Here is a 57,671-nt window from a genome sequence, read left to right as displayed (position 1 = left end):
CGCTCCTTCCGCAACGCCTCGGGTACCGGCAGATGCGGAGCGCTCATGCACCCGAAGTGACCGGGCGCGACGGCCCACCTGTACCGGGCGTCCACCTGGCCGGCCCTGCCGGAGAATTCGTCGCACAGCAGGTCGACGAACGCCTCGATACCGGCGACCGAACCATCGAAGTCACGCAGCTTGCCCATGTCCGGCGCTTTCCAGGGTCCGCCGGTGCCACTGAGTGTGGTGACCGAGGCGATCCGGGATCGATAGTCACCGTCGGCGAGCGCCCGCAGACCCACCGATCCACCGAACGAATTTCCGACCAGGTGCACCGGGCCGTCGATGCCGAGCTGGTCGAGCAACGCGAAGACGTGCCGGATCCGGAAAGCGAACGGTGAGACATCCAGGCGAACGGACTTGGCGGATCCGCCGTAGCCGAGGAAGTCCGGGGCGATGACCCGATACTTCGCTGCGGCCAGGGGCAGGACCTGCCCCCAGGTCACGTCGGCGCTGCCGCCCCACGCGCCGTCGTGCAGGAACACGACGGGGACGCCGTCTTCCGGACCGCCTGTCAGGTAGCGGGTTTCGAGGTTGGCGACAATTGCCGTCGTCTCGGTGATCAAAATAGCCTCCGGTGAAATGAACGATGCGGATGAATGCGTCGTGCGGGTCAGTGGATGTCGTAGTCCTCGTCGTGCACCGCGCTGGTGCGCTCGAAGTACTGCCGGGCCGGGAGTGGCCACATGATGGTGGACCGCCCGGCGGCGTTCTGATACCAGCTGTGGGTCTTCGACCAGCCCCAGGTGCGCTTGGCGCTCTCCCTGGTGACCTCGTCGGTGTACTCGGTGAACACGTCCGGTCGCAGGGCCATCGAACGGTGGCCGCCCTTGGCCAGCATCTGGACCGCGCTGATGATGTACGCGGCTTGGCACTCGAGGAAGAACACCAGGTTGCCGTGGATGACGGTGTTGGTGTTCGGGCCGTACATACAGAAGAAGTTGGGGTAGCCGGGCAGCGTGATGCCGAGGTAGGCGCTGGCGTCGATTCCCCAGGTTTGATGCAGGTCCTGTCCGCCTATGCCCGTCACCGTCATGGGGACGAGGAATTCCGAAGCCTTGAAACCGGTTCCGAACAGGATGATGTCGGCGGGGACGTGTTCGTCACCGATCCAGACACCGTCCTTGTCGATCCGTTGCACGGCCTGGCTCACCAGGCGCACGTTGTCCCGCTTGAGGGTGGCAACCCACGTGCCGTCGTCGCAGATGATTCTCTTCGCGGCGGGCGGGTAGTCGGGCATGATCTGCTCGAGCAGATCGAGTCGGTCGCCGGCCTGTTCGGTGAGGTAGTCGGTCAGCTCGACACGAAGGGCCTCGTTGGCCGCGGACACCGAGACCTCGGTCGGCGGAAAGTCCGGATCGACGGTTGCGGCCGGGAGGTTGCCGATGAGGCGGGGGAGGAAGATGGAGAAACGGTAGTAGGCGCGATAGTGCTTCAGATTCGTGAGGAGCCGGCGCTCGCCCGGGTCGATCTCCTGCCGGAGCACCGGCGTCGACCGCAACCAGGGGGCACTCCTCTGGAAGATCGTGACGTGCTCCGCTTCCTTCGCGACCGCCGGTGCGAATTGCAGTGCGCTGGCGCCGGTTCCGATCACGACGACACGTTTGCCGGCGAAATCGATGCTGTGGTCCCATTGCGCGGAGTGCATGACCGGGCCGGTGAAGGTCTCGAGGCCGTCGACGGCGGGGATCATCGGCCGGTTCAGTTGTCCCACAGCGCTGACGACGATCTGAGCTTCGGCCGATCCGACGACGCCGTCGGACGTGCGGGTGTCGATCGTCCAGGTGCTGGTGCTCTCGTCCCACCGGGTCGCGGTCACTTCGGTGCCGAACGAGATGTGCTCCAGGAGGCAGTTCTTCGCCGCAAAGTTGTACAGGTACTCGTGGATGGCCTGCTGGCGGCCGAAGTGCGTGACCCAGTCGTGCGGAACGAACGAGTACGTGTAGATGTGGCTGCGGACGTCGGTCCGGCAATCCGGGTAGCTGTTCTCGTACCACGTGCCACCGACATTCGTGCTCTTCTCGAGGATCGTGAAGGGCACACCTGCTTGCTTCAGCCGAAGTCCGGCAAGGAGACCGGAGAATCCGGCGCCGATGACCACGGCACTCAGGCCGCTGTCGGGAGCGATCTCGTCGAGATTCCACTCCGGCCCGCGAGGATCGCTGTCGTCGGGTGTGAAGGCCACCGCGGCCAGAGCCTGGGCGTCCTCGATGTTCTCGTCCATCAACCAGGTGCACATCGACTCACGCAGGGAATCGTCGGGCAGTGCAGCCCAGTCCCGCTGCGAGGAGAGGTACGGTGCGAGGCGCTTCAGGCAGAAGGCTCTGATCTCCGCGTCGGTCTCGGGTGCGAGTCCACTGGCAGGCAACGTCGCCCGGTTGGGCTTCCATTCCGTACGCAGTACGCCGGCGTCACCCGTGACGTGGGCCGTCAACATCAGGAGCGCGGGCGTGAGGGCCGAATCGAGGTGTGCGCGAAGCTCATCCTCTGTCATCGCGCGATCGAGCGTGAAATCCATGTCGTCTCCGTAGCAGTATGTGGAACCAGTGTGCACGTGGGCCGAGTGGCTACCAGCAGTCGAGGCCCTCGAGGAAAGGTCGCACCGTGGCGGCGACTTCGCGGGGGTTGTCGAAGGCGGCGAGGTGTCCGCCCTCGGCGAAACGCAGTTCGGCACCCGTGATGGACGCTGCGAGCTGTTCGATCACGGCACGGGGGGTGCTTCGGTCGTCGTCGCCGCCGACCACGAGGGTCGGGGGCGGTGAATCGGTGTGAAACGTGCCGACCTCGGTCATGGCGTCGAAATAGGCGCCGATGGTGTTGCCGCCGGCGTTCCGGAACTGTTCGCGAGCTTTCCGAACCAACGGGTCTGCCTCGTTTCGCGATGCGTCGCCGAACCAGCGATGCATGGTCATCTCCTCGGCTTGCTCGAGGCCGTTCGGTGCACGAACCTCCGCCGCGCGGGCCGAAGTTCCGCGAATGGCCTCCTCATCATAGGCGCCCCGGGTGGCCATCAGGATCTGCGCGTCGACCCGGTTCGGGAAGCTGCCCGACACCGCCTGAGCGACCATGCCTCCCAAGGAGATTCCCAACACCACCGAACTCTCGACGTTCTCGGCGTCCCACATCGCGGCGACGTCCCCGGCAATGAGACCGAGAGTGATGGCAGATCCTCCGCGCGCAGTCATGCCGTGCCCGCGGAAATCCGGCGCGAGCAGACGGTAGTCGTCTCCGAGAGCCTCGGCCAAAGGCGCATACCAGGATCCGTCCAATGCCAGGGAGTGCAGGCACGTGATCAGGCGTGGCCCTCGGCCGAATTGCTGATAGGCAATGGTGTCGCCATCGGCGGTAGTCGCAGTCTGCAGAGTTTCAGTCATTCTGGTTTTCTTCCATCATCCGCTGTTCGGCAAGATCGACTTCGGCCCGAAGCCGGGCGGACATATCGTGGAAATAGGATTTGAAGAGATCGGAGTACCTGCGCATCTCCTGATGCCGCGGCCGCTCGAGTTCGATCTTCATGTCGACCACCATGCGACCCGGCCTGCTGGCCATCAGGATGACGCGGTCGCTGAGCAGGATGGCCTCCTCGAGGTCGTGGGTGACGAAGATGACCGTCGGTCGCTCGGCCTCCCACAGCCGGAGGAACTCCTCCTGCTGGATCGCGCGGGTCTGGGCGTCCAACGCTGCGAACGGCTCGTCCATCAGAAGGACGCCGGGGCTCTGGACCAGGGTGCGGGCGATCGCAACGCGCTGGCGCATGCCCTGCGACAGGTGGAGAACATCCGAGTCGGCGAACTCGTGCAGACGAACACGACGAAGCCATTCCTCGGCGCGCTCGCGTCGTTCCGCCTTGGGAACGCCCCGGACCTCCATGCCGAGCTCGACGTTGCTGCGGACCCGTCGCCACGGAAGGAGCGCATCACGCGCAAAGAGGAAGGCCGCCTCATTGCTGCCGGGCCTCACCTCCGCTCCGTCGATGCGAACGGTTCCACTGCGCGGCTTCAGGAGGTTGCCGACCATGCCGAGCGCCGTGGTCTTCCCGCAGCCCGACGGACCGACGATGCTGACGAACTCGGACGGCTCGATGCGGAGGTTGAAGTCGTCCAGCACGCGCACCGGTCGATTGCCGTGGAGGAACGCGTGGCGGACATTCTCGAACTCGACCGAGACCCCCTTGGCGGTAGTGGGCCTCGTCGGAGTTTCAGCTAGACCAGTCACAAGATTCTCACTCTCACTGTTTGACCGTAGGGATGAATCGGACACCGTCAATCCGATGATGTGTGTGCGGGGCCGACCGATCGCTGCCTCCCGTGCCGGACGATCTGCTGAATCGGCACAAAATCCGCGGTGGATCCGGACTGCATGACCCTGTGGTGAATATCACCCTATCGGCCTATGAATCGTTGAACACGTCGGCGACGGTGTCAAGGAAAACAGGCCCGCCCGGGGGCTATCGCCTTGATAGCGATTCAGTCATTGTCCACGGCCTCGAATGGCACGACGCTAACTCGAACGCATCTTGCCGGGAACGGCTCCCAATGCGTCACAAGCTGCCCACACCGGGTGCGAATCACGAGGAGGACGTCAGGTGACCAGAGAAGCCGCCACCATCAACAAGGTGGGTCAGACCACTTTCGACTTCACGGACCAGGTCGTCATAGTGACGGGTGCTTCCGGAGGCATCGGGTCGGCGCTCGCCGACAAGTTCGCGGAAGCGGGAGCAGACCTGATCCTGCACGGGCGCAACGCCGAAACGCTCCAGGCAAGAGTCGAGAGCGTCGAAGCGCTCGGGCGAAAGGCAGCCCTCGTCGCCGGCAACATCCGCGAGCCGAAGACTGCCGAAGATCTCGTCCGGACCGCCCTCGAACGGTTCGGTCGGATCGACGTCCTGATCAACAATGCCGGCGGCAACTTCGCATCGCGCCTCGAGGACCTGTCGGTCAATGCCTGGAACGCGACGATCGATACCAATCTCAGCGGCGCCTTCCACACGGCCCGCGCTTGCCTGCCGGTCTTCGAACGTCAGGGCGGCGGAAACGTCATCAACGTCGGATCCGGATCGGCCAACCACGCACACCCGCTCCGCGGCGCCTACGCGGCAGCCAAAGCGGGGCTCGCCTCGCTGACGAAGACGATGGCCTGGGAATGGGCGGATCGCGGCATTCGAGTCAACTGCGTCGAACCCGGCGCCACGCTGACACCGGCGTCTCGTTTCGCATCTCCCGAAACCGAGCAGAAGTTCGGCCGCTACCTCGCACTCGGACGCGTCGGAAGGCCGGAAGAAGTCGCCGATGCGTGCCTGTACCTGTGCTCCGACGCCGCAAGCTTCATCACGGGAACCGTCCTGCAGGTCACGGGCGGCCCCCACACCTCCTCGGCCGCCGACGTCGAGCTCGTCCGAGGACCGCTCGATGCCTGACCTGCACAGCCGTCCAGGAGACTCGAAGGGAAGGTCCCGACATGGAATCCATCACTGAAGCGCCCCGCACGGTCGCGTCGATCGCCGGAGTCGCGAACAACGACGAACCGGCGGACATCGACAACGCGATCCTCGTGGAGCGGCGTCGCGCGCGGCGCAACGAAAAGATCCTCGTCTGGTCGCTTCGGGTGGGTGCGCTCGCACTCTTCGTCGCCGGCTGGGCCTTTGTCTCCGGAAACATGATCGTCGACCCGATGATGATCTCCGCCCCTCTCGATGTCGCGCGAGCGTTCCTCGCCCAGCTGAGCGACGGCGTCTTCTGGACCGATGTGACGGCGACGTTCAGCGGGGCGATGGTCGGGCTGGTGACCGGTGCGATCGCCGGCATCCTCGCAGGTGTCGTCTTCGCCCGCGTCCAGGTCCTCCACACCGCGGCCTCACCGTTCCTGACCTTGATGAACAGCCTTCCGCGTCCCGCGCTGGCACCGATCTTCATCCTCTGGTTCGGCCTGGGTTTCGGACCGAAGGCCCTCGTCGCCTTCAGCGTCGTGTTCTTCGTCCTGATGACCAGCACGATGGGTGCGATGAAGAGCATCGACCACGACATCGCTCAGTTGACCAAGTCGCTGGGCATGACGCGGACCCAGCGCTTCTTCAAGATCGAGATTCCCGCGGCTCTGCCTGCGATCGTCGGCGGACTGCGGCTCGGCGCGGTCTACTCGGTGCTCGGCGCCGTCGTGTCGGAAATGGTCGGCGCCTACACCGGCCTGGGGCAGCGCCTCGTCGTCGTGACCAACAATTTCCAGGTCGCGGAAACCTTCGCGATCCTGATCGCCATGGGATTGCTGTCCATGGTCCTGGACGTCTCGATCTCCGGCCTGCAGAAGCTGGTCACCAAGTGGACGAGGTGAGTCGGTGAAGATCGACGACCCCGATCAGCCGCTTCTCGCCGAGACGATCGATCACCACAGTCTGTTCCGGCTGGACGGCAATTCCTACGTCGTCCTCGGCGCAGGCGGCGGGATCGGTGAGCACGTCAGCAGGACGATCGTCGCCCTGGGCGGGCGCGTTCTGTGCGTCGACGCCAATGGTGACGGGGTCGACGCCGTCGCCGGCTCGTTGGGGATGCCGTCGGTGGTCGCGGACGTGACCACCGAAGAGGGCATCGACATCGCGGCGGCCGGTGCCATCGCCGAGTTCGGACAGATCAATGGCTATGTGGACGTCATCGGCCGGATGCATCGCAAGCAGATCGCCGACTACGGACTGGCGGATTGGGATCAGGACTTCCGGGTGAACCTGGCCCACGCCTTTCTGTCGGCGCGCCGGCTGTCCCCGCTGATCAGCCACGGCGCGATCGTCCACGTCTCGAGTGTGATGGGTTCTCACGGCGGTCGAACGGCACCCGGCTACGGCCCCGCCAAGGCGGCACTCGAAGTGTGGTCCAAGGAGTTGGCCGCCGAGCACGGACCCCGCGGCGTTCGCGTCAACGTGGTCGCCCCGGGCCTCTTCCTCTCGCCTCGCGTTGCCGCGACCCCGCGAAGCCCGGACGATTCCCGGATCCTGGCCGGACGGCCCATGCTCGGGAGACTCGGTCAGCCCTTCGAGATCGCCGCCACCGTCGCGTTCCTTCTCTCGCCCGCCGCGGGATACATCACGGGTACAACAATTCCCGTCGAGGGCGGCTCCCTGTCGCGGGACTCGACGGGCCTCGACGACCTGGTGAACTGACCGGCCCGCGTCGGTCAGTTCGAGGTTTCGTGTCGAGTGCCGCAACAGCCCGACGCTGAGTTCGGAGAGCACCCGGCGAGCTGTAATGTGGGCCACGTCGCATAGCAGCACCGAGGGAGACCGATGAGATTCGAGCAGTTGCGATATCTGGAAGCAGCGCTTCGGACCGGATCGTTCCGTCAAGCCGCCAAGGAACTCGACATCTCTCAGCCGACGATCACCAACCAGGTGCAGCGGCTCGAGGAGGACCTCGGTGTCGTGCTCGTGGTTCGTGGTGCCAAGGGAGTTCGGCCGACGTATGCGGCCGAGCGGATCCTGCCGCACGTGGTCGCCGCCGTTCAGGCCGAACACCTGATGCGCGAGGAGGCCAGCGCCATCGGTGGCCTGAAACTCGGCACCGTCCGCCTGGGCACGGTGCCCGCGGGATCTCAGACGATCCTTCCCGGGGTGGTCAAACGCCTGTTGAGCGACTTCCCCAATGTGCGTTTCGAGGTGGAGGAAGGTCCGTCGAGAATGGTGAGCCGCGGCGTCCTCAGCGGCCACTTCGACGTGGGTCTGGTGACGCGCCTGGCCGGAATCGATCTGATTCCGGCCGAGCAGGCTCTGCTGCACCACGTCGACCTGATCTCCGGCCGGCTGGTGCTGGCGGTCCCGGAGAACCATCGCCTCGCCAGCAAGGACGGCTTCGAGGCCGCCGACCTGGAGGGTGAGCCACTGATCTTCCCGGCGGAGACCAGCATCCTCCGTACCGCCTTCGAGCAGCTACTCGACGGAATCGAAGCCAGGATCGTCTACGCCACCAACAACGCCGAAGCGTCGCAGAACATGGTGCGCGCCGGCGTCGGGATCTGCATGGCGAACACACTTCTCAGCTCGACGGTGAGCGGCAACGGCGTCGCACTCGTGCCCCTTCCCTTCGAGTGGGCCCATGCCCGCATCTCCGCGATCGTGAGGAATGACGAAGCGCGGACGTCTGCGGTGCAGGCATTCCTGGGCCTGTTGCGGGAATCTGCCAAGAATTACTGACGGCGCTGTCGACCGGGACACGGTCGCGACGGTCCGATAGCGCACCCGTATCACCCCGCCAACGCTGCGGACCTTCCCAAGCCCTGTGCGGCTGACCACACTGAATACGTGCCGAGCGAGCGAGATCGCCGCCGGATCCGACGTTCAGTGAGGAACTTCAGGTGTCAGTCGATACAGCACAGCCATGCACCCGGGACGCAGTCGCCGAACTCATTTCCGTTGCACGGGAACGAGAATCGGCGATGTTCACGGAGGCGGAAGGTAAATCCCTGCTCTCCGCCTTCGGGATCGACACCCCCCGGGGCATCGAAATTGCTGTCGGCCAGATGATTTCCGACGACCTCCGCGAGCCGTTGGTCGTCAAGGCCATCTCGTTCACGCTCGTCCACAAGTCCGACGCCGGCGGCGTGCGGGTGGGGGTGCGCCGCGACGAGATCGACGAGGTCGCTGCACGCATGGGCGAGCAACTGGCCGCCGCCGGGCACCGCTTGGACGGCCTGCTCGTCGAGGAAATGGTCCCGTCCGGTCACGAAGTGATCGTGGGAGCAGTTCGGGCGCCGGGGCTGGGCTGGACCGTGATGGTGGGCCTCGGCGGCGTACTGGTCGAGGTCTTCGAGGACGTCGCGTTCGGTCTCGCGCCGCTCGCGAACGACCAGATTCTCGACATGCTGCACGAACTGCGCGGCATGAAGGTGCTCGACGGAGCCCGCGGTGGGGAGAAGGCAGACATTCCGGCCCTGGTGACACTGATCTCGCGACTCGCCGGGCCGAACGGTCTGCTGCATTCGCTGCCGGACGACGTGATCGAGATCGACCTGAACCCGGTCATCGTTTCCGGAACACGGGCAGTGGCCGTGGACGCACGTTTCGTCGTCGGTCCGGTGGAAGACACCGGATCCGCACCCGGGGACCGTGGTGACGGCCGGGCCACGGATTTCACCCCGCTGTTTCATCCGCGCAGGGTCGCCGTCCTCGGCGCCAGCGGTCAGCGGCCGAACCTCGCCAACCGGTTCATCCGGAATATTCTGAGCGGCGGCTTCGACGGCACCATCGTGCCGATCCACCCGACCGCGGACAGCATCGAAGGACTTCCCACGGCGCGGTCGCTGGCCGAGGTCGATCAACCGATCGACTACGCGTTCGTGGCGCTGCCTGCGACCCGTGTCAGCGAGGCGCTGAGCCGAGGCGCCGGTCGAGTTCGGTTCGCCCAGGTGATCTCCAGCGGTTTCGGTGAGGTCGAGGAAGGAAAGGATCTCGAGGAGACCCTGGTCCAGACCGTCCGCGACGCGGGCATTCGGCTGATCGGCCCGAACTGCCTGGGCACGCACGCCTCGGCCGGTCGCCTCTCGTTCGTGCCCGAAGCACCCCTGACGCCCGGAACGACGGCTGTCGTCTCGCAGAGCGGCGGGCTGAGTGTCGACATCCTGCGCGTCGGATCGTTGCGCGGCATCGACTTTCACAGCGTGGTCAGCATCGGGAACGGCGCCGACGTCACCGCCGCCGAGCTCGTCGAATCCGCCCTCCGGAACGACGAGGTCCGGGTCATCGGCCTGTACCTCGAGTCGCTCGCCGCGGCACGCGAGGTGCTCGACGTGCTGACCCGGTCCGAAATGCGCAAGCCTGTAGTGCTTCTCGCCGGTGGCCGAACCAGTGAAGGCTCGCGGGCGGCGACCAGCCACACCGGTGCCCTCGCGGGAAATCACCGGCTGTGGCCCGCGATCGCACGGCAGGCCGGAATGACTCTCGTCGATTCGCTCGAGGACTTCGCGACGGCCCTGCACGCCCTGTCCACCCTCGACCTCACGGTCAAGCCGAACGGTCGCGATGCCGTTCTGTTCGGCAACGGCGGCGGAGCGAGTGTCCTCGGCGCCGACGCGCTCGAGCGGCAGGGATTGGCCACACCGCCGCTCGCCGATTCCGTGGTCGAGGAACTGGACGGCCTGGGCCTGCCGCCGGGCAACGGACTGCGCAACCCGATCGACGTGCCTGCGGGGACGCTCGCCGTCAAGAACGGTGCGATCGCGAAGGACGTTCTCGCGGTGGTCCTCGCCGGCAGTGAGCCGGCAGTGCTGATCTCCCACCTCAACGTGGGCATCATCCAGCGCAACCTCGGTGAAACCCACGGCGACGTGACCGGCACCGTCATCGACTCGATCGCCGGCGCCCGCGACGAGGCCGCGTCGAACACCCACCAGCTTCTCGTGCTCAAGACCGACGGCAGCGCAGACACGGAGGCATTGATCACGACGTACGCGCACCGCGCCCGCACCCGCGGAATCCCGGTCTTTCCGGCCTTCGAGGACGCGGCCCTCGCCGCACGGGCGGTTCTCGAGCAGGGACAGCGGACATACCAGGCGTCACGCGACGCAGACGGAAGGTAGTAGAGATGTCACAGGACACAGTGACGGCTGAACCCACGCTCAGCCGCGAGCAGGAGCACGAAGAACGCCGCGCAGCCGCGCTGGCGATGGGTGGTCCGAAGAAGCTGGAACAGCGGCGCGCCGAGGGCAAACTCAACGCCCGCGAGAGGATCGCGTTGATGCTCGACCCCGGAACCTTCCGGGAGAGCGGGTTGTTCACGACCTCTGCCGTCGACGCCGATCGCGACAAGACACCCGCGGACGGCAAGGTGACCGGAACCGGCGAGGTCGACGGCAGGCGCGCAGCCGTCATCGCCTACGACTTCACCGTCAAGGGGTCGTCGAGCAGTCCGGTGAGCAACAAGAAGATGTCCCATTTCAAGGAACTCGTCGTTCAGGTCGGGATGCCGCTGGTCTACCTGTCCGAATCCACCGGGGTCCGGATGCCCGACGCGATGGGCGGGACCGGAATGGGCGCCGCCAACAGCAAGAAGCGGTTCCTCCGGCAGCGCGAAAGCCCTTGGGCCTCTGCAGCATTCGGATACTGCTTCGGATCCGCCGCCTGGCACACCGTGTCCGCCGACTTCGCGGTCTTCCGCAAGGGGAGTGTCCTGGCGGTGTCGAGCCCCGGACTGGTCAGCCGCGCCACCGGTCAGCAGGTCGACGCCCAGGAGCTCGGAGGCTGGAAGGTCCATGCCGAGGTCACCGGCTACGCGGACGCCGTCGCCGACACCGACGAGGAAGCGATCGAACTGATCCGCCGGTTCCTCTCGTACCTGCCTTCGCACAACGGTGAGACACCGCCGGTCGCGCCGATCCCGAGTGGATCGGGTGAGCGTGCCGCCGAACTCAACGACATCGTTCCCCAGGCCCGCACCCAGACCTACGACGTACGCAAGGTGATCGAGATCGTCGCCGACATCGGTTCGGTGTTCCCGATCAAGGCACGCTACGGCAAGAGCCTGGACACCTCGCTGGTCCGGATCGGCGGACAGAGCGTCGGCATCATCGCCAACAACCCCATGTTCAAGGGCGGGGCGCTCGACGGTCCGGCGTGTGACAAGGCGACCAGCTTCCTGGTTCTCTGCGACTCCTACAACATTCCCGTCGTGTTCCTCGTCGACCAGCCGGGATTCCTGATCGGGCTGGAAGCCGAGCGGAACAAGATCGCCGGCAAGGTCATCAACTGGATGAACGCCTTGTCCCTGGTGACCGTGCCGAAGATCGCTGTCACGCTTCGCAAGAACTACGGCCAGGCCTACATCAACATGGGCGGCGGACTGACCGCCGACACGACGGCAGGCTGGTGGTCCACGGAGGTGAGCTTCATGGATCCCACGTCCGCGGTGTCGGTCGTCCACGGAGTCGACGCAGAATCCGACCCCGAGCTCTACGCGCAGCGGCTCGCCGAGATGGCCAAGGGGACTACCGCGTACGACGTCGCCCGCGTCTTCGGCGTCGAACAGGTCATCGACCCCGCCGAGACCCGCGACTTCATCCTCGGCGCGCTGAAAGACCACTACCGAGCCCGGACCAACGGCATCGGCGAGCACCTGCTGCGCGCCTGGCCCACGAGTTACTGAGGACGACGTGATGAACTCATTTCCAGATTGCCTGCTGGTCGCGAATCGCGGCGAGATCGCCCGGCGGATCATCTCGACCGCCGGCAAGCTCGGTGTCCGCACCGTCGCCGTCTACCACAAGGTCGATGCGGACCTGCCCTACATCGGTGAGGCCGACCACGCCGTTCAGCTCGAGGGCGACACACCGGTGCAGGCGTACCTCGACGGTGCCCAGATCGTCCGAATAGCACAGCAAGCCGGTGCGACGGCCGTGCATCCGGGCTACGGATTCCTGGCCGAGAACGCCGACTTCGCCCGACTGGTGGCCCAGTCCGGACTGACGTGGGTCGGCCCGAGCGCCGAGGTCATCGAGGTGATGGGTGACAAGGTCGAGTCACGCCGGGTCGTGGCTGCTGCCGGTGTGCCGATCAGCGGTGACGTCGGCGCAGCGCTCGAGACGGGCGACGAAGCCGTCGCGGAGGCCGGGCGCCTCGGATATCCGGTGATGGTCAAGGCATCCGCCGGCGGCGGCGGAATCGGCATGGCCGTCGCGCAGGACGAAGACGGCCTGCGCAAGGCGTTCGAGAACACCAAGTCGATGGCGGCCCGGAGCTTCGGTTCCGATCGGGTCTTCGTCGAACGGTATGTGTCGTCCGCGCGGCACGTCGAGATCCAGATCCTGGGTCTGGAGGACGGTTCGATCGTCACTCTGGGAGAACGGGATTGCTCGACGCAGCGACGCCACCAGAAGCTGATCGAGGAGAGCCCGGCCCCGCACCTGGATCCGGCCCTGCGAGAGCGCCTCGTCGAGAGTTCGATCGCCGCCGCCCAGGCCGTGGGCTATCGAAACGCGGGCACGGTGGAATTCCTGCTCGACGCCGTCACGGGTGACTTCGTGTTCCTCGAGATGAACACTCGTATCCAAGTCGAGCACCCGATCACCGAACTGACCCACGGTGTCGACCTGGTCGAGCAGCAGCTGAGCATCGCGCAGTCGGGCACCACCACCCCGGGCTTCGCCCCCGTCTCGCGCGGTCATGCGATCGAATTGAGGATCTGCGCGGAAGACCCCAAACGGTTCTTCCCGCGCCCGGGGCCGATCGACGTGTGGCAGGAGCCGACGGGGCCCGGTATCCGGGTCGACGCGGGCTATGCGGCCGGCACCGAGGTGACGCCGCACTTCGACTCGTTGCTGGCCAAGGTCTGCGCGTTCGGCGCGACCCGTGAGGAGGCGCACGCCCGCGCCCTCGCGGCCTGCAGGGAGTTCGTGATCGAGGGGCTCGTCACCAACAAGCCCTTCCTCGAAGACGTGCTCGGCTCGGAAGAGTTCACGAGCGGGCGTTACGACACCGGTGTGGTCGAGAAGATCCAGCAGAGACACAAGAACTTGGCCAGAAGGAGTGCGTGAGATGTCAGAGACGATTCAGTCGGATATGGGTGCCAACGTGTGGAAGATCCTCGTCGCACCGGGTGACCGGGTGGAGGAGGAGTCGACGTTGATGATCCTCGAAGCCATGAAGATGGAAATCCCGATCCTCGCCGAAGATGCAGGCACGGTCGTGGCAGTCCACGTCGCCGAGGGCGACAGTGTCGCTTCCGGTCAGCCCCTCGTCGAATTCGAGACGGCATGAGCACATCGATTCCCCGCCGCATGAAGTCCTGGTCGGTCACCCAGCTCGGCGAGCCGATCGACGTCGTGCAACTCGTCGAAGGTGATGTTCCCGAACCCGGTGCAGGGCAGGTCCTCGTGCGGGTCCTCGCGGGCGCGGCCAATTTCCCGGACGTGCTCATGTGCCGTGGCAAGTACCAGGTGCGCCCCGACCTGCCCTTCACCCCCGGACGTGAAGTCTGCGGCGAGGTCGTCGCGGTCGGGCCGGACGTCGTACGGGCCGCGGTCGGCGACCGGGTGCTGGGCCTGACCACCCTGCCCTACGGCGGATTCGCCGAGTACGCCCTGATGGACCAGAGCACGACCCATCAGGCGCCTGCGTCACTCGACGACGCGCAGGCCTCCTGCCTGTTCATCGGGTATCAGACCGGCTGGTTCGGGCTTCATCGGCTCGCCAGGATTCAGGAGGGGGAAACCCTCCTGGTTCACGCGGCCGCCGGCGGTGTCGGCAGCGCGGCCATCCAGCTCGGCAAGGCCGCCGGCGCCCGGGTCGTCGGTGTCGTGGGCGGCGAGGAGAAGGCCGCCTACGCCAGGCAGCTCGGTGCCGATGTCGTCGTCGACCGCAGGCAGGAGGACTTCGTCGGGGTGGTCAAGGAATTCACCGACGGCAGAGGCGCCGACGTCATCTACGACCCGGTGGGCGGTGACGTCTACCAGCGTTCGACGAAATGCATTGCGTTCGAGGGGCGGATTCTGGTCGTCGGCTTCGCGGGCGGCGAGATCCAGACCGCGGCGCTCAACCACGCGCTGGTCAAGAACTACTCGATCCTGGGGATTCACTGGGGGCTCTACAACACGAAGAATCCCGGCGCGGTCGATCGATGCCACCAGGAACTGTGCGCGTTGGCGGACTCCGGAGCCATCGATCCCTTCGTCAGTCAACGGGTCTCGATGGACGGGGTGCCTGCGGCCCTGCAGAGCCTGGGGGACGGAAAGACCGTCGGCCGAGTGGTGATGGAGCACAGCGGGATCGGCCGCTAGCCAGTTTGCGGAAACCGGGGGCAGCACATCGTCAGGCCACCAGGCATGCACTAATTACTAGGAGTACGAATGTTTGGGTCGAAGCAAGGTGACTCGCCCTTCGGAGAACTGCGGGCATTGGACAGCAACATCTCGAGAAGGTCGATGTTGAAGTATCTCGGTCTCGGCACGGCGGCGGTCGGCGCCACCTCGTTGCTGGCGGCCTGCGGGGGTGGACTGGGCGCCGGTGCCTCCGGCCGGGGCGCCCAGTTCAGCATCGCGTCATTTCCGGGTGACAGCTTCCTCCTCGATGCGGTGAATCTTGCCAACAACGACTTCGCCAGGAACAACCTCAACGTTCCGAAGTTCATCACCCCGCAGAGCGGTGTGCAGGCGCTGCAGCTCGTCTCCGCAGGCGCTGTCAACGGCTACACCTCCGACACCCTGCTGCTGATGGGTGCTCACGCCAACAGCACCCAGGGCAAGCGGCCGGTCATCATCGGTCTGAAGAACGTGGCCACCACCTACGGGATCGTCGTCGGCCCGAACGGCAATTGGCCCGGCGAGGGCGCCACGTTCGAAGAGAAGATGCAGTCGCTCAAAGGCAAGTCGATCGGGGTGAGCGCCATCGGCGCGGGCGGTGATCTGCAACTGGACCTCGCTCTCGAACTGGCCGGTATGCAGTCCTCGGACGTCACCCACCTCGCGACCGGCCCGTCTGCCTCGGCGATCCCGAACATGAAAGCCGGGCGACTCGACGGCTACGTCGCGGTCCAATGGAGCTCGGGGCAGTTCATCGCGAGGGAGACAGGCGGATCGGTGCTGCTCGACTTCGGCGGGCCGTCGATGCCCGAGACATTGCGCAACCAGGCAGTGCTGTGCATTTCGACCAGCGAAAGTTTTGCCCAGGAGAACGAGGACGTGCTGAAGAACTGGCTTCGAGCACAGTCGGAGGGCAGCGAATGGATGGTCTCCCACAAGGACGAAGCAGCGGAAATCCTGAACTCCGGCACCTTCGACGGCAACGCACCCGAAATCGCCAAGGCCTACATGGAGCACTACGCGCAGGAGGTGGCGCCGAAATTGCAACCGATGTTCAAGGCACCCAAGGATCAGGTCGACCACATGATCGACCTCGCCGTCCGCTTCGGAAACGCGAAGGAAGGCGCTATCAGCTACGAGCAGATAGTCCCCGCCTTCGCACGGGCGTGAGGTCCCACATGGAGCACACACAGACGACGCGTCCCCAATCCCCGCCCGGGCTGGACCTCGATCGAATCACCGACTGGCTGGCCGGGGAGCGACCGGGCCTGGTGGCAGGGGAGCTGTCGGCCCGCCTGATCGAGGGCGGGAAATCGAATCTGACCTACGACCTCACCGACGGTGACAAACAGTGGATCGTGCGTCGTGCGCCCCTGGGTGAGGTCATGGCGACGGCTCACGACATGCGCCGGGAGTACCGAATGGCAGGCGCACTTCGCACCACCGACGTCCCGGTGCCTGCGATGATCGCCTACTGCGACGACAAGGACGTTCTCGGCACCGACTTCTACCTCATGGAGCGGATCGAGGGCATGCCGTACCGGTACGCCGATGAGCTCAGGCCACTCGGTGCCGCTCGAACCCGAGCCATTTCCATCGAGCTGGTACGCACACTGGCAAAGCTGCACCGGGTGGAACCGCGAGAGGTGGGCCTGAACGACTTCGGCCGCCCCGAGGGCTTCCTGGGACGGCAGGTGAAACGCTGGAAGACGCAGCTGGACGCGTCCTACACCCGCGATCTCCCCGGCGCCGACGAGCTCTACACTGCACTCGTCGCGGCCGTCCCCTCGAAGTCGGCCGCCGGCATCGTCCACGGTGATTTCCGCTTGGACAACGTGCTCGTCGGCGCCGACGACATGCCTGCCGCGGTCATCGACTGGGAACTGGCGACGCTGGGCGATCCGCTCCTGGACCTGGCGTTGATGCTCACCTATCAGCGGCGAGCGAAGATCGTGTTCGAACGGGATACGACGGAACCGGCCAAGTACGATGCGACGCTGGCACCCGGCTACCTCACCGAGAAGCAGATCATCGAACAGTACGAAGCCGAGAGCGGCCGCGAACTGGAGGGATTCGGCTTCCACCTCGGTCTGGCATGTTTCAAGCTCGCCTCGATCTCCGAGGGCGTCCGGTATCGACACATCAATCGTCAAACCGTGGGTGCGGGTTTCGAGGACAGCGGCAGCACTGTGCCGTTGCTGCTCGAACTCGGGCTCGACTCACTGAAGGAGTACAAGTAGATGGAATTCTCGACAGACGCCCGGACCGACGAGTTGCGCAAGGAACTCGTCGACTTCATGTACGGGCACGTCTACCCGTCCGAGGCGGCGTACCTGGATGAGCTGGACAGCCTCGAGAACCGCTTCGCGTGGTCGGAGTCTCCCATCCTGCAGAAGCTGAGAGCGGAGGCACGCAGCCGTGGGCTGTGGAACCTCTTCCTTCCCGGGGCCGAGGGTGCCGGGCTGACGAACGTGCAGTACGCGCCGCTGGCCGAGATCACCGGCCGCAGCAAGCTCCTCGCTCCCGCGGCGCTGAACTGTTCGGCCCCGGACACCGGCAACATGGAACTGCTGTCGATGTTCGGCACCGAGCAGCAGAAGAAGGAATGGCTCACCCCGTTGCTCAAGGCCGAGATCCGTTCGGCGTTCGCCATGACCGAGCCCGACGTCGCATCCTCGGACGCCACCAACATCTCCACGAGTATCGTTCGCGATGGCGGCGACTACGTGATCAACGGCCGCAAGTGGTACATCAGCGGTGCGATGAATCCCAACGCCAAGATCCTGATCGTGATGGGCAAGACGGATCCGACGGCAGACAGGCATCGCCAGCAGAGCATGATCCTGGTACCGCGGGACACCCCCGGCGTCCACATCACGCGCGCGATGAAGGTCCTGGGTTACGACGACCACCACAGCGGTGGACATGCCGAGATCGAGTTCACCGACGTGCGGGTTCCGGTTGCCAATCTCATCGGCAACGAGGGCGACGGCTTCGGGATCGCCCAGGCCCGGCTGGGACCCGGCCGGATCCATCACTGCATGCGCGCCATTGGCATCGCGGAGCGGGCGATCAAACTCATGTGCGAGCGGGCCGACGAACGCGTGGCGTTCGGCAAGCCGCTCAGCCAACAGGGCGTGATTCGCGACTGGATCGCCGAATCGCGGGTCCGTCTCGAGCAGTTGCGCCTGCTGGTCCTCAAGACGGCCTGGCTCATGGACACGGTGGGCAACAAGGGCGCCCACACCGAGATCCAGGCGATCAAGATCGCCACGCCGTCGACCGTCGAATGGATCATCGACAAGGCCATCCAGGTCCACGGCGCCGGCGGGCTCTCTCAGGACTTCTTCCTCGCCCCGGCAGCCGCGTACGTCCGCACGCTGCGGTTCGCGGACGGACCCGACGAGGTGCACAAGAACGCGCTGGCGCGCAATGAACTTCGCCGCCAGGCCGCACGACGCAGTGCCTGACCGCTCGGTCGGTTTCTGCTGAGAGCGTTCGGCTCCGCTCGCCCACGAAGCGAGTCGGTTTCGCCGTGACGGCCCACCCGTGTCCCCCTCACCTGTAACCCAGGTGCGGGGGACACTGTCGTGTGTAGGGCCCGTTCGGCAGGCGACTGTGGCTATCGCCTTGATAGTGAGTGAGACATTGATCTCACCAGCAGGCGCCGCGCATGATCATGGCGTGCCAAATCATCTTGCTCAGCATGGTGCCGACTCGTCCTCGCCCGCATCGCCGGTCACCCGGCGACCCGGAAACCAGACGCTCGAGGTCGCGCGGAAGGACGTCGTGGCAGACGGCGTCGTGAAACTGCGGCTCGAGGAGCCCACCGGTGGGCGCCTCCCGCATTGGACGCCCGGCGCGCACATCGACCTGGTCATGCCGACCGCGGACGGTGGTTCCCAGGTGCGGCAATATTCGTTGTGCGGCGACCGGTGGGATGCCTCGGCCTACGAGGTCGCCGTGTTGCGGGAGCCGAACTCCCAGGGCGGATCGCAGTTCATTCACGAGAATCTGGCCGTCGGGGACATGCTCAGCGTCGGCACCCCGCGGAACAATTTCGGTCTGGCTCAGGCGAGCCGATACGAATTCATCGCCGGCGGCATCGGGATCACCCCGATCATGACGATGATCGCCGCAGCCGAGAAGCTGGGAATCGACTGGCACCTGCTCTACGGCGGTCGGTCGCGTCGCTCCATGGCCTTCCTCGCAGAACTGGCTCGATACGGAGACCGCGTCACGGTGTGGCCGCAGGACGAATCGGGTCATCTGCCGCTCGATTTCCTCGACAAGCCGACGGAGGGGGCCAAGGTCTACTGCTGCGGACCCGAGCCCCTGCTGGCGGCGGTCGAATCCGCCACCACGAACTGGCCCGGGTGGGCCGTCCGGTTCGAGCGGTTCGTTGCGCCTTCCCAGCCGCCACCGGTCCGCACCGAACCCTTCACGATCGAACTGTCCCACTCCGGCAGGACTGTCACCGTCGGTACCGAACAGACCGTTCTCGAGGCCCTGGACGCCGCCGGCGTCCCGGTGTTGTCCTCGTGCAACGAGGGAGTCTGCGGCACATGTGAAGTCGGCGTCGTGGGCGGTGTTCCCGATCATCGGGATTCACTCCTGAGTGATGCGGAGCGCGCCAAGGGAGACCGGATGTTCGTCTGTGTGTCACGTTCGATCACCGAACGACTCGTGCTGGATCTATAGGAGGCTGACAGTGTCGATTACGGATACCACCGGACGGCAGGGCTCGACAGCCCCGTCCCTCGACGACGACCCCTTCTCGTCGGAAAACCTCGAGAACCCGCTGCCGTTCCAGGAGCGACTGCGTGAATCCGGGCCTGTCGTCTTCCTGCCCCGGTACAACGTCCACGCCGTCGGGCGTTACGACGAGGTCCACAGCGCGCTCTCGAACTGGCAGGGCATGACCTCCGGTTCCGGAGTCGGCCTGAACGAGCCGTGGCGGGCCCGGGGACTGCTTCAGACCGACCCGCCCGAGCACGACGCACCCCGCGAGGTGCTGCAGTCGATCCTGTCCGCACGAGCATTGCGCGCGATGAAGGACGCCTGCACACGGCAGGCCGAGACGCTGATCGACAACCTGCTGGGCGGCACGGCTGCCGGGGACGCGATCGAAATCGACGGATACAACGACATCGCGGCCGTGTTTCCGGTGAACTTCTTTCCCGACGCGTCCGGCATCGACGAGGAGCAGCGGGAGAATCTCGTTCCCTACGCGGATCACATCTTCAATGCCCTGGGGCCGCGAAACGAACGGGTTCTGCAGGGCGAATGCCGGAGCGAGGCGCTGGCGGAATGGGCCACGGCGAAGTGTGCCCGGGAGTCCCTGAAACCCGAAGGATTCGGCAGCGAGATCTGGGCGGCCGCCGACCGCGGCGACATCATGCACGAACTGGCGCCGCTCCTCACGCGTTCGCTGTTGTCGGCAGGTGTGGACACGACCGTCTACGGTCTCTCCGCGATGCTCTACGGATTCGCCACACATCCCGATCAGTGGGCGGCACTTCGACAGAACCCCAACCTCGCCCGAGTCGCGTTCGACGAGGCGCTGCGCTGGGAGTCGCCGGTCCAGATGCTGTTCCGCAAGACGTCGGCCGACGTCGAGATCTCCGGGACCGTCATACCGGCCGAGACGAGGGTGCTGCTGTGCTACGCCGCCGCGAACCGCGACCCGCGCCGGTGGGACGACCCTGACCGGTTCGACCTCTCGCGTGATCCCTCGGGGCACGTGGCCTTCGGGATGGGGATCCACCAGTGCGTGGGTCAGCACGCGGCGCGTCTGCAGGCCGAATGCCTGCTCGAGGTTCTCGTGACCCGGGTGACGTGCGTCGAACTTGCGGCACCCGTACGTCGCTATCACAACAACACGCTCCGAGGATGGAAGGCCATGCCGCTTCGGCTGAGCCTCGCCTAGATGATGTGAGCGAGTCCGTGTTCGACTGCGCCATAGAGCGATTGAGCGCCGGTGCCGGTTCGACGTACCTGATTCTCGGTGAGGCCGGCACCGGCAAGACACACCTCCTGCGGAGCACGATCGACGCCGCCCGCAGGCGCGGATGGACGTGCTTGTACGCCGCGGCGCACGAATACGACCGCGACATCCCGTACGCGACGGTGCGCACTCTCGTGGGAGTCCACGGCCACACTGCGGTACCGAGCGATCCGAATGGTGTGACGGCGCTGTTGCAGTCGATGACGGATTCGTCGCCGGTCGTCGTAGTCGTGGACGACGCGCACCTGGCGGACGAGGACAGCCTCGTCGCCGTGACCCTCGCCGCCCGGCATCTGGCGGGCCGCCCGCTCCTCGTGATCTTCGCCTCGCGGACTCGGCCGTGGACGACCGGCGAACGTCTGGTCGCGACGATCGGCCATCTCGTGAGCGAACAGGCACGGACGATTCTCGAGCTTCGACCGGTGGAGGGGCAGGCCCTCGGCGAACTGGTCGAGTCGGTGCTCGGCGCCGTGCCCGACGAGCGACTGACCGGTTATCTGACCGAGCGGACGCGGGGGAACGCGCTGCTGGTCCGGGAAACGGTGAACGCGTTGCGCGCTGCGGGTGCGGTCCGGATCGAGCAGGGGATCGGCTACCTGGTCGACGATTCCCCGCCTCGGTTTCCGCGCCCTGCGGCGTTGCTCCACCGGCTGTTTCCCGGGGATCACGCCGTCCGTGCACTGGGTCGTCTGGTCGCGGTGTTCGGACGGGTGGATCTGGACTACCTTCCTCTCCTCGCCGAACTCGCCGAGAGGTCGCTGGGCGAGGTCCGGGCCGTCTTCGACTCACTGGTCGCGCGCGGTGCGCTGGTGGCAACGGGGTCCGGTTGGTACGAATTCGGCCACCCGCTGATCGGTGAGTTGCTGTACGACGAGATCGGTCCGGCCGAGCGCCGCCGTGTTCATGCTGCGATTGCCGCGCGGATCGAGGGCACCGACCACGAGCTGGGCATGCCGGCCCTCGAGCGCGCCCAGCACGTCACCGAGGGTGCGGCGCGCGGCGACAGGGTCGCGGTCACGGTGGCGTTGCGCGCCGCCGACAGGGCGTTGCGCACGTCGCCGCGCACGGCCGCCCGCTGGTACGGCCGTGCGCTGGACCTGCTGCCCCGGGCGGACGCCGCCGCCGGCGAGATCCTCGGCAGGCAGTCCGCGGCGGATTGGAAGGGTGCACGGCCGGCCCTGGCCATCGAAGCCGGCAGGCAAGCGCTCGGCGTCCTCGAGGCGGGTCGTTCCCGCGACCGCACCGTGGCGACGATCGTGCACTGCCACAACGCGATGGGCGATCCGCAAAGTGCTCTAGACCTGCTGGTCGCCGAGGCGGGGCGGGCGCAGGACCCGACGCCCTACCTCGCGCAACGCGCGGCGATGTCGGCGCGCCTCGGTGACACGGATCAGGCGCGCGTCCTGGCCGCGACGGCGTGGTCACAGGTGCGCGACTCGACTCCGGCGGACCAGGTGGTCGCCTACACGTACCTCGGTCAGGTCGAAGCCTCCGTCGGAACGTTCCCGAATCTGCTCGAGGCCGTCGACCGCCTCGAGATCCTGGGAACCGGCGACCGGGAACTCCCGGTGGGCACGCGCACTGCTGCGTTGGAGTCGGCGGCGCACCACGCCGCAACGGCAGGCGCGACCGGTCGTGCGAACGCGCTGCTGACGAAGGCGGGTGACGCCGCCGGACTCGCCGGATTCGGAAACCTGGGCGGGCAAGCCGTACTGGCTCGCGCGCTCGCCGAGTTCACGACCGGAGACTGGACCGCGGCTTCCGAGACGATCGCCCGGGAGGCAGTCCATCTCGAGTTCTCGGGGATGCGCAGCGCTCTGGCGCGCCTGCGATGTCTGGAGGTGCAGATCCTCACGGGCCGTGGCGATTTCCGGCGTGCGGCGTCCGTGCTGGCCGCGACGAAGCCGCCGGCCTCCTGCCGGATCGACTTCGCGGTCTGGGAGGCGGTGCAGGCGTCGGTCGAGGTGTCGAGGTCCCGGTGCGAGGACGCCATGCCGGTCCTGGAGCGACTGCGATCGGAAGCGGGAATCCGCGGCTGGAACGAGGTCGGGACCATCACCCACACGAGTCTGGTCGAGGGCTACCTGGCGTCGGGAGAGGTCGAGGCCGCTCGGCACGTCGCGGACGAGTTCTGCCGCCTTGCGGAGGACATCGGTTCGCCCAAGGCCCGGATGGCATCCGGCATCGGCCATGCCCGCAGCTTCGGTGACGTGGACCGCGCACGTGACGTGCTTCTCGAGGCCGAAGAGCAGGGTATGCATTTCATCGCGGCGCAGGCCCACCATGCGCTCGGCGTCGTCGGCCGGGACGGCGCCGATCACCTCGAGGCAGCCTGGGCATTGTTCAAGAAGATGGACGCGACGCTGTGGCTGAAGCGGGTCGAGGCCGCCGGCCGGTCGCGCGGTCTCGTCCTCGACCGACGTGCCGACAAATCGGGGGCACCCGGACCTCTCACCGATGTGGAGCGTCACCTCGTCACGCTGGTCCGAGACGGCCTCAGCAACCGGGAGATCGCCGAGGTTCTCCACTACAGCAGCAAGACCGTCGAGGCCTACCTCACCCGCCTCTACAAGAAGACCGGCTACAACTCGCGGGTCGAGCTGATCGTGGCCCACGAGCGGGCGGACAGTCTCACCGGTAGGTGACCCAGGGGTCCGGGAGATGACCGTGCTCGTTGAACGCCACGAGGGACGTCCCCGACGAGCCGATCACGATCTTGGTGACGCCGGAATTGACCGCGACCCTGTTCAGGGCTAGCCATTGGGGGAATCCGCCCCCGAGCAGCCGGGCGGTCACCCAGGCGATCGCGCCGGCGCTGGAGAAGACGACACCGGTCTGCCCGCGTTCGAGCCCTCCGGCGACGCGGTCGAGGGACGCGTCGACCCGGGCCGTGAACGCACCGAACGTCTCGGCGTAGTCGGCGTCGTGGTCACCGGACGACCATCGTGTGGACGCCCGCTCGAGCAGCCGCTGGAAGGCGCGCGAATCCGCCTTCGCCTGCGGATCGTGCTCACCGTTCGCAGCCAGCAAGTCGCTTGCGTCGAACTCGTCCCAACCCGGATCGACGTCGGGGTGCGTCGTGTGCCAGGCGGCTGCCGCGCTTGCCTCCTGAGCCGTCTCTCGTTGGCGTTTCATGTTTCCGGTGACTGTCCGGACGGGAGCGATGCCGCGACGATTCAGTTCGGTGCCGAGGGCGCGACTCTGTTCCCGGCCGCGCGGCGACAGGCGGTCGTAGTCATCGGTGCCGAAGGATGCTTGTCCGTGACGGACCAGAAGGACAACACTCATGCGGCGCACGGTAGTTCACCCGGCCACCGGCGGCATACCCTTCTCGGCCGGTCGCCCGCACACTGTCGGGAGATCCCTATCGGCCCTCCGCCGCGGTGCCGGTACCTCTAGATTCAGAGCATGGACATGCGGCAGATGGAGTACTTCCTCGCTGTAGTCGACTGCGGCGGGGTCACCCGCGCCGCGGCGCAGTTGCGTGTGGCGCAGCCTTCGCTGTCGCAGGCGGTGCGCAAGCTCGAGAAGGACCTGGGCGTCGAGTTGTTCCATCGCGTCGGCCGTGGCCTCGTGCTCTCGCCTGCCGGTGAGGCGCTCGTCGGCCCGGCACGCAGCATCCTGCGGGAGGTGGAGTCGGCCGAGAACGCCGTGCGTGACGTCGGGGCGATGCGCGGCGGCCGGATCGACATCGCGTCGCTCTCGGACCTGTCCTCGGATCCGCTGTCGGTGTGGGTCGCCAAGTTCCGCCGGCAGTACCCCGACGTGCGGTTCCACATCGAGGAACGGGACGAGACCGCCGATATCGTGTCGCTGGTCCGGTCGGGGGCGTGCGAGCTGGGCATTCTCGCGCTGCCCCTCCCCACCGAGGACCTCGTCGGGGAGGAACTCATCGATCAGCAGCTCGTCCTGGTGTGTCCGCCCGGCACCGATGCCCGGTGGCCGGATCCGGTGCCGATCGAGGCGTTGACCCGTGTTCCCTTCGTCATGGGCGAAAAGGGCACGGCGACGCGGGATTTCATCGACCGCTCGCTCCGGTTGCACGGTGTCGAACCCGACGTCGCGGTGGAGGTGCGCCAGCGTGGCGCCGTGTTGCCGATCGTTCTCGCGGGCGGCGGGGTCTCGATTGTGGCCCTGCGCAGCGGACTCGATGCGATGCTGCGCGGCGGGGTGGTGCGTGAACTCTCGCCGCGGCTCACCCGCCGCATGGGTGTGGTCCGCCGTCCCGGCCGGATGACCCAGGCGTCGACGGAGTTCCTGGCCTGCGCCCGCGCGTCGTTCGAGGAGTTCGCCGCGTCCATCGCCGTGCTCATGTCCTCCGGTGTTTCCCTCGTGGAGGCCGCGCAGCTGACGCGGGCCGAGTCCGACCGCCGGATTCGTGACGACAACGCGCGTGCCACGAACTCATAGGCAATTACAGTATTTCTCCTACTTTTCTGGTCTTTGACCCGATCGATACTCGGGACTTCAATGGTGTGTACCTGATCACACCGTTGCGACGGGATCCGGATCGATCGAAGGTCGCATTCGAGATCCGTCCGGACTGGTTCACCCCATGCAGACACGTCGCGACGGTTCGTTTCCGAAGAGGCCCTATGACTCAAGTATCGACGCCGACCACCGCAGCGTCCCGGCGTACCAGATCGGCGCTGACCCGTCGCGCCTGGATGATTACCGGACTGCTCGTCGTGTTCATGCTCATCAATTTCGCGGACAAGTCCGTCATCGCGTTCGCCGGCGTCCAGATCCAGAAGGATCTGGGCCTGACGCCGCAACAGTTTGGCATGATCCAGAGCAGCTTCTTCTGGCTGTTCGCCGCCGGCGCCCTGTTCTTCGGCTGGCTGTCGTCCAGGGTGAGTATCCGATGGCTGCTGGCCGGACTGATGTTGCTCTGGGTAGCCACCATGGTGCCCCTGACCGGCACCGTGACCTTCGGCGTCCTGGTGGCCTGCCGGCTCGTCCTCGGGTTCGCCGAGGGCCCGGCCTTCGCCCTCGCCAACCACGCCGTCCACTCCTGGTTCCCGCCGGAGAAGCGTGCCCTGCCGAGCAGCTTCGTCACCGCCGGATCCTCGCTCGGCGTCCTCATCGCCGCCCCCGTACTGACCTGGATCATCGTCCGCTGGGACTGGCACGCCGCGTTCTACCTCCTGATCACGGTCGGTCTGGTCTGGGTGGTCGCCTGGATCCTCCTCGGACGCGGCGCACCCGGCGACGCCGCCGAGCCGGCCCAGGCAACCGAAACCGTCGTCGACACCGTCGACGCCCCGTACCGGACGATCCTGCGCACCGGGACGGTGATCGGGATCGCGCTGTTGATGTTCTGCTCGTACTGGTCCACCACGCTCAAGGTGTCCTGGCTCCCCGTCTATTTGGAAGACGGTCTCGGCTACGACACCCTGACCACCGGTCGGTTGGTCATGCTTCCCTACGGACTCGCGGCGGTCGGTGCGATCGCTGCCGGATGGTTCTCGAATCGCCTCGTCTCCCGCGGCGTCTCCCGGAAGGTTGCGCGCGGCTACCTGTCGGCCGGCCTGATCGCCGGCGCCGGCATCACCATGGTCGGGTTCACCATCGTGTCGGCCGGACTGCTGCAGATCCTGCTCGTGTCCCTGGCCTTCTCGCTCAACACCGCGGCGTACGGCGTGGCGTTGACGGCAATCGCCGACGTCGTGCAGTCCCGCAAACGCGGCATGGTCCTCGGTGGCCTCGGCGCTGTGTCGAGTATCTCCGGCATGGTCGCACCACTCGTACTCGGCTTCTCGGTCGGCCGGGCGGCAGACAAGATCTCGGGCTACGGCACCGGTTTCCTGATCAGCGGCATCCTGATGATCGTCGGTAGCGCGATCGCGGTGTTCCTGGTCAACCCCGAACGGGACATCACCGTCATCCGCAAGCGTGCCGAGGAGACCGCATGATCGACAAGCCTCTCGACGGCGTCCGCGTCATCGACTTCGGTCAATTCATCGCTGCCCCCGCCGCCACCCAGGTCCTGGTGGACCTCGGCGCCGACGTGATCAAGGTCGAACCGGTGCACGGCGAGTCCGCACGTGGAATCGGCGCGCACGGTAAAGCCATGGTGGAGAACTACAACCGCGGCAAGCGGGCAATCGCGCTCGACCTCATGGACCCGCGCGGTCAGGAGATCGCCCGCCGTCTGATCGCCGGCGCCGACATCGTGGTGCAGAATCTGCGTCCCGGGGTGATGGACAAGCTCGGTCTGGGCGCGGAGGAGATGCGTGCCGCGCATCCGCACCTTGTGTACGCGACGGTGAGCGGGTTCGGCTTGCACGGACCGTCCAGGAATCGTGCCGGCCTCGACATCGCCGCGCAGGCGGAGAGCGGCCTGATGTGGGTGACCGGCGAGCACGACGGCGAGCCACAGAAGGTCGGTGCCCAGATCGTCGACGCCGCCACCGGCTACGTCTGTGCCCAGGCAATCCTCGGCGCGTACATCAGGCGCCTGCGCACCGGCGAGGGCGACACCGTCGAGGTGTCGCTGCTCGAGGTCGCCATTCATCTGCAGGCCCCGAACTGGGGCGCCTACCTCGACACCGGCAACGAACCACGGCGCATGGGCAACGGTCAGCCGACGGTCGCCCCGGCCGCCGACATCATGCCCACCAGTGACGGCAGCGTTGTGGTCTCCGCCTACTCCGAGGTCCACTTCCGGCGACTGTGCCGACTGCTGGGCCGGGCGGAACTCGCCGACGACGCCCGGTTCGCCGACAACGAGAGCCGGGTCCGCAACCGCCCCGCCCTGCTCACCGAGTTGCGCGCCGCGTTCGCGACCATGACGAGCGACGAGGCGATGGACGTGCTCGCCGCCAACGGTGTCGTCGCCGGGCGGATCAACACCTATCCCGAGGCGATGCGCAGTCTCGACGTCCAGGCCTCCGGTCTCTTCATCGAGGTCAGCCGCCCCGACGGCGTGCCTGCGACCGCTCTCGGCACGCCGTGGCACCTCGAGAGTGTCCCGAAGCTCCCGACGGCAGGTGCGCCCGACCTGGGGCAGCACACCGCCGAACTGATCGCCGAACTCGGTTACCCGACAGACGCGCTCGATGCGCTGGCCGCCGACGGCGTCGTCGCACTCGGCCGCTGACATCCGTCGACGGCACTCACCGCCGACCCATTTTCGAAGGAATCACCATGCAACGCAACATCTTCACCGACGACCATCATGCCTTCCGCGACGTGGTCCGACAGTTCATCGCCAAGGAGATCACCCCGAACCTGCCCGATTGGGAGGCCGCCGGTTCCATCCCCCGCGACTTCTACAAGAAGACGGCAGAGATCGGGATCAATGGACTGCAGGTGCCCGAGCAGTACGGCGGCGGCGGCATCGACAGCTTCCTGTTCAACACCGTCGTGTACGAGGAAATCGGTTACGCGGCCGCGTCTCTCGGGGGCTTCCAGGTGCACTTGAACACCGTGCTCCCGTACTTTCTCGAATACGCCGATGAGAAACAACGCGACCGCTGGTTCCCCGGCTTCGCCGACGGCGCGCTCGTCAGCGCGATCGCGATGACCGAACCCGGCATCGGCTCCGACCTCGCCGGTGTCACGACCACCGCCGTCCGCGACGGCGACGACTACGTCCTCAACGGGAACAAGACGTTCATCACCGGCGGCATCAACGCCGACCTCGTGATCGTGGTCGCGAGGACCTCGAAGGACCCCGAGAATCGCCGCAACGGTCTGTCGCTGCTGGTGGTCGAATCCGGCATGCCCGGGTTCACTCGCGGTCGCAACCTGCACAAGATCGGGATGAAGTCGAGCGACACCGCCGAACTCACCTTCGACAACGTCCGGGTGCCCGCGGCCAACCTGCTCGGTGAGGAAGGCACCGCCTTCAAGATGCTGGCGCACAACCTGCCGCAGGAGCGGCTGTCGATCGCGATCACCGCGCAGGCCACGGCCACCGCCGCGGTCGACCTGGCGATCGCGTACGCCAAGGAGCGGATGGTGTTCGGTAAGCCGCTCGCCGGCTTCCAGAACACGAAGTTCGTACTCGCCGAGTGCGCGACCGAGTTGCAGGCCGGGCAGGCCCTGATCGACCAGGCGCTGATCGCCCTGGACGCCGGCACTCTCACTCCCGCCGACGCGGCCAAGGTGAAGCTGTTCTGCACCGAGGTGCAGGCCCGGATCATCGACAAGTGCCTGCAGGTGCACGGCGGCTACGGCTACATGACCGAGTACCCGATCGCGCGACTGTACGCCGATGCCCGCGTCACCCGGATCTTCGGCGGCACCAGCGAAGTCATGAAGAGTGTCATCTCGAAGTCGATGGGGCTCTAGGCATCTCGCACTCCACACCATTCCGGGCACCACTGGGGCCCGGCCACATCGAAGGTTCATCCATGCAGATCAAGGACATCAACGCCGTCGTCACGGGCGGAGCATCCGGACTCGGACTCGCCACCGCCACCCGGCTGGTCGAGTCCGGCGCCACCGTCACCCTGCTCGATCTCCCCGGTTCGCCGGGGGCAGAGCAGGCCGCGGCGCTCGGGCCCGCCGCACGGTTCGTACCGACCGACGTGACCGACGGCGACGCGGTGGCCGCGGCCTTCGCCGCCGTGGCCGAGCGCGGCCCGGTGCGGGCCGTCGTGCACTGCGCAGGCCGCGGACGGCCGATGCGCGTGCTCACCAAGGACCGCAAGGCCGCCGACCTCGAGCCTTTCGAGTCGGTGATCCGGCTCAACGTGATCGGGACGTTCAACGTGCTGCGGTTCGCGGCCGAGGCGATGGCCGCGAACGAATTGCGGGGCGGCGACCGCGGCGTATGTGTCCTGACCGCGTCCGTCGCCGCGTACGAGGGCCAGATCGGGCAGATCAACTACGCGACGTCCAAGGCGGGAATCGTGGGGATGACACTGCCCGCCGCCCGCGACCTCGCCGGCGTCGGGATCCGGGTGTGCACCATCGCGCCCGGCGTGTTCGCGACACCCCTCCTGCTCAATGCACGCGACGACATCCGGGACGCGCTGGCGGCCTCGGTTCCGCATCCGCAGCGGCTCGGCGAGCCGTCCGAGTTCGCCGCGCTGGCCGAGCACATCATCGAGAACGGCATGCTCAACGGTGAGACGATCCGCCTCGACGGTGCGATCCGGATGGCACCGAGGTGACCGCAGAGGCGCCCACGCCGGTCGTGCTGACGGAACGGGTGGGGCCGGTGCTGGTCATCACGCTGAACCGGCCGCAGGCCCGCAACGCGGTGGACCGTGCGGTCGCGGAGGCCGTCGCCGAGGCGGTTCAACTGCTCGACTCCGATCCGCAGCTGCGAGTCGGTGTGCTCACCGGAGCCGGCGGATACTTCTGCGCAGGAATGGATCTCAAGGCCTTCCTGCGGGGCGAGAGCCCGCGCATCGAGGGCCGTGGATTCGCCGGGCTGGTGGAGGCGCCGCCCGCCAAGCCCCTGATCGCCGCGGTCGACGGCCCCGCGCTCGCAGGCGGTTTCGAGATCGTCCTGGCGGCGGACCTCGTCGTCGCCGCGCCGACCGCAACGTTCGGCCTGCCCGAGGTTCGCCGCGGCCTGGTCGCCGCCGCGGGCGGGTTGACCCGGCTGCCCGCACGGCTGCCGCGAGCGGTGGCGCTGGAGATGGTGCTCACCGGCAAGACCGTGACCGCCGCGCAACTGCACCCGCTGGGGCTGGTCAACCGGCTCGCTCCCGAGGGCGAGGTGTTGGCGGCGGCGCTCGAACTCGCCGACGAGATCGCCGGCAACGGGCCGCTCGCAGTCCGGGCCAGCAAGCGGGTCGTCGACGAGTCTCCCGGCTGGCCGCACGCGGAGATGTTCGAGCGGACCCGGCAGATCGTGATGCCGGTCTTCGACTCCGACGACGCCCGCGAGGGCGCCGCCGCCTTCACCGAACGCCGCGCCCCGGTCTGGACCGCGACGTGATCACCGAGAACGAGAGAACAGGAACACACCATGCGTGATGCAGTCATCGTCGAGGCCGTACGGAGCCCCATCGGCCGCCGCAAGGGCGGCCTCGCGGAGGTCCACCCCGTCGACCTGTCCGGGGCCGTGCTGACCGCGCTGCTCGACCGGGCCGGAGTCGACGCCGCGTCGGTCGACGACGTCGTGTGGGGATGCGTCGGACAGGTCGGTGAGCAGGCCGGAAACATTGCACGCAACGCGGTGCTGGCCGCCGGATGGCCCGAGTCGGTTCCCGGCACCACGATCGAGCGGCAGTGCGGATCGAGCCAGCAGGCACTGCATTTCGCCGCCGCGGGAGTGATCGCCGGCCAGTACGACGTCGTCGTCGCGGGTGGTGTCGAGTCGATGACCCGCATCCCGATGGGATCGGCGCGGCGCGTCGGGCTCGGTGACCCGAACAGCGAGGCGATTCGGAGACGCTACGACGGAATCGAGTTCAACCAGGGCCGCGGCGCCGAGATCCTTGCCGACCGGTACGAACTGAGCCGCGGCTGGCTCGACGAGTACAGCCTGCGCTCACACCAGCGGGCCGCCGCGGCCGTCGACGAAGGCCGATTCGCCGGCGAGATCGTGCCGGTGACCCTGCCGGACGGAACGAAACTCGACGCCGACGAGGGGATCCGCCGAACCACGACGCTCGAGAAGCTCGCCGAGTTGACGCCTGCCTTCGGCGACGACGGCCGCGTCACCGCGGGCAACGCCTCGCAGATCTCCGACGGCGCCGCGGCCCTGCTGGTGATGTCCGGCGACCGGGCCCGCGACCTCGGACTGACCCCGCTGGCCCGGATACACACCGCAACCGTCGTCGGCGACGACCCGGTCGCGATGCTGGCCGGACCCATCCCCGCCACCGCGCGGGTGCTCGAACGCGCAGGTCTGACCCTCGACGACATCGGGGCCTTCGAGGTCAACGAGGCGTTCGCCAGCGTCGTCGGCGCCTGGCTGCGGGCAACCGGGGCACCGGAAGAACGGGTCAACGCACTCGGCGGAGCGATCGCTCTCGGGCATCCGCTCGGCGGATCCGGGGCCCGCCTCGCGACCACCCTCGTGCATCACCTGCGCGCCGAGGGCGTCCGCTACGGGCTGCAGACGATGTGCGAAGGCGGCGGCATGGCCAATGCCACCATCTTCGAAAACCTCGCCGTCACGGTCTGACCCGTGGCTACCGGAGTGGAGAGGGTGGACGCAGCCATACTCGAGTTCGCGTGCCGGTGGCTGCCCTACGGTGGTCCACCGCCCGACGAGATCTGGATCGGGTTCGGTATGACGACACCCGGATTCGACCGGAGACTGTCGAGAATTCTGGAGGGTGTCGCGGCACGCGAACTGCCTGCCGAAGTCCGAGCGCGGCTCCGCACCCAGCTGTCCGAGCGGGCACGACGGTGGACGATTCGATCGAGATCCACCCTGTCGTTGTAGCAGTTGTAGCGCGACCGGTGACGTCTCGCTCAGGCGCGGCGCAGCCCGTCGAACGTCAGCTCGACGACGGCGTCGGCGAGGTCGGCGACGGTCCCGCCGGTGCGGGGGCGGTACCACTCGATCAGCGAGTTGACCGTGCCGAACACGAGCCGGCTGGTGAGAGCGGGATCGATTCCGGGCCGCAGGTCGCCCTCCTCCGCCGCCGCGACCACGAGGTCGCTGACGAAGGCGTCGAACTCGCGGCGGCGGGCGAGCGCGCGACGCTCCACGGCGGTGTTGCCCCGGACGCGGAGCAGGAGCGTGACGTAGGGCAGTTCGGCGGCGAGTACCTCGACACTGCGGCGGACGAGGTACTCGAGGCGGTCGATGTACCGGCCGCTCGTCGCCTTCTCCTCGGTGGTGACCGCGAACAGAGCGTTGAGTGCGCGCGACAGCGCCAGTTCGAGGAGCTCCGACTTCCCGGACACGTGGTGATAGATCGACGACTTCGTGATTCCCAGGCGCTGGGCCAGCACCTCCATGCTGGTGCCGTCGTAGCCCTTGTCGTTGAAGACCTTGACCGCCACAGCGAGCAGCGAGTCGAGGTCGTAGCCGGGGCGTCCGGGCGAACCGGTCTTCCGTGCGGGGCGTGCCGTAGTCATGCGCGCAATCCTTCCAGGTGCAGAACTCCACCGCATCGGTGCGCCGTCGTCCACAGGAGCCGACCGAAGGTTCGGTTCAGCTGAGAATACCGTGACCGACCCGGCAGTGGTGAACCACGTGAGCGGGCCGAGTCTCTACGCGAACCGCGGCGTCGTCCGGCTCATCGGCCCAGGGCCTGGGTGCGGCCTTCCTTCCGGGCCTTCGCGAGGCCGCGGCGGGCCATGAATCCGTTGGCCAGGAGCAGGACCGTCTTGTTCGGCGGCGCAGTGAATCCGCCCTGCGTGTGCGGTGCGTACACCGCCTCCGTGCCGGTGACTTCGATCCAGCCGGTGTTCTGACGGGACTCGAGGCCGACGAGCTGGGGCCGGTACGCGTGGGCGAGCAGGCCGGCGCGGCGGCCGCCCTGCGGCACCCCGGCAGGGACCCTCAGACGCACGCCCTCGCTGCTCGCCGAGTTCACGTCGACCGGCACGACGGTCGGATAGCCGTCCGCCTCTCGGTAGGCGAGCAGCACGTGCGGCAGCTTCCGGGCGCGCTGACCGATCTTCACCGCATCCACCCGCGGTCCTGTGCCCTTCTTCGGCGGCGGTTGTGGCGCCGCGTCGGCGTCGGGGAGCGGTGCGCCGTAGACCTCGGGCTCGCCGGTCATGCGCAGGTCGGGCCAGGCGGTCACCCGTGTCACCGTTACCGTCACCAGCACCCGGTCGGTGTAGTACGCGCTGAGCCAGCGGTCCCAGAATCGGCCACGCCGCGGCGCTCCCACATAGGGGGCCGAGCGCTCGCCGAGTGCGTCGAGGAGGTCCCGGTCGGGGCTGGGATCGAACGTCGCGTCACCCTGCACGAGCACGTAGCGCCGGTTGGTGCCGTCGCCGATTCCGTGCTCACGCGCGTGGAAGGCGAGCGCCACCCGCGGTTCCGCCTTGATGCGCTCGAGCTTGCGGCCGAAGCCCAGCGAGGTGGTGAATCCGACGGTGCCCCGCTCGCGGTCACGCAACCCGAAGGGTGCCACCGCGGCCACCACAGCTCCTCCCGCGGGCGTGACGTACGCGAACCCGCTGGTGAGGTCGTCGCGGATGACCTCGTCGACGTCGTCCGACCAGGTGACCGGCATGTCCCGAGCCTACCCAGGCGACGCGGCACCGGGCCAGCACTTCGTGCCCGTCGAGGGTTGACGCCCTCACTAAAATGAATAATGCTTCATTTGTTGTGAGCACTCGCTCATATCCAATGATCGTGCATTCACCACGGCATCGAGGAGCATTCCATGGACCTGACACTGACCGAGGAGCAGAAGGAATTCCGGCAGCTGGCCCGCGACTTCCTGAACAAGGAGGTCGTCCCGCACCGCGCCGAGTGGGACCGCGCCGAATCGGTGGACACCGCGATCGTCGGGAAACTCGCCGACATCGGCTTCTTCGGCATGACCATTCCCGAGGAGTACGGCGGGCTGGGTGGCGACTACATCACGTACTGCCTCGGGATGGAGGAACTCGGCCGGGCGGACTCCGCGGTCCGGGGCATCGTGTCGGTGTCGATGGGGCTGGTGGGGAAGGTGATCCTCTCGCACGGCACCGAGGAGCAGAAACATGAATGGCTGCCCCGCATCGCGTCCGGTGAGGCGCTCGCCTGTTTCGGTCTCACCGAGCCCGACAACGGGTCGGACCCCGGACATCTGAAGACCAGGGCGGTGCGCAGCGGCGACGAGTACGTCATCAACGGTTCCAAGATCTTCATCACCAACGGGACGTGGGCCAAGGTGTGCCTGGTGTTCGCGCGCACCGGAGGGCCGGGGCCCAAGGGTGTTTCGGCCTTCCTGGTCCCGACGGACACCCCTGGCTTCGAATCCCGCGAGATCCACGGGAAGCTCGGGCTCCGCGGGCAGGCGACCGCCGAGTTGTCCTTCACCGACGTGCGGGTGCCTGCGAGTTGCCTCCTCGGATCGGAGGGGCAGGGCTTCTCCATCGCGATGCACTCGCTGGACAAGGGCCGCGTCTCGGTGGGCGCCGGATGCGTGGGGATCATCCAGGGCTGCCTCGAGGCGGCCGTCGACTACGCCCGCGAGCGCACGCAGTTCGACCGTCCGCTCGCGTCGTTCCAACTCGTGCAGGACCTGATCGCCGACATGTCCGTCGACGCCGACGCCGGGCGGCTGCTCACCTGGCGGGCGGCCGACCTGATCGAGCGTGGGGAGCCGTTCGGGACAGCCGCGTCGAAGGCGAAGTACTTCTGCAGTGAGGCCGCGGTTCGTGCCGCCAACAACGCGATCCAGCTGTTCGGCGGTTACGGCTACGTCGACGAGTACCCCGTCGCCAAGTACATGCGCGATGCGCGGGTGATGACGCTGTACGAGGGCACGAGCCAGATCCAGAAGTTGCTGATCGGCCGGGCGGAGACCGGGATCAGCGCCTTCCTCTAGCGGTTGCAGGGCCGCGTGACCCTTGACACACTCCGTGCAGTGAATATACGTTCATTCTTATCGAATACTGGTTCATAACATTTGAGCCCGCTCTCACTACCGGCTTCCAGGAAAGGAATCACCGTGACCGACTACGAAGACATCACCTACGAGGTCGACGGCCCGGCTGCGGTCGTCACGATCAACCGCCCCGCGCGCTACAACGCATTTCGCGGCAAGACCGTCGAGGAACTGATCAAGGCGTTCCGCTCGGCATGGGCCGACGACACGGTGCAGGCGATCATCCTCACCGGTGCGGGGGAGAAAGCGTTCTGCACGGGCGGCGACGTCAAACAGCGAGCGGAGACCGGCGACTACGGGCCCACCGAGAGCGGCATGTTCGAGATCGGCAATCTGCACAAACTCATCCGCGACGTCCCCAAGCCCGTCATCGCGGCGGTCAACGGCATCGCCGTCGGCGGCGGCCACGTGCTCCACGTTCTCTGCGACCTCACCATCGCGTCCGAGACCGCGAAGTTCGGCCAGGCGGGACCGCGTGTGGGCTCCTTTGACGCGGGCTTCGGCTCGGCGTTCCTGGCGCGAGTCGTCGGTGAGAAGCGGGCCCGCGAGATCTGGTACCTCTGCCGTCAGTACGACGCCGTCACCGCCGAACGCTGGGGACTGGTCAACTGGGTCGTCCCCGCGGACCGGTTGCTCGACGAGGCGAAGGCCGTCGCCGCGGAGATCGCCGAGAAGAGCCCCACCACCCTGCGTTTCCTGAAGCAGTCGTTCAACGCCGACACCGACCACCAGGCCGGACTGAGCAACCTCGCGATGTCTGCGCTCGACCTGTTCACGCATTCACCCGAGGGCCTCGAGGGGGCTACGGCGTTCGCGGAGAAGCGCAAGCCCGAGTTCAACAAGTACGTGAACGCCTGAGTTCGACACACACGGGAAGGGGAAACACACCATGAGCAACAACATCGCAGTGGTCACCGGCGCAGGATCCGGCATCGGCCGCGCCATCGCGCTCGCACTCGCCGAGCAGGGCGACCGGGTGGTCGTCGCCGACCTCGACCTGCAGGCCGCGGAGAAGACCGCGGCCGAACGGCCCGACCGGCTCTTTCCGATGACCGTCGACGTCGCCGACCGGACGCAGGTCGACGCCCTGCGTGACCGGGTGACGACCGAGGTGGGGGTCGCGAACATCCTCGTCAACGCGGCGGGATGGGACCGCACCGACCAGTTCCTCAACGCCACCACCGAATTCGCCGAGAAGGTCGTCGCCATCAACTACCTCGGCCCCGTACACATGTGCAGTGCCTTCCTCCCCGGCATGGTAGAGGCGGGTGGCGGTGGGCGGGTCGTCAACCTCGCGAGCGATGCCGGCCGTGTCGGCAGCGCGGGGGAGAGCATCTACGCGGGCGCGAAGGGCGGCGTGATCGCCCTGTCGAAGTCGCTGGCCCGGGAGATGGCCCGGCACGGGATCAACGTCAACTGCGTGTGTCCCGGCCCGACCGACACACCGCTGTTCCAGGCGCAGGCGGAGAAGCTGAAAGAGGCTCTGGTCAAGGCCATTCCGTTCCGCAGGCTCGCGCGCCCGGAGGAGGTTGCGGCGCCGGTCGTGTTCCTCGCGTCCGAATCCGCATCGTTCATCACCGGCCAGGTGATCAGCGTCAGCGGTGGCCTCACCATGGCCGGCTGACCGGCACCGGGACGGAGGACTCATCATGTACGCATACGATGCCCACGCCTATCGTCAGTACTTCGAGCACGACTTCACCTATCTGAACGGCTTCCGGCGCAACACGCACCGGTACGCCGATCGACTCGCGATGCAGTCCCCGTCGACCGGCGAGAGCTGGACGTACGCCGAACTCGGCGACCGGGTCGATCGGCTCGCCACCGGCCTCGCCCGCGCCGGTGTGGCTCCCGGCGACGTCGTGGCCTACCAGTTGTTCAACGGCCCCGAGTTCGCGCAGCTGTACCTGGCCGGGCAGGCCTGCGGGGCAATCGGATCGCCGATGAACTTCCGCCTCGCGTCCGGCGAGACGGCGTACATCCTCGACGCCAACCGTCCCACGGTGTTCGTCTACGACACCGAGATCGGCGAGATGGTGCGGGACGCGCTGACCCGCTCCACGCACAAGCCGGCGCTCGTCGTGGCCGTCGGTCCGGGAGAGCCCCTGCAGGGGAACGGCTTCGAAGTGATCCGGTTCGACGACCTCGTCGCCGAGTCGGCGTCGCCGCCGGAGGTGACTCGCACGGTGTGGGACGAGACCACCCGGCTGTTCACGTCGGGAACCACCGGCATGCCGAAGGGCGTCCCGCTCAACAGCATGATCGAGATCTTCAGCGCCCACGACGTGATCATGCACTTCCCGCTGACGGCGGAAGACAAGACGCTGAACATGACGCCGTGGTTCCACCGCGGTGGGCTGTACTGCGCCGGTCCGAATCCCACGTTCTATCTCGGTGCGTCGCTGGTGGCGCTGCGCAGCTTCGACGCCGACGTCACGCTCGACCACGTCGAGGAGTACGGGCTGACGTTCCTGATCGGCGCTCCGACCAACCTGGCGATGCTCGCGCGTGCCCAGGAGGAGAAGCCCCGCGACCTGTCCACCTTGAAGGGCATCGTGACGATGGGCGCACCCCTCGAGCGGGAGGCGGCGCTGCACTACCAGAAGGTGCTGAATCCGCGAATCTTCAACGGCTACGGCAGCACCGAAGGTTTCTGGAACACCTTCCTGCGTCCCACAGATCTGCCGGACATGGCCGGGACCGCGGGGCGGGCCTGCATCGACGACGACGTCGCCGTGGTCAAGTTGTTCGACGACCGCCTCGCCGACGCGCACGAGACGGTCGCGAGGGACGGCACCGAGATTGGCGAGGTCATCGTCCGCTCCCCGAAAGGTGCCAACGCCTATGTCGATGCCCCGGAGCAGGAGAAGCAGAAGTTCCGGAACGGCTGGCTGCACATCGGCGACCTCGCCACCTGGGACGAGAAGGAGTTCGTGACGATCGTCGGACGCAAGGACGACATGCTCCTGTCCGGCGGCGAGAACGTCCACCCAGTGCAGATCGAGGAAGCGCTGAACGAGCACGCGTCGGTGACGGATTCGCTCGTCGTCGGTGTTCCGGACGACAAGTGGGGACAGGTCGTCGTCGCGTACGTCGTCACCACCGCACCGGTCCCGTCCGCCGACGTACTGGACGACTTCTGTCGCAGGCACCCGATGCTGTCGCAGTTCAAACGCCCCCGTGCCTACCGCTTCGTCGAATCGCTCCCCGTGTCGGCGACGGGAAAGAAGCTGCACTACAAGGCAACCGACACCGCGCGCAGGGAGTTCGAGAGCGGGGCATTCGTCACCCCGGGCACCCGCGGATCCCAGACAATCGGCTCGTAAAGGACACCGTCATGACCACCCATTCCCATCCGCGGCCCTTCAGTGCCGTCGACCCACTCGACATCGACTCGCTGTACTCGGACGACGAACTCGCCGTGCGCGACACCGTCCGGAAATTCTGCGCCGAGCACGTCACACCGCACGTCGCCGACTGGTTCGAGGCCGGCGAACTGCCGGGAGCCCGCGAACTGGCGAAGGAATTCGGGAAACTCGGCGTCCTCGGGATGCACCTCGAGGGCTACGGGTGCGGCGGATCCTCGGCCGTCCACTACGGTCTCGCCTGCCTCGAACTCGAGGCCTGCGACTCCGGCATCCGCTCCCTCGTGTCGGTGCAGGGCTCCCTGGCGATGTTCTCGATCTGGAACAACGGCTCCGAAGAGCAGAAGAATCAATGGCTGCCCGGCATGGCGGCCGGTGAGATCATCGGCTGCTTCGGCCTCACCGAACCCGATGCCGGCTCCGACCCCGCGTCGATGTCGACGCGTGCCAAGCGGGACGGCTCGGACTGGATCCTCAGCGGCCGCAAGATGTGGATCACCAACGGCAGCATCGCCGACGTCGCGGTGGTGTGGGCGGCCACCGACGACGGGATCCGCGGATTCATCGTTCCGACCGGCACTCCGGGTTTCAGCGCGCCCCTGATCAAGCACAAGATGTCGCTGCGCGCCTCGGTCACCAGCGAACTGGTGCTGGACGACGTCCGACTGCCCGAATCGGCGATGCTCCCCGGCGCCCGCGGCGTGCGCGCCCCGCTCAGCAGCCTGTCCGAGGCGCGCTACGGCATCGTGTGGGGAGCGATGGGCGCGGCGCGATCCGCGTGGGAGGCCGCCCTGCAGTACTCGAAGGACCGCGCCCAGTTCGGACGACCCATCGGCGGATTCCAGCTCACGCAGGCCAAGCTGGCCGACATGGCGGTGGAACTGCACAAGGGGCAGCTGTTGTCGCTGCACCTCGGCAGGCTGAAGGACACGGCCGGGCTGCGACCCGACCAGGTCAGCTTCGGCAAACTCAACAACACCCGTGAGGCCATCGAGATCTGCCGCACGGCGCGCACCATCCTGGGCGGCAACGGAATCTCCTTGGAGTTCCCCGTCATCCGGCACATGGTCAACCTCGAATCGGTCCTGACCTACGAGGGGACACCCGAGATGCATCAGCTGGTTCTCGGGCAGGCCTTCACCGGCGAGAACGCGTTCCGCGGATAGGAGACGAACACCATGACCATCGAATACGAATCCGAGCACCAGCAGTTCCGGGACAGCGTCCGCAGCTTCGTTCGCGAGCGGATCGTCCCGCGGCACGAGCAGTGGGAGAGCGAAAGCTGCCTCGACCCGGCACTGTTCACCGAAGCGGGTAAGCAGGGGCTGCTCGGCTTCCCGGTCCCCGAGGCGTACGGAGGTCCCGGCGTCGAGGACTTCCGCTACAACGCGATCGTCGTCGACGAAGTCAACCGGGCGGGCGCCGCCGCCGCGGGTATCGCGTTCTCCCTGCAGAACGACGTCGTGCTGCCGTACCTGACGGACATGACGACCGAGGAACAGAAGGCCCGGTGGCTTCCCGGGACCGTGACCGGGGAGACGATTCTCGGCATCGCGATGACCGAGCCCGGCACCGGCAGCGACCTCACCGGCATCCGCACCACGGCGGTGCGCGACGGCGACCACTACGTGGTGAACGGCAGCAAGACGTTCATCTCCAACGGCCAGAACGGCACGCTCTTCGTCGTCGCCGTGCGCACGTCGCCGGACAAGCACAAGGGGCTGTCGCTGCTCGTCGTCGAGTCCGACACGCCCGGGTTCTCCCGTGGCCGCAACCTGGACAAGATCGGGCTGCACGCTCAGGACACCAGCGAGCTGACGTTCACCGACATGCGCGTTCCGGTGGCCAACCTGCTCGGGGAGGAGGGGCAGGGCTTCTATCAGCTCGTCCACAACCTGCCGCAGGAGCGGCTGTCCCTGTCCGTCGGCGCCGTCGCGGCCGCCGAAGGAGTCCTCGAGCAGACCTTGGCGTACGTGAAGGAGCGCAGCGCCTTCGGGCAGCCGATCGCCGGATTCCAGAACACCCAATTCGTTCTCGCGGAACTGGCCACGGAACTCGACCTGGCCCGCACCTACCTCGACGACTGCATCCGCCAGCACGTCCGCGGAGAGCTGACCGCGGCCCGTGCGGCGCGGCTCAAGTGGTGGACCACCGAACTGCAGGTCCGCGTCGCGGACCGGTGCCTGCAACTCCACGGCGGATACGGCTACATGCGCGAATATGCGGTGGCGCGCGCGTTCGTGGACGCGCGGATCCAGACCATCTACGGCGGCACCACCGAGATCATGAAGACGATCGTCGCGAAGGATCTCGGTATCTGACCCGGACCGGACTGCGGTTCCGGTCCCGCGCGGGATACTGTGAATACCCATTCACCGCAGGTTCTGCCACCAAGGAGAGGTCATCTGTCATGGCGAAGGACACGTCCGCCCTTCCACTCGACGAGGCGGTCCGCGCCGTCCGCGTCAGCTCGCGTCGACGTCAGGTGCTCGACGCCGCCGTGACGGTGATGCAGCGGACCGGGTTCCATCAGATGTCCATGCAGGCGCTCGCCGACGAGGCGCAGGTGAGCGTGGGGCTGATCTACAAGTACTTCGGCGGCAAGGAGGAGATCCTCCTCGCCACGATCGTCGACATCCTCGACGCGTTCCGCGATCAGCTCGAGCCCGCGATGGACGCCGCGGGAACCGACCCCATCGAGCGGCTGGCCGCCGGGTTCCGGCGGTTCGTCGAGATCGTCGACGAGAATCTGGACGCCGTCGTGCTGACCTACCGGGAGAGCCGGACCCTCGACCAGGACGGGCGTGAGCGGATCAAGGAACTCGAGGTGGCGACGTCCAAGCCGCTCCACGACGCCCTCGAGGCCGCGATCGCCTCCGGGATCGCGGGCGACCTCGACGTCGACCTGACGACGTTCGACATGATGATGCTCGCGCACGGGTGGGCGCTCAAGCACTGGCATTTCGCGTCCCGGTACACCGTCGACCAATACATCACGGCGCAAACGCGATTCATTCTCCGCACCGTCCTGTCGGATCGGAGCGCCGCAGCGTACCGGCACCTGACCGAATGACCCGATGGCGTTTCGACGGTGAGATCACCGGCCTGGGCACCGGGTCGGGTGTCCGCATCGTCATCGGCCGCTGGTCCCGATCTCCGCTGGGGGAGTTCACCGACGTGATGGTCGAACACGCCGACGGCCTGCGCATGCTCCTCGCACCGTCGGACGCCGTCCGCGATTTCGTCACCGCGACGTACACCTTCGACCGGACGGTGATCACGCCCGTCCACTACACGCGGTCCGGCGACAGTCGGACGGTCCGGGCAGGCGACCTGCATGTGCGGTTCGAGGTCGGGGCCCGCACCCCGCTCGGACACCTGCTGAACCTGGTGCCGCGGACCGTCGCGAGCGCGCCGTGGTTCTGCGCGGTCAGCGACCCGATCGCCCGCGTCGTTCTCCGCGGTGTGCGCACCCGTGGCACCGCGGGCAACGGGCGTCGCGAGTTCTACGGCGCGGTCGACCAGCGGCGGCTCGCCGGAATGTCCGCCACCTGGTGCGGGGAGAACCTCGGCGCCCTGACACCGGTCGATCCGCCGGTCCGGTTCGGATTCGGCTCGACCCCGCGGACCCCGGCGGTCACATCGATCGTCACGACGATCGACGACTAGTCGAAGAGGGTGGGCGCCTCTCCCGGCTGATCGCGGGCGGGCGGTTGGACTTCGCCCGCCGGGCTCGTCGCCTTGTGCACCACGGACAGCGTCGTCGTCCGGACCGACAGTCGATGTCCGTCGGGATGCTGCAGCGAAGCCATGCCCTTGCTGACCTCGATGACCAGCCAGGGGCCGGCGTGACCGGACGCCTGCACCAGATCACCCACCTGTATCTGTACGGCTACCACCGCGTCCTCCCAAGGTCTACTGCATCGGCCTGTGCCCAGCGTAGCGACATCGGCCGGTGTCAGCCGACTGACCGGAGCAAGCCGTCGAGGCGGGGAGGGTCACCTCGATATGATGCACATCGAGGTCTGTCCGAGAACTCCACGACTGATCCGAGCAAGCACGATGACGCGACAGTGGTCACGGCGGTCAATCGGAGCGCTGTCGCGGCGCGACGCCGCGTCCCCGTTCGGGGCTGTCGATGCGGACACGCGGGAAATGCCTGCGCGTCTGATAGCGCTCCTGGTGCGCCCGACCACCCCTCCGCTGTGGCTGGGCATCGTGGTCGCCGCCACCGTGATCACCGTGGAAACCGTTGTGGTGCATCAGCTCGACACGGTTGCGCCGCAGAACGCCTTCGGTGCGGTGTTCCTGCTCGGAGTCCTGGTGGTCTCGGCGCGCTGGGGATTCGTGCTGTCGGTGATGACGACGTTGGTCAGCGCAGTCGTCTACGTCTACTTCCACCTCCAGGTGGCGGGGTCCCTGCTTCCGACCAAACCCGGCGACTGGGTGGCCATCCTGGTCTTCCTGCCCGTCGCGCTGGTGGCCAACCTGATGGCCGGTCAGGCCAGGTTGCGCACCGCCGAGGCGGTCCTGCGCCGGCGCGAGGCCGAGGCCAGCCGCGACGAACTCGGGATCCTCGCCGCACACCAGGCCGCATTGCGCCGAGTGGCGACACTGGCGGCACGTGGGGTGAGCCCACCGGAAGTGTTCACAGCTGTCGCCGACGAACTCGCGCTCTGGCTGCACGTGGTCAACGCCGTACTCCTTCGCGACGACGGGGACGGCACGGGCACGTTGGTCGCCGTGCGATACGAGCCGGGGATCACCGGGATGTCCGACACCGGGGACAAGATCCCGATGGAGGGCGACGACGTCGGGGCGATCGTTCTCCGCACCGGCCGTGCCGGCCGAATCGACAACCACGAGCACGTAGGTGGGGAAGTCGCGACCCGCATTCGCGAGGGGGGCTTCGGATCGATCGTGGGAGTCCCGATCGTCGTGGACTCCCGGGTGTGGGGTGCGGCGATCGTCGGATCGCGGCGCGCCGAGCCGCTGCCACCGGACACCGAGGCGCGGCTCGGTGACTTCGCCGATCTCGTCGCGACCGCGATCGCGAATGCTGTGACCCGTGCCGAACTGCTCGCCTCACGCGCGAGGATCGTCGCGGCCTCCGACGAGGCCCGGCGTCGCCTGGAACGCGATCTGCACGACGGGGCTCAGCAGCGACTGGTGTCGCTGGGGCTCGAGGTGCGGATGACGGAGGCATCGGTCCCTGCCGAATGGGTGGACGTGAAGGAGCAGCTCTCGGCCATCGCGTCGGGGCTGAAGGGGGTGTCGGAGGATCTGCGCGAACTCTCACACGGGATCCACCCGGCGATCCTGTCGAAGGGCGGGCTGGGATCGGCGGTGCGGACTTTGGCGCGTCGCTCGGCGGTCCCCGTCTCCCTCGACGTCGCAATCGAGGACCGCTTCGCGGAATCGGTCGAGGTAGCCGCCTACTATGTGGTCGCAGAGGCGCTCACCAACGCCGCCAAGCACGCGCGAGCCTCCGAGGTGCACGTGTCCGTGGGGACGGAGGACGGCATCCTCCACCTCGTGATCCGGGACGACGGCGTCGGTGGTGCCTCGTCCGCCGCGGGCTCCGGGCTCCTCGGATTGCAGGACCGGGTCGAGGCCCTCGGCGGCCACCTGCGGATCACGAGCCCGCCGGGTCACGGCACCACGCTGGACATCACGATCCCGGTCGCCGGCGAATGAACGAGGGGATTTTCCTGCTAGCGGGAATGCGTACCCGGGAGGATCGGGTCGACCATGGAGGGCATGGTGTCGCAGCACGGTCGTCCACGGTGCCTGCTCGTCGACGACAGCCGGTGTTTTCTGGACACTGCTCGGCGACTGCTCGAGCAGCAGGGCATCCCCGTGGTCGGCACGGTGTCGAACAGCGCCGACGCGGTGCGGGCGGCCGCAGAACTGCAGCCCGATGTCATTCTGGTCGACGTCGAACTCGGCGCGGAGAGCGGATTCGACCTCGCGCAGCGACTCGACGAGTCGTTCGCAGCGGCGGTGATCCTGATTTCCACACACGCCGAGCAGGACCTGGCCGACCTGATCTCCGGGAGCCCCGCGGTGGGGTTCGTGTCGAAGACCGAGCTGTCGTCGGACGCTGTCCGGGATCTGCTCCGTGCTGACCGGGATCGCGTGGCTCCGGTCAGCGAGCCTCGAGAAAGGTGACGACCGCGAGAACCCGTCGGTGATCGTCGCCGGTCTCCGGGAGGTTCAGTTTCGTCAGGATGCTGCGAACATGTTTCTCGACGGTTCCCTCGGTGACCCACAGTCGGCGGGCGATGCCGGCGTTGGACCGTCCTTCCGCCATGAGGGCCAGAACCTCCCGCTCCCGCGCACTGAGCGCCGCGAGCGGGTCGTTGCGACGACGGGCGGAGACCAACTCCTGCACCAGCGCCGGGTCGACGACGGACGCTCCCGCGGCGATGCGCTGCAGGGTGTCGATGAAGTCATCGACGTCGGTGATGCGGCTCTTGAGCAGATAGCCGATTCCCCGGCCGCTGGCCAGTAGTTCCATCGCGTGCTCGACATCGGCGTGCGCCGACAGCACCAGGATGCCGACCTCGGGGAACTCTTCGCGTATCTCCCGGGCGGCGTCGAGGCCCTCGGTGGTGTGGGTCGGGGGCATCCGGATGTCGACCACCACCAGATCGGGCGTTCTCTCGCGGACCAGTTCGAGGAGGGTGGTTGCGTCGCCGGTCTGCTCCAGGACGTCGAAGCCGGAGCGAGTGAGCAGGCTCGCCACACCCTCGCGGAGCAGGACGTCGTCCTCGGCCAGCACCACCCGTATCCGGGTCTTCGCCGGAGGGTCGGATTCGGCCATCGTCGACCTCGAGTTTCCCCGTCGTCCGTGAGAAAGCGCCCGATCACCGTCGAAGTGATCGATTTCGAGAGTACGTCATCGGCACCCCGCCGACACGCCACAACGCGGTCGTGCACACGACGGCCGGCAATGGAATTGCAGCTACCTGGAAGACCGAGATTACGGCTGGTAGCACCCGCAACCACCTGCTGGCTGTGGCGACTCCGGGCCGTGTTCGGACGAACATTTACATCAATGGTCGATCGATCATCAACCCGATCACAGCTCCACAAAACGAAAGGTGAGAACAATGAACAAGCTCGCAATCCGCGCGGCCATCGCCGCAGCCGCAATCGCACCCCTGATCGCCCTCGGCGCCGGAACTGCTTCCGCGGCAACAGCAACCGACAGCGTCGGTACGCCCGTCGCCCGGGTCGTGCCGGATGCGGGGCCCGTCACCGACGTGCCGCAGTCGGGCTTCCCCTGGGGCTGGCCGGGGACCTACGGTCCCGAACGAGTGGAGTCCGGCCCGTTCCTCGGTGGCTTCGGCGGTTTCGGACACTTCGGTGGGTTCGGTGGCCACGGCATGTTCTAGCTCGCGGGCGTATTCGACTCGGCTACATGCACGTTCAAGACCACTCGCCGGTGGCCGGTCAGCGGCGTCCGCCGGAGCGGGTTCGGCGGGCGTGGCGTCGGCGGTCGGCCTCGGTCATGCCTCCCCAGATTCCGTACGGTTCGTCCGCGGTGAGGGCGTGGTCGCGGCACTGGGCGAGCACCGGGCACTCTTCGCAGATCTGCCGGGCGTTGGCCTCGCGGCGGGCCCGGGCTTGGCCGCGTTCGCCGTCGGGGGAGAAGAACACCGACGATGCGACTCCGCGGCACGCGGCCACCTCGCGCCACTCCGCGTGGTGGGGTGCGGCCACGGGGGCCCGTATTCCTGACGTTTCTGCCAACAGCACTGCGGTCCTTCCGTTCCCGGCCCGTGGACGATCCATGTGCCGGGAAACAGATATCGTTTTTCTTTATGTGAGTGTCGGTATCGGTTACGTCCGTTGCCGGATAACAAACCGTACGACCCGTTTGAAGGATATACCGGATGGGCCCCGGGTGTGCCACCAGGTCGGGCGTCCAGCACTGCCTGCCCGCCGATGCCCGCTGGTCAGGGGAGGGCCGCGACGACGAGCGAGGCCATCGCTCCGTGCCCTTCGTGGGTGGGGTGCAGGGGCATCGTGAACGATCGGGGGGCGAGGCCCTCGAACCAGCGCCGATCGGACCCGGCGCACGCATCGTGCCCCACCGCGGCGGCGGCCACGTCGACGAACCGGGCGCCGTTCGCGCGTGCCGCATCGGCGAGAACGCCGTTCATTCTCACGAAGAACTGCACGACGAAGGCGGCGTCGGCGTCGCTCGTGGGGACGTAGGGCCAGCATCCGCGGTCGCCGAAGATGCCGCCGTGACCCACCAGGAGCACGGTTGCTGAGGGGGACTTCGCGGCGATGGCGGCCAGGGTCGCGGACACCTTCGGGCCGAGCACGGTGAGGGCGTCGTTCATGCGCCGGGCCGTGGTGGCGTCGGAGCGACATTTCGCGTCGAATCCCGGGGCGGGCGTGTAACACGGCTCGACCAGCGACGACCATGCGATGTCGTTTCCGCCGATGCTGACGGTGACGAGCGTCGTGTCCGGCCGGAGCGCCCCGATCTGCGGTGGCTGCGGACCGGTCACGGTGAATTGCGGTGTTGTCGTGATGTTCTCGGTCTTTGCGCCCGCGCAGGCCCGGCTGACGTACGATGCCGCACTCAGGGTGTCGGCGACGATCTGAGGGTACGCGTCGGATGTGCGGAAGCATCCGTCCCGAATCGACAGCAGATCCTGAGGCGACCCGGTGGCTCGCGAATCCCCCAACGCGACGTACCGGACGGCGGAGTCCGGCGCGGCGTCGGCCACGGCCGGATGCGACCACGGGAGCGCGAGCGCCACCACGCACGCGGCGAGGATCGAGGGCAGGCCCGGCTTCACGGGAACACTTCGAGGACGACCGGGTGGTGCAGGCCGGGCGGGTTTTTCGTCATCACTCATCTTATTTCCGCCTGCCGGATATCGCCTGACTTCGACGGACTCGAAGAAATTCGGGCTACCGACGTAACTCAGATACTGATAGTCTCCGAAACCATGGGAATTTTCAGCGGACGGAATTACCCCGAGATCGATCTGGACGGCGCGGTCGTCGTCGTGACCGGGGGAGGGCGGGGCATCGGACGCGCCACAGCGGAACTGTTCGCGGCCAGGGGTGCGACCGTATGCATCGGCGACCTCGATCGTGCGGTTGCCGACGAGGCCGCGGCGGCGATCGGCGCCCGCGCGTACACGGTGGACGTCGCTTCCGCAAAGTCGTGGCGGCAGTTCGTCGACGACGTGCTGACGGACTGCGGCCGCATCGACGTGCTGGTCAACAACGCCGGCGTCATGCCGCTCGGCGGGTTCCTGGAGGAATCCGGCGAGACCAGCCGGATGACGATGAACGTCAACGTGTGGGGACCGCTGCACGGCATGCGCACGGTGTTGCCCGGGATGGTCGAGCGCGGGCGCGGCCACATCGTGAACGTCGCATCCATGGCCGGCAAACTGCCCGTGCCCGGGATGGCCGTCTACAACGCCAGCAAGTTCGGGGCCGTCGGACTGTCCGCCGCCGTCCGGGCCGAGTTCGCTCTGGCCGGCGTAAGCGTGAGCACGATTCTTCCCAGCGCGGTCCGCACCGGGCTGTCGTCGGGGGTGCCGCTGGGCGGTGGGATGCCGACCGTGGACCCCGAGGATGTGGCGGACGCGATCGTCCGGACGCTCGACCATCGTCGCGCCGAGACCGCGGTGCCCCGCTACCTCGCCGGGTGGGACCTGATCTACGCCGTGGTCCCGGAGCGCCTCCTCGACCTCGGCCGCCGGCTCGTCGACGACCGGCGGGCGCTCACCGCCGTCGACCCTGCCGGGCGGGCCGAGTACGACCGTCGCCTCGCCCGGCAGTCGCAGTCGACGTGAGAGCGCATCTGAAAACTCGGGGTGATCGGCGTGTGACTGGTGAGGAATGGGTGAACTCCTGGTAGGTCAGTAGGTGCTTACGCCACGACCCGACCAGGAGTTCACTTGCCATCATCGCTCATCGCACTGTGTCCGTCATGCCCTACCCCGGATCCGGGGATCGGGCATCGGTGCGCGGTCTACTCGTCATCCTCGGTGACCGACGCTCAATGGGCGATTCTTGAACCACTGCTGCCTCCACCCGGCAACACCACGGGCAGTGGTGGTCGTCCCGAAAAGCACTGCCGCCGTCTGGTACTTGATGCGATCTTCTATGTCGTTCGAGGTGGGATCGCCTGGCGGCAGTTGCCGACGGAGTTCCCGCCCGCGACCACGGTGTACGCGATCTTCGTCCGCTGGGTCCGGGCAGGAGTGTGGCAGCGGATTCACGACGCGCTACGCGATCGGGTGCGGGTCCAGGGCGGCCGCCACCCGCTGCCGTCCGCGGCGATCGTCGACTCCCAATCGGTGCAGGGTTCCGACACCGTGCCCGGGTCGAGTCGTGGATACGATGCGGGGAAGAAGACGAACGGCCGTAAACGGCACATCGCTGTGGATTCGAGCGGGCTGTTGTTGGCGGTCGTGGTGACGATGGCCGGGATCCAGGACCGGGACGGCGCGGTCCGGCTGCTGGCTGCGATGCGCGCCCAGTGCTCGGCGATTTCTTTGGTCTGGGCCGACGGCGGCTATGCGGGCAGGCTAATCGATTGGGCGAAACATGTTCTGTCCCTCACGGTTCAGGTTGTCAAACGCACCGACGATGTCAAAGGATTCAAGGTTCTGCCCCGGCGGTGGGTGGTCGAGCGGACCTTCGCCTGGATCTGCAAACATCGCCGCTGCGTCCGCGACTACGAGACCAGACTCGACCACCACGAAGCCGTCGTCTACATCGCCATGATCGCGACCATGTCACGCCGACTCGCCCGCACTGCGTGACACGAACCAGAGTTTTCAGACGCGCTCTGAGTGGCAAAGAGTGCCGCTGCACTCCTTGCCACTCACCTGCGGCGTGATCGAAGAGCCGGTATCAGGTGACGTCAGGCCATCAGTGGGGCGAGCCGTTCTGCGTGCTCCCGTAGTGACGGGACGTGGCGCAGCATGAGGTGTTCGTGATCGACGTGCCCCGACAACGCCAGGCTGCCGACGAGCGCCCCCGCTCCGGACCGGACGGGGACGGCGACGCACGCCGACGCATCCCGCAGCTCCGCGAGTTGGGTGGCGAACCCCTGGCTCCGGATCAGGTCCAGATTCGCGAGCAGTTCACTCCGCACGACGATCGTGCGGGCCGTCAGCGCCCGCGGCTCCCAACGGGGAATCACGGATTCGAGTTCCGACTTCTCCGCGAGGAGAAGCTTCCCGACCGCACACGCGTACAGGTGCTGGTTGAGGAACGACTCCTCCTCCGGCGGCGGGTATTCGGGGTCGGCGTCAGCGGTGCGGACGGCGACGTTGGTGTAGTAGAAGAGGTGGACCCCGAACCGCACCGACAGTCGAAGCTCGGCGAGGACCGCCCGCGCCGCCGCACAGACGGTGGGCACCACGGCGGCGTCGACGAGGACCCCGATCTTCTGGCCCAGCGCGAACCCCGACAGGTCGGGGAGCCGCACCACGTAGCCTTCGCCGACGAGGATGTTGAGTAGCCGGTACGTGGTCGCCGACGGCATCGACAGGCGGGCCGCGATGTCTTTCGCCGTCACACCCGAACCGGCGCGGGCCACTTCCTCGAGCACCCGCAGCGCGCTGGTGACGGCCTTCGGCTGCCGCCCCGACAGCGCCCTGTCGTCGGCGTTCACCGGCGGACCTCCCACGGGCGGTAGCGGCCCAGCAGGTCGTCGGCGACGGCCTCGTCGTACACACCCATCCGTTCTCCGATTCCGGGGGATCGCCGGGCGCGGATCGCGAACACCGCGGCGCCGAGGAGCATCAGCAGCACGTAGACGGCGGTCGCCGCGCCCGCGACGTACGTCCGCGAGAACGCCGCCCACCCGACCAGCGCCACCATCGCCGTCGCCGCCAGCGCGCCGATGACCACGGGGAGCCGGGTCAGTTCGCCGATCCGCCGGAGGAACGCGGGCGTCGCGACGCACAGCAGGACGTACGCGAGGACGTAGCCGTGGGCGGACAGGGCGAGCAGTCCGATCAGGACGTCGCGGCTCGAACCGCTGACGAACAGGTAGAGGACGGGGACGGCGACGATCACCGGCATCGCGACCGCCAGCGCCACGTGCGGGGTGTGGAACCGGTGGTGTGCCCGGCCGAAGACGCTCGGAACGACTCCCTCGCGGCCCATCGCGAACAGTGTTCGCGACAGCGCGGTCGTCGATCCGAGGACGCAGGCGAACCAGGAGGCGGTGATGCCGAGTTCCATCACGATCGACAGCGCGGACGAACCGGCGCCGGACGGGTCGGGCAACGTGAGGACGATCGGCAGCGAGTCGACTCCCTGCCGCACCGGTTCCGGCAGTTGCAGGGCGGCCGCGAACACATACAGAACGCCGAGGGCGATCGGGGTCCACCGGATGGCGCGCGGAACGGTGACGAACGGGTTGCGGGCTTCCCGCGCCACCGTGCCCGCACTCTCGAAACCGACGAACGACGTGATCGCGAGCAGTACGGCGAACCCGACCGCGGACCCCGATTTCGCGCCGCCCGCGGACGGGGTCGCGCCCTCCCGGACGGATTGGACGAACGCGACCACGAGCGCGGCGGAGGCGGCGACGATGGCGAAGACCTCGATGGCGAGCATGATCCGCGCCGACAACTTCACCCCCCGGATCATCAGCATCAGGGCGAGCAGTCCGACAATCGCCGCGAGGACCGCGATGAGCGTCGACCCCGCCGGAAGCCCGACTCGGCCGAGCAGCGCCGCGAGGTAACTCGCGGCGCCGAGCGTGCTCGCCATGGCGGCGGCCGCGTAGCCGACGAGCAGCGACCAGCCGCCGCCGAAACCGGGCACCGCCCCGAGACCCTTCACGATGTAGCTGTAGAGACCGCTGACGGCCACCATCCGAGTCGCGAACTGTCCGACGCAGTAGCCGACCGCCGTCATCAGAATCGCCGCGGCGACGAACACCGCGATGGTCGCCCGGCCGGCGTCGGGGATGACGAGAGCGGGCAGCGTGACCATCACGGCCGACGGTGCGACCGCGGAAACGGACTGCCCGAGCACCTGGACGAAACTCAGGCGCGCGCGCTCGAGACCGGCGACCGGTGATCTACTTCTGATTCTGGGTGTACCGGACACCACGCACCTGCTCTCCACACTTTCTCGCCTGCCCGCGCGTGATCGACGCCGGGCTGCATGAGTTGCACGCTAGCGCAGGAGTCGAGCGTGATGCGCCGATCGGAATTAATTTTCGGTCACCTCGAATGAGAATGGCCGGGGAATTCGGTCCCGATTCCGGAGCCTGCGCCTGCGCGCAGGGCGGATCAGCTGCGCCGACCCGGAAAGCCGGAATGAGAATCGCCGCCGCCGCGGCCGGAAAAGTCGAATGAGAATGCCGCAGGACCGGATTCCCATCCGGATTTAGTAGTGACCGGCGACACATCCGGGGTTTATCGTGGGTTCAGGCCGCAGCACGACGAGGCGAAAACTCCCGCCAAAAGTGTTCTGCAGAAGCCGGATTCATTCACTGATTCATTCACTCCATCGAAGAGGACATGATGACTGCAGTCGTTCACACCCCAGCCGGACTCGACCCCCGGGTCGTCGACTTCGTTTCGTCCCCGAAGCGCATGTTCGTCGACGGCCGATGGGTGGACTCCGCGTCGGGCAGGACGTTCGAGACGGTCGATCCCGCCACCGGACAGGTGATCACGACAGTGCCGCACGCCGGCATCGAAGACGTGGACCGGGCGGTTGCGGTGGCCCGGCGGGCGTTCGAGTCCGGGCCGTGGCGCTCGCTCACCCCCGCGGAACGTCAGCGGATCCTCTGGAAGATCGGCGAGGGAATCCTCGCCCGCGCGGATCAGTTCGCGCAGCTCGAGTCGATCGACAACGGCAAGTCCGTGGCGGTGGCCAAGGCCGTCGACGTGACGTGGGCGGCGGAGATCTTCTTCTACTACGCCGGCTGGGCCACCAAGATCGAGGGCCGCACCATCCCGGTGTCGGTGCCGTGGGCGCCCGGCGCCCGCTTCCACGCCTTCACCACCCGCGAACCGGTCGGCGTGTGCGCGCAGATCATCCCCTGGAATTTCCCGCTGGTGATGGCCGCGTTCAAGGTGGCGCCCGCGCTGACCTGCGCGAACACCATGATCCTCAAGCCCGCGGAGCAGACCCCGCTCACCGCGCTGCTCCTCGCCGAGGTGATCGCCGAGGCCGGTGTCCCCGACGGCGTGTTCAACGTGCTCACCGGTTTCGGCGACATCGGCGCGGCGCTGTCGAGCCACGACGACGTCGACAAGGTCGCCTTCACCGGTTCGACCGAGGTCGGAAAGAAGATCGTCAATGCCGCGTCGGGGAACCTGAAGAAGGTATCCCTCGAACTCGGCGGCAAGAGCCCGCAGGTGATCTTCTCCGACGCCGACCTCGAGGCTGCGATCCCGGGCGTGGCCAGCGGATTCCTGTTCAACCACGGCCAGGCCTGCACGGCCGGAACTCGTCTGCTCGTCGAGGATCGGATCTTCGACGAATTCACCTCCGGGGTAGCCGATTTCGCAAAGTCCCAGAAGATCGGGCCCGGACTCGACCCCACCAACGACATCGGCCCGCTGATCTCCCAGGAGCAGTTGGGCAAGGTCACCTTATACATCGACGCCGGACTCGCCGACGGCGCCCGCGCACTCTCCGGCGGGCAGCGGCACGGCGACACCGGCTTCTACGTCGAGCCCACCCTGTTGGTCGACGTGAACCGCGACTTCAGCGTGTACCAGGAGGAGATCTTCGGACCGGTCGCCGTCGCGGTGCCGTTCAACCGTGAGGAAGGCGTCCGCGCAGCCGCGAACGACACCCCCTACGGCCTCGCCGCCAGCGTGTGGACCCGGGACGTGTCCCGCGCTCACGAGGTGGCCGCCGAGATCAAGGCGGGCACCGTGTGGGTGAACTGCCACAATGCGTTCGACACGGCGCTGCCGTTCGGCGGCTACAAGCAGTCCGGGTGGGGACGCGAACTCGGCGAGGGCGCCATCGCCGAATACACCCAGAGCAAGTCCGTCAACATCGCGCTCTAGAAACCGTGACCGGAGGCGAATGAGAACAGCCCTGCGTGCGTTCTCATTTGCCGTCGACGAACCGTGACACTTCGGCAACCGCGCCGACAACCCGCAGCCGCATGCTCGTTCCGGAGCTCACCGCGGAGCATCCACGCAGACCCTCTCCTCGTGAAAGTCGAAGGAAGCCATGACAACCAACGCCTCACCGCACCCGAGTGCAGTCAGCGACGGCGCGTCTCGCAGACTGGCAGGCACCCTCGGACCCGGTGCCATCGTGTTCATGGTCGTCGCAGCGGCGGCCCCGTTGACCGTGATCGCCGGCACCGTCCCGCTGGGGATCTCGGCGGGCAACGGCGCCGCCTACCCGGCGTCGTACCTCGTCTGCACGGTGGTGCTGCTGTTCTTCGCCGTCGGATTCACCGCGATGGCCAAGCACCTCCCCGGCGCCGGCGCGTTCTACACCTACATCACGCAGGGCCTGGGCAGGCATGCCGGTCTCGGCTCCGCGTTTCTCGCGCTGCTGTCGTACACCGCCGTCCAGGGCGCGGTCTACGGATACATCGGGGCCGCCGTCAACGATTTCGTCACCGCGCACGGCGGTCCCGAACTTCCCTGGTACGTGTGGGCCCTGGCCGTGACCGCCGTCGTCGCGATCCTCGGGTACCGGCACATCGACCTGTCCGGCAAGGTGCTCGGCGTGCTGCTCGTCTGCGAGGTCGGCATCGTCCTCGTCATCGACGCCTCGGTCATCCTCCGCGGCGGCGGTGACGAGGGATTCTCGACGGCGGCATTCCACCCCGGCGAGTTCTTCTCAGGGGCGCCCGGCATCGCCCTGATCTTCGCCATCGCCGGATACATCGGATTCGAGGCCACCGCCGTCTTCCGTGACGAGGCCCGCGACCCGGGCCGCACCATTCCCCGCGCCACCTACCTGGCGTTGCTGGTCATCGGCGGCTTCTACGCACTGTCGAGCTGGGCGATGGTCAGCGCGTGGGGTGACGAGGGCGCGGTGGCCATCGCCACCGAGAACCCGGAAGGCATGATCACCGAGACCGCAACCCGCTACGTCGGCGCGATCGCCGGCGACCTCGTCCAGATCTTCCTGATCACGAGCCTGTTCGCGGCGCTGCTGTCCTTCCACAACGTGCTCTCCCGGTACATCTTCTCGCTCGGGAACAGTGCGGCCCTGCCCGCAGGCTGCGGCCGCTCGCACGACAAGCACGCGTCGCCGTACGTCGCGTCGGTCGTGCAGACGGTGTCCGCTCTCGTCCTGATCCTCGCGTCCGCCGTCGCCGGACTCGATCCGGTGACCGAGGTGTTCGCCTGGTTCGCCGGGGTGTCCTCGGTCGGCATCGTCGCCCTGATGACCCTGACGTCCGTGGCCGTCCTCGTCTACTTCGGCAGGACCCGGGTGGACCGGCGGCTGTGGAACACGGTGATCGCACCTCTGCTCGGACTCGTCGGCCTGGCCGGGCTCCTGATCATGACCGTCGCCAACCTTCCCCTCCTCGTCGGCGGGTCCAGCACACTCGCCGCCGTCATCGGGGTCCTGCTCGTCGGAACCTTCGCCGGCGGAGCGGCAGTCGCAGTACTCCGGCCCCACGCCGCACGACAGAACACCGCACTACCGCAGCACCACACGAACGACACCATCATCGACAAGGAGATCGCACGATGAGTACCGCCACCACCGAGACCCCGGCCACCGTGAGGTCCGCCGCCCCGGATCACCCGCTCACCCCGCTGTCCGCGGACGAGATCCGCTCGGCGAAAGCACTCCTCACCGACGAGGGACTGATCGGCGAGAACGTGCGCTTCGTGTTCGTCGCGCTCGCCGAGCCGCACAAGTCCACGGTCCTCGCGTTCACCCCCGGCGACCCCATCGAGCGGCGCGCCCGGATCCTGCTGCTCGACCGGTCCACCGGCATCGGCACCGACCTCGTCGTGTCGGTGACGGAGAACCGCGTGATCAGCAGGGCCACCGTCGATTCCGCCACCGACGGTCACGTCCCGATCCTCGACGAGGAGTTCGAGGACATCGAAGCGTTCCTGCTCGGCAGCGCCGACTGGCTCGCCGCGATGGCGAAGCGCGACATCGAACCGTCGAAGGTCCGGGCGGTTCCCCTGTCGGCCGGTGTGTTCGGCCACGAGGACGAGGTCGGGCACCGCATCGTCCGCGTCCTCGCGTTCCACCAGGAGGACAAGGCGGACCTGCCGTGGGCGCACCCCATCGACGGGGTGGTGGCCTACGTCGACCTCACCGAGCGTCGCGTCGTGAAGGTGGTCGACGAGATCGAGCTGCCGGTTCCCGCCGAGCGTGGCGAATGGAACGCCGAGCCGCACGCGACACCCACCCGCACCGATCTCAAGCCGATCGAGATCACGCAACCCGAGGGTGCCAGCTTCTCCGTCGACGGCAACGAGATCACCTGGGCCGACTGGAAGTTCCGCTTCGGCTTCGACGTGCGTGAGGGGCTGACGTTGCACCAGCTTTCGTTCGACGACGGGGGAGTCGAACGCCCCGTGATCTATCGTGCGTCGATCGCCGAGATGGTGGTCCCGTACGCCGATCCGTCCCCGGTCCGATACTGGCAGAACTACTTCGACCAGGGTGAGTACCTGTTCGGCCGGTACACCAACTCGCTCGAACTCGGCTGCGACTGCCTCGGTGAGATCCAGTACTTCGACGTCACCATCGCCGACGAGACCGGCGACCCGCGGGTGATGAAGAACGCGATCTGCCTCCACGAGGAGGACTACGGCGTCCTGTGGAAGCACACCGACATGTTCAACGGCATGACCGAGACCCGCCGCTCGCGCCGCCTGGTCATCTCGTTCTTCCTCACCATCGGCAATTACGACTACGGGTTCTACTGGTACCTCTACCTGGACGGCACCATCGAACTCGAGGCGAAGGCCACTGGAATCGTCTTCACGTCCGCGTACCGCGGCGCGGACGGATTCTCCACCCAGATGGCACCCGGGCTCGGCGCCCCGTTCCACCAGCACCTCTTCTCCGCTCGACTCGACATGGCCGTCGACGGTAACGTGAACACGGTCGAGGAGGTGGATGCCGTGCCCGTCCCGATGGGACCGGAGAACCCGTGGGGCAATGCCTTCCGCTGCCAGAAGACGAAGCTGACCACCGAATCCGAGGGGCAGCGCACCGCCGACAACCTCAAGGCCAGGGTCTGGCACATCACCAATCCCACCAAGCAGAACCGCCTGGGTCAGGACGTCGGGTATGCGCTGCACCCCGAAGGACAGCCGGTGCTCCTGGCCGACCCGTCGAGTTCGATCGCCGCCCGCGCCGCGTTCGCGACCAAACACCTGTGGGTCACGCAATACGACGAGTCCGAGCGCTATCCCGCAGGCGACTTCGTCAACCAGCACCCGGGCCAGGCCGGTCTGCCCTCGTTCGTGGCGGGCAACCGGGACATCGACGGCGAAGACCTGGTGCTGTGGCACACGTTCGGGCTGACGCACTTCCCCCGGCCCGAGGACTGGCCGGTCATGCCCGTCGACTACGCCGGGTTCAAGCTCAAGCCCGTCGGGTTCTTCGACCGCAATCCCGCGCTCGACCTGCCGGCGAGCACCGCGAAGCACTGCTGCGAAGGCTAGACGTCGTGACCACCGTCTTCTCGACGGCCTTTTCTACGGCCTTCTCCACGGCCGCCCGCCGCACCAGCCACTGGTGGCGGCGGGCGGCCGCGGCCCTCGCGATCGCCACGGCAGGGCTCCACGCGGCGACGCTCGGTGAGCATGCGGCGGCCTCGCCGATGGTCGGGCTGGTGACCGTCGCGATGATCCTCGGATGTCTGTACTGCGCGGGGCACCTGTGGACGCGGGGTTCGCAGCGAGACTGGGGGCTGGTCGCGCTGATGAACGTCGGGATGATCGCGCTGCACCTCACCGTGATGAGTCCCGGTTCGGGCGGCGGCCACCACGGGCACACGATGCATGCGGCGGCCTCGGCGCCGATGGGGCA

The 57,671-nt window shown here is 67.3% G+C and carries 53 protein-coding genes (2 of these 53 only partly in view); 40 read left to right on the top strand and 13 right to left on the bottom strand.

The window, feature by feature from the left end; all coding sequences use genetic code 11:
* The 4 genes in view from I1A62_RS20345 to I1A62_RS20330 are tightly spaced (at most 49 nt apart) and all read right to left on the bottom strand, a layout consistent with a single transcriptional unit that may run on beyond the window.
* On the bottom strand, positions 1–608 hold the 5' portion of the coding sequence (locus tag I1A62_RS20345) for an alpha/beta fold hydrolase (RefSeq protein ID WP_192581836.1). It extends 235 nt beyond the left edge of the window; only the first 608 of its 843 coding nucleotides appear in the window; the start codon lies at positions 606–608; its stop codon lies beyond the left edge, outside the window.
* Positions 609–655: 47 nt separating this feature from the next.
* Positions 656–2,560 (bottom strand): NAD(P)/FAD-dependent oxidoreductase, encoded by a 1,905-nt coding sequence (locus tag I1A62_RS20340; RefSeq protein WP_124391644.1) that lies wholly within the window; start codon positions 2,558–2,560, stop codon positions 656–658.
* A 49-nt stretch (positions 2,561–2,609) separates the two neighbouring features.
* Entirely contained in the window at positions 2,610–3,416 is an 807-nt protein-coding gene (locus tag I1A62_RS20335; RefSeq protein ID WP_124391643.1) for an alpha/beta fold hydrolase, read from the bottom strand.
* Positions 3,409–4,155, bottom strand: a complete 747-nt coding sequence (locus I1A62_RS20330) for an ABC transporter ATP-binding protein (RefSeq protein ID WP_219459577.1) — start codon at positions 4,153–4,155, stop codon at positions 3,409–3,411. Before I1A62_RS20330 ends, I1A62_RS20335 begins: the two co-directional genes overlap by 8 nt.
* A 472-nt stretch (positions 4,156–4,627) precedes the next feature.
* On the opposite strand from I1A62_RS20330, the gene I1A62_RS20325 reads away from it, so the two are divergent.
* The 15 genes from I1A62_RS20325 to I1A62_RS20255 all read left to right on the top strand — a co-directional run bounded on the left by I1A62_RS20325 (position 4,628) and on the right by I1A62_RS20255 (position 23,460).
* The gene (locus I1A62_RS20325; RefSeq protein WP_192581834.1) at positions 4,628–5,458 is read left to right on the top strand and encodes an SDR family NAD(P)-dependent oxidoreductase; all 831 of its coding nucleotides are present in this window, start codon (positions 4,628–4,630) and stop codon (positions 5,456–5,458) included.
* A 41-nt stretch (positions 5,459–5,499) separates the two neighbouring features.
* Positions 5,500–6,369, top strand: coding sequence for an ABC transporter permease (locus tag I1A62_RS20320; RefSeq protein ID WP_219459576.1), 870 nt, complete (start codon positions 5,500–5,502; stop codon positions 6,367–6,369).
* A 4-nt stretch (positions 6,370–6,373) separates the two neighbouring features.
* Entirely contained in the window at positions 6,374–7,189 is an 816-nt protein-coding gene (locus I1A62_RS20315) for an SDR family NAD(P)-dependent oxidoreductase (protein WP_219459575.1), read from the top strand.
* 123 nt (positions 7,190–7,312) lie between these two features.
* The gene (locus I1A62_RS20310; protein WP_072937215.1) at positions 7,313–8,215 is read left to right on the top strand and encodes a LysR family transcriptional regulator; all 903 of its coding nucleotides are present in this window, start codon (positions 7,313–7,315) and stop codon (positions 8,213–8,215) included.
* Between the two features lie 161 nt (positions 8,216–8,376).
* On the top strand, positions 8,377–10,596 hold the full coding sequence (locus tag I1A62_RS20305) for an acetate--CoA ligase family protein (RefSeq protein ID WP_219459574.1): 2,220 nt from the start codon (positions 8,377–8,379) through the stop codon (positions 10,594–10,596).
* Between the two features lie 5 nt (positions 10,597–10,601).
* Positions 10,602–12,158, top strand: coding sequence for an acyl-CoA carboxylase subunit beta (locus I1A62_RS20300; RefSeq protein ID WP_219459573.1), 1,557 nt, complete (start codon positions 10,602–10,604; stop codon positions 12,156–12,158).
* A 10-nt stretch (positions 12,159–12,168) separates the two neighbouring features.
* On the top strand, positions 12,169–13,545 hold the full coding sequence (locus I1A62_RS20295; protein ID WP_219459572.1) for an acetyl/propionyl/methylcrotonyl-CoA carboxylase subunit alpha: 1,377 nt from the start codon (positions 12,169–12,171) through the stop codon (positions 13,543–13,545).
* A gap of 1 nt (position 13,546) precedes the next feature.
* Complete coding sequence (locus tag I1A62_RS20290) at positions 13,547–13,768, top strand: biotin/lipoyl-binding carrier protein (protein WP_124391633.1); 222 nt, start codon at positions 13,547–13,549, stop codon at positions 13,766–13,768.
* 20 nt (positions 13,769–13,788) lie between these two features.
* A complete protein-coding gene (locus tag I1A62_RS20285; protein WP_124391697.1) occupies positions 13,789–14,787 on the top strand; it encodes an NADPH:quinone oxidoreductase family protein in 999 nt (332 codons plus the stop codon).
* Between the two features lie 144 nt (positions 14,788–14,931).
* On the top strand, positions 14,932–15,978 hold the full coding sequence (locus I1A62_RS20280; RefSeq protein WP_192581833.1) for an ABC transporter substrate-binding protein: 1,047 nt from the start codon (positions 14,932–14,934) through the stop codon (positions 15,976–15,978).
* A gap of 8 nt (positions 15,979–15,986) precedes the next feature.
* Positions 15,987–17,048, top strand: coding sequence for a phosphotransferase family protein (locus I1A62_RS20275; RefSeq protein ID WP_219459571.1), 1,062 nt, complete (start codon positions 15,987–15,989; stop codon positions 17,046–17,048).
* A complete protein-coding gene (locus tag I1A62_RS20270; RefSeq protein ID WP_219459570.1) occupies positions 17,049–18,278 on the top strand; it encodes an acyl-CoA dehydrogenase family protein in 1,230 nt (409 codons plus the stop codon).
* Positions 18,279–18,492: 214 nt separating this feature from the next.
* Complete coding sequence (locus I1A62_RS20265) at positions 18,493–19,509, top strand: PDR/VanB family oxidoreductase (protein ID WP_219459569.1); 1,017 nt, start codon at positions 18,493–18,495, stop codon at positions 19,507–19,509.
* 10 nt (positions 19,510–19,519) lie between these two features.
* Positions 19,520–20,737: a cytochrome P450 gene (locus I1A62_RS20260; protein ID WP_257890845.1), complete on the top strand. Its 1,218-nt coding sequence runs from the start codon at positions 19,520–19,522 to the stop codon at positions 20,735–20,737.
* A 5-nt stretch (positions 20,738–20,742) separates the two neighbouring features.
* On the top strand, positions 20,743–23,460 hold the full coding sequence (locus tag I1A62_RS20255; protein WP_219459567.1) for a LuxR family transcriptional regulator: 2,718 nt from the start codon (positions 20,743–20,745) through the stop codon (positions 23,458–23,460).
* Here I1A62_RS20255 and I1A62_RS20250 read toward each other — a convergent pair.
* Positions 23,447–24,103: a histidine phosphatase family protein gene (locus tag I1A62_RS20250; RefSeq protein WP_219459566.1), complete on the bottom strand. Its 657-nt coding sequence runs from the start codon at positions 24,101–24,103 to the stop codon at positions 23,447–23,449. The two genes, I1A62_RS20255 and I1A62_RS20250, sit on opposite strands and share 14 nt — an antisense overlap.
* A 120-nt stretch (positions 24,104–24,223) precedes the next feature.
* Here I1A62_RS20250 and I1A62_RS20245 point away from each other — a divergent pair, with 120 nt between their 5' ends.
* The 8 genes from I1A62_RS20245 to I1A62_RS20210 all read left to right on the top strand — a co-directional run bounded on the left by I1A62_RS20245 (position 24,224) and on the right by I1A62_RS20210 (position 32,174).
* Positions 24,224–25,225 carry a LysR family transcriptional regulator gene (locus I1A62_RS20245; protein WP_219459565.1) on the top strand — a complete coding sequence of 334 codons (1,002 nt, stop codon included), beginning with the start codon at positions 24,224–24,226 and terminating at the stop codon, positions 25,223–25,225.
* 185 nt (positions 25,226–25,410) lie between these two features.
* On the top strand, positions 25,411–26,730 hold the full coding sequence (locus I1A62_RS20240; protein WP_219459564.1) for an MFS transporter: 1,320 nt from the start codon (positions 25,411–25,413) through the stop codon (positions 26,728–26,730).
* Positions 26,727–27,917, top strand: a complete 1,191-nt coding sequence (locus I1A62_RS20235; protein WP_219459563.1) for a CaiB/BaiF CoA-transferase family protein — start codon at positions 26,727–26,729, stop codon at positions 27,915–27,917. Before I1A62_RS20240 ends, I1A62_RS20235 begins: the two co-directional genes overlap by 4 nt.
* 47 nt (positions 27,918–27,964) lie before the next feature.
* A complete protein-coding gene (locus I1A62_RS20230) occupies positions 27,965–29,113 on the top strand; it encodes an acyl-CoA dehydrogenase family protein (protein ID WP_219459562.1) in 1,149 nt (382 codons plus the stop codon).
* A 62-nt stretch (positions 29,114–29,175) separates the two neighbouring features.
* Positions 29,176–29,940: an SDR family NAD(P)-dependent oxidoreductase gene (locus tag I1A62_RS20225; RefSeq protein ID WP_219459561.1), complete on the top strand. Its 765-nt coding sequence runs from the start codon at positions 29,176–29,178 to the stop codon at positions 29,938–29,940.
* Complete coding sequence (locus I1A62_RS20220) at positions 29,937–30,716, top strand: crotonase/enoyl-CoA hydratase family protein (protein ID WP_219459560.1); 780 nt, start codon at positions 29,937–29,939, stop codon at positions 30,714–30,716. Before I1A62_RS20225 ends, I1A62_RS20220 begins: the two co-directional genes overlap by 4 nt.
* 30 nt (positions 30,717–30,746) lie before the next feature.
* Positions 30,747–31,910, top strand: coding sequence for a thiolase family protein (locus I1A62_RS20215; RefSeq protein WP_219459559.1), 1,164 nt, complete (start codon positions 30,747–30,749; stop codon positions 31,908–31,910).
* Positions 31,911–31,934: 24 nt separating this feature from the next.
* Positions 31,935–32,174, top strand: a complete 240-nt coding sequence (locus I1A62_RS20210; RefSeq protein ID WP_219459558.1) for a hypothetical protein — start codon at positions 31,935–31,937, stop codon at positions 32,172–32,174.
* A 29-nt stretch (positions 32,175–32,203) separates the two neighbouring features.
* Here the strand turns inward: I1A62_RS20210 and I1A62_RS20205 are convergent, their stop codons facing one another.
* Entirely contained in the window at positions 32,204–32,815 is a 612-nt protein-coding gene (locus tag I1A62_RS20205; protein ID WP_012689589.1) for a TetR/AcrR family transcriptional regulator, read from the bottom strand.
* A 161-nt stretch (positions 32,816–32,976) separates the two neighbouring features.
* Complete coding sequence (locus I1A62_RS20200; RefSeq protein WP_219459557.1) at positions 32,977–33,927, bottom strand: hypothetical protein; 951 nt, start codon at positions 33,925–33,927, stop codon at positions 32,977–32,979.
* Positions 33,928–34,080: 153 nt separating this feature from the next.
* On the opposite strand from I1A62_RS20200, the gene I1A62_RS20195 reads away from it, so the two are divergent.
* From I1A62_RS20195 to I1A62_RS20160, 8 genes are all read left to right on the top strand, one after another.
* Positions 34,081–35,232 (top strand): acyl-CoA dehydrogenase family protein, encoded by a 1,152-nt coding sequence (locus tag I1A62_RS20195; RefSeq protein WP_124391617.1) that lies wholly within the window; start codon positions 34,081–34,083, stop codon positions 35,230–35,232.
* Between the two features lie 123 nt (positions 35,233–35,355).
* Entirely contained in the window at positions 35,356–36,150 is a 795-nt protein-coding gene (locus I1A62_RS20190; protein WP_072937232.1) for an enoyl-CoA hydratase-related protein, read from the top strand.
* A 31-nt stretch (positions 36,151–36,181) separates the two neighbouring features.
* Positions 36,182–36,916, top strand: coding sequence for an SDR family NAD(P)-dependent oxidoreductase (locus tag I1A62_RS20185; RefSeq protein ID WP_219459556.1), 735 nt, complete (start codon positions 36,182–36,184; stop codon positions 36,914–36,916).
* Between the two features lie 22 nt (positions 36,917–36,938).
* Positions 36,939–38,618 carry a class I adenylate-forming enzyme family protein gene (locus I1A62_RS20180; RefSeq protein WP_219461296.1) on the top strand — a complete coding sequence of 560 codons (1,680 nt, stop codon included), beginning with the start codon at positions 36,939–36,941 and terminating at the stop codon, positions 38,616–38,618.
* An 11-nt stretch (positions 38,619–38,629) separates the two neighbouring features.
* Entirely contained in the window at positions 38,630–39,823 is a 1,194-nt protein-coding gene (locus tag I1A62_RS20175; RefSeq protein ID WP_219459555.1) for an acyl-CoA dehydrogenase, read from the top strand.
* A 12-nt stretch (positions 39,824–39,835) separates the two neighbouring features.
* Entirely contained in the window at positions 39,836–40,978 is a 1,143-nt protein-coding gene (locus tag I1A62_RS20170) for an acyl-CoA dehydrogenase family protein (RefSeq protein WP_219459554.1), read from the top strand.
* Between the two features lie 89 nt (positions 40,979–41,067).
* On the top strand, positions 41,068–41,730 hold the full coding sequence (locus I1A62_RS20165; RefSeq protein WP_206009314.1) for a TetR/AcrR family transcriptional regulator: 663 nt from the start codon (positions 41,068–41,070) through the stop codon (positions 41,728–41,730).
* Positions 41,727–42,326 (top strand): hypothetical protein, encoded by a 600-nt coding sequence (locus tag I1A62_RS20160; protein ID WP_219459553.1) that lies wholly within the window; start codon positions 41,727–41,729, stop codon positions 42,324–42,326. Before I1A62_RS20165 ends, I1A62_RS20160 begins: the two co-directional genes overlap by 4 nt.
* On the opposite strand, the gene I1A62_RS20155 is transcribed toward I1A62_RS20160, so the two are convergent.
* Positions 42,323–42,556, bottom strand: coding sequence for a hypothetical protein (locus I1A62_RS20155; protein WP_124391611.1), 234 nt, complete (start codon positions 42,554–42,556; stop codon positions 42,323–42,325). The genes I1A62_RS20160 and I1A62_RS20155 overlap by 4 nt on opposite strands.
* A gap of 256 nt (positions 42,557–42,812) precedes the next feature.
* Here I1A62_RS20155 and I1A62_RS20150 point away from each other — a divergent pair, with 256 nt between their 5' ends.
* Positions 42,813–44,354 carry a DUF4118 domain-containing protein gene (locus tag I1A62_RS20150; protein WP_219459552.1) on the top strand — a complete coding sequence of 514 codons (1,542 nt, stop codon included), beginning with the start codon at positions 42,813–42,815 and terminating at the stop codon, positions 44,352–44,354.
* Between the two features lie 54 nt (positions 44,355–44,408).
* Positions 44,409–44,828: a response regulator transcription factor gene (locus tag I1A62_RS20145; RefSeq protein ID WP_124391609.1), complete on the top strand. Its 420-nt coding sequence runs from the start codon at positions 44,409–44,411 to the stop codon at positions 44,826–44,828.
* Here I1A62_RS20145 and I1A62_RS20140 read toward each other — a convergent pair.
* Entirely contained in the window at positions 44,806–45,483 is a 678-nt protein-coding gene (locus I1A62_RS20140) for a response regulator transcription factor (protein WP_124391608.1), read from the bottom strand. The two genes, I1A62_RS20145 and I1A62_RS20140, sit on opposite strands and share 23 nt — an antisense overlap.
* A gap of 289 nt (positions 45,484–45,772) precedes the next feature.
* Between I1A62_RS20140 and I1A62_RS20135 the strand changes: the two genes are divergently transcribed.
* A complete protein-coding gene (locus I1A62_RS20135) occupies positions 45,773–46,057 on the top strand; it encodes a hypothetical protein (protein WP_124391607.1) in 285 nt (94 codons plus the stop codon).
* Between the two features lie 58 nt (positions 46,058–46,115).
* On the opposite strand, the gene I1A62_RS20130 is transcribed toward I1A62_RS20135, so the two are convergent.
* Both I1A62_RS20130 and I1A62_RS20125 read right to left on the bottom strand, forming a co-directional pair.
* Entirely contained in the window at positions 46,116–46,421 is a 306-nt protein-coding gene (locus tag I1A62_RS20130) for a WhiB family transcriptional regulator (RefSeq protein WP_219459551.1), read from the bottom strand.
* 200 nt (positions 46,422–46,621) lie between these two features.
* Positions 46,622–47,479: an SGNH/GDSL hydrolase family protein gene (locus I1A62_RS20125; protein WP_219461293.1), complete on the bottom strand. Its 858-nt coding sequence runs from the start codon at positions 47,477–47,479 to the stop codon at positions 46,622–46,624.
* A 153-nt stretch (positions 47,480–47,632) separates the two neighbouring features.
* On the opposite strand from I1A62_RS20125, the gene I1A62_RS20120 reads away from it, so the two are divergent.
* Entirely contained in the window at positions 47,633–48,493 is an 861-nt protein-coding gene (locus I1A62_RS20120) for an SDR family oxidoreductase (RefSeq protein WP_219459550.1), read from the top strand.
* Between the two features lie 159 nt (positions 48,494–48,652).
* Positions 48,653–49,468: an IS5 family transposase gene (locus tag I1A62_RS20115; RefSeq protein WP_219461289.1), complete on the top strand. Its 816-nt coding sequence runs from the start codon at positions 48,653–48,655 to the stop codon at positions 49,466–49,468.
* Between the two features lie 101 nt (positions 49,469–49,569).
* Here I1A62_RS20115 and I1A62_RS20110 read toward each other — a convergent pair whose 3' ends face one another.
* Positions 49,570–50,325: an IclR family transcriptional regulator gene (locus I1A62_RS20110; RefSeq protein ID WP_219459549.1), complete on the bottom strand. Its 756-nt coding sequence runs from the start codon at positions 50,323–50,325 to the stop codon at positions 49,570–49,572.
* The gene (locus tag I1A62_RS20105) at positions 50,322–51,776 is read right to left on the bottom strand and encodes an APC family permease (protein WP_219459548.1); all 1,455 of its coding nucleotides are present in this window, start codon (positions 51,774–51,776) and stop codon (positions 50,322–50,324) included. The genes I1A62_RS20110 and I1A62_RS20105 overlap by 4 nt, the downstream gene beginning before the upstream one ends.
* Positions 51,777–52,195: 419 nt before the next feature.
* On the opposite strand from I1A62_RS20105, the gene I1A62_RS20100 reads away from it, so the two are divergent.
* From I1A62_RS20100 to I1A62_RS20085, 4 genes are all read left to right on the top strand, one after another.
* Positions 52,196–53,701 (top strand): aldehyde dehydrogenase family protein, encoded by a 1,506-nt coding sequence (locus I1A62_RS20100; protein ID WP_219459547.1) that lies wholly within the window; start codon positions 52,196–52,198, stop codon positions 53,699–53,701.
* Between the two features lie 169 nt (positions 53,702–53,870).
* Positions 53,871–55,361: an APC family permease gene (locus I1A62_RS20095; protein WP_219459546.1), complete on the top strand. Its 1,491-nt coding sequence runs from the start codon at positions 53,871–53,873 to the stop codon at positions 55,359–55,361.
* Positions 55,358–57,304 (top strand): primary-amine oxidase, encoded by a 1,947-nt coding sequence (locus tag I1A62_RS20090; protein WP_219459545.1) that lies wholly within the window; start codon positions 55,358–55,360, stop codon positions 57,302–57,304. The genes I1A62_RS20095 and I1A62_RS20090 overlap by 4 nt, the downstream gene beginning before the upstream one ends.
* Positions 57,305–57,309: 5 nt before the next feature.
* Positions 57,310–57,671, top strand: the 5' portion of a protein-coding gene (locus I1A62_RS20085) for a hypothetical protein (RefSeq protein WP_219459544.1). It continues 109 nt past the right edge of the window; only the first 362 of its 471 coding nucleotides appear in the window; the start codon lies at positions 57,310–57,312; its stop codon lies beyond the right edge, outside the window.

Origin of the sequence: Rhodococcus sp. USK10 (genome assembly GCF_019378875.1) — a bacterium.
Taxonomy (GTDB): Bacteria; Actinomycetota; Actinomycetes; order Mycobacteriales; family Mycobacteriaceae; genus Rhodococcus_F; species Rhodococcus_F pseudokoreensis.
This window is presented reverse-complemented; position numbering and strand designations above follow the sequence as displayed.

Bases quoted from the DNA above. Each gene is read 5' to 3' on its own strand.
- I1A62_RS20340 (WP_124391644.1), bottom strand. From the start codon at position 2,560: ATGGATTTCACGCTCGATCGCGCGATGACAGAGGATGAGCTTCGCGCA.
- I1A62_RS20335 (WP_124391643.1), bottom strand. From the start codon at position 3,416: ATGACTGAAACTCTGCAGACTGCGACTACCGCCGATGGCGACACCATT.
- I1A62_RS20320 (WP_219459576.1), top strand. From the start codon at position 5,500: ATGGAATCCATCACTGAAGCGCCCCGCACGGTCGCGTCGATCGCCGGA.
- I1A62_RS20310 (WP_072937215.1), top strand. From the start codon at position 7,313: ATGAGATTCGAGCAGTTGCGATATCTGGAAGCAGCGCTTCGGACCGGA.
- I1A62_RS20300 (WP_219459573.1), top strand. From the start codon at position 10,602: ATGTCACAGGACACAGTGACGGCTGAACCCACGCTCAGCCGCGAGCAG.
- I1A62_RS20295 (WP_219459572.1), top strand. From the start codon at position 12,169: ATGAACTCATTTCCAGATTGCCTGCTGGTCGCGAATCGCGGCGAGATC.
- I1A62_RS20290 (WP_124391633.1), top strand. From the start codon at position 13,547: ATGTCAGAGACGATTCAGTCGGATATGGGTGCCAACGTGTGGAAGATC.
- I1A62_RS20285 (WP_124391697.1), top strand. From the start codon at position 13,789: ATGAAGTCCTGGTCGGTCACCCAGCTCGGCGAGCCGATCGACGTCGTG.
- I1A62_RS20280 (WP_192581833.1), top strand. From the start codon at position 14,932: ATGTTGAAGTATCTCGGTCTCGGCACGGCGGCGGTCGGCGCCACCTCG.
- I1A62_RS20275 (WP_219459571.1), top strand. From the start codon at position 15,987: ATGGAGCACACACAGACGACGCGTCCCCAATCCCCGCCCGGGCTGGAC.
- I1A62_RS20270 (WP_219459570.1), top strand. From the start codon at position 17,049: ATGGAATTCTCGACAGACGCCCGGACCGACGAGTTGCGCAAGGAACTC.
- I1A62_RS20250 (WP_219459566.1), bottom strand. From the start codon at position 24,103: ATGAGTGTTGTCCTTCTGGTCCGTCACGGACAAGCATCCTTCGGCACC.
- I1A62_RS20245 (WP_219459565.1), top strand. From the start codon at position 24,224: ATGGACATGCGGCAGATGGAGTACTTCCTCGCTGTAGTCGACTGCGGC.
- I1A62_RS20240 (WP_219459564.1), top strand. From the start codon at position 25,411: ATGACTCAAGTATCGACGCCGACCACCGCAGCGTCCCGGCGTACCAGA.
- I1A62_RS20235 (WP_219459563.1), top strand. From the start codon at position 26,727: ATGATCGACAAGCCTCTCGACGGCGTCCGCGTCATCGACTTCGGTCAA.
- I1A62_RS20230 (WP_219459562.1), top strand. From the start codon at position 27,965: ATGCAACGCAACATCTTCACCGACGACCATCATGCCTTCCGCGACGTG.
- I1A62_RS20225 (WP_219459561.1), top strand. From the start codon at position 29,176: ATGCAGATCAAGGACATCAACGCCGTCGTCACGGGCGGAGCATCCGGA.
- I1A62_RS20215 (WP_219459559.1), top strand. From the start codon at position 30,747: ATGCGTGATGCAGTCATCGTCGAGGCCGTACGGAGCCCCATCGGCCGC.
- I1A62_RS20205 (WP_012689589.1), bottom strand. From the start codon at position 32,815: ATGACTACGGCACGCCCCGCACGGAAGACCGGTTCGCCCGGACGCCCC.
- I1A62_RS20200 (WP_219459557.1), bottom strand. From the start codon at position 33,927: ATGCCGGTCACCTGGTCGGACGACGTCGACGAGGTCATCCGCGACGAC.
- I1A62_RS20195 (WP_124391617.1), top strand. From the start codon at position 34,081: ATGGACCTGACACTGACCGAGGAGCAGAAGGAATTCCGGCAGCTGGCC.
- I1A62_RS20185 (WP_219459556.1), top strand. From the start codon at position 36,182: ATGAGCAACAACATCGCAGTGGTCACCGGCGCAGGATCCGGCATCGGC.
- I1A62_RS20175 (WP_219459555.1), top strand. From the start codon at position 38,630: ATGACCACCCATTCCCATCCGCGGCCCTTCAGTGCCGTCGACCCACTC.
- I1A62_RS20170 (WP_219459554.1), top strand. From the start codon at position 39,836: ATGACCATCGAATACGAATCCGAGCACCAGCAGTTCCGGGACAGCGTC.
- I1A62_RS20165 (WP_206009314.1), top strand. From the start codon at position 41,068: ATGGCGAAGGACACGTCCGCCCTTCCACTCGACGAGGCGGTCCGCGCC.
- I1A62_RS20160 (WP_219459553.1), top strand. From the start codon at position 41,727: ATGACCCGATGGCGTTTCGACGGTGAGATCACCGGCCTGGGCACCGGG.
- I1A62_RS20150 (WP_219459552.1), top strand. From the start codon at position 42,813: ATGCCTGCGCGTCTGATAGCGCTCCTGGTGCGCCCGACCACCCCTCCG.
- I1A62_RS20145 (WP_124391609.1), top strand. From the start codon at position 44,409: ATGGAGGGCATGGTGTCGCAGCACGGTCGTCCACGGTGCCTGCTCGTC.
- I1A62_RS20140 (WP_124391608.1), bottom strand. From the start codon at position 45,483: ATGGCCGAATCCGACCCTCCGGCGAAGACCCGGATACGGGTGGTGCTG.
- I1A62_RS20135 (WP_124391607.1), top strand. From the start codon at position 45,773: ATGAACAAGCTCGCAATCCGCGCGGCCATCGCCGCAGCCGCAATCGCA.
- I1A62_RS20120 (WP_219459550.1), top strand. From the start codon at position 47,633: ATGGGAATTTTCAGCGGACGGAATTACCCCGAGATCGATCTGGACGGC.
- I1A62_RS20100 (WP_219459547.1), top strand. From the start codon at position 52,196: ATGACTGCAGTCGTTCACACCCCAGCCGGACTCGACCCCCGGGTCGTC.
- I1A62_RS20095 (WP_219459546.1), top strand. From the start codon at position 53,871: ATGACAACCAACGCCTCACCGCACCCGAGTGCAGTCAGCGACGGCGCG.
- I1A62_RS20090 (WP_219459545.1), top strand. From the start codon at position 55,358: ATGAGTACCGCCACCACCGAGACCCCGGCCACCGTGAGGTCCGCCGCC.